We start from the raw sequence: 55,273 nt of genomic DNA, 5'->3' as shown, positions 1-55,273 counted from the left end.
AAGTCCTGAGGCAATGGCGATGCTCAGTACAACCCCTAGGGCGAGGTGCCACTGCCTGCGCAGCAGTAGCCAGCAAGTGACCGCTGCAGACGAAGCGATGATGACATAAGCGTCACCGAAGCCGGTGAGGAAGGCGACGACTTTATCGCCCGGTTCGGTACGCAGGTGGCTAAGGGCTAGGCTAATCGACTGATCGGCGACCGCCAGCCCGCTCCGCTCGGCCACCTCTTGAGCCAGAGTCGCCAAAGCGGCGGCAACAAAGGCTAGCGGGACACCAATCAGGATGAGCGGTTGTAGGTCATGCGAGGGCGCGAGAAGTGACATTGCCAAAGTGCTGACACGACCCTCGCCACTTTTCCGCAATCGCCCGATAAGCCGCAAACGCAGAGCCTCAAGGGCTGGCACGCCCCTGGTCAGCATCAGACGAATCAACAACACAATGGCGAAGCCAGCTCCGAAGATGATGCCGACAAGCACCACCAAACGCATGCTTGCATGCCCTACCAAGCTGAGCCCGAGGCCAGCCACTGCACCGGGGAGGATGTGAGCAGGAGCCCATATGATTGCTGAAGTAATATTTGCCGCCAGAAAGCGAACAGGGGCCATGCCCGACACTCCTGCCATGACGGGTATCACTGCTCGCACGCCCGGCGTAAAACGAGCGATCAGGATACTCTTGCCGCCAGGCGTTGCTGGTATGGATGAGGTTTGGCCGCCCCCTTAGCGGCCATGCCGTAGTAATACCATCGCGCCAATGATGACCGACCCAAAAGGACAGCCCATCTCCTGCGATTGCCCCAAGGGTCGTGGCGATCAGAATTGGCCATAGCGCAAGATGCCCGAGACCAATGGCGGCACCCAAGGCAACTAGCAAGGCGGTTCCGGGAACGAGGGCACCGATAACGATGATCGATTCCGAAGCCGCGAGCATGAAAGCCGCAATGACCGCAACCCACTGGTGTTGTTCGAGATACGTCGTCAGCGATGCCATCATTTCCGTGAGCCACATGTCTTTTCCCTTGTCTTGAAGTGATCGAGTCGGAGCTTACGATGCACAGGCATACACACGCTCCCACCTCACGCTAACCTCAAGCCCACTAGGTTCACGGTTGGTGAGGGTAAGAATGGCTTGTTGGCGCTGGACTAACTCCGAGACAATCGATAAACCCAATCCACTGCCGGTGGTGCCCTGGCCAGACGCGCGCCTAAAGCGCTCAGTGACTTTATCCAAAAGTGCCTCGGGGAGTCCGGGGCCCGTGTCTCTCACCGTGAGCTGAGGCAAGCCCTCCCAAAGCGCTAACTCTACCTCTACCTGACCGCCTTCTGACGTATAGCGCAAGGCGTTATCCAATAAGTTACGAAACAGAATCCCCACCTCGATTTCGTCGGCGCGGACCTCCAGCCGGGTTAAGCCTGTTAGCCTCAAGTGCTGATCTCGCTCTTCAGCGAGTGGCCACAGCTCAGCTACCAGTTCAGCAATAATAGGATAAAGATCGATAGTGGCCGATGAGGTTGTGGCCACTTGATCCAATCGAGCCAAAATAAGCAGTTGTTCTACCACCCGCTGAAGCCGTTCCACACCTATATAAGCCTTTTGTAATGATTGCTCTCCTCCCGCCTGCGCGTTATCTAGGTGAATCCTCAGTGCTGCTAAAGGGGTGCGTAATTCATGGGCCGCATCTGCGGTGAAGCGCCGCTCGCGCTCTAACGTTTCTTTCAGCCGGGCGATAAAATCGTTTAGCGATTGACGTAATCCATTAAGCTCTTGAGGAACAGGATTATCGATTTCACTTAGGTCGCGGGCAGAGCGGCCTTGCACCTGACTAGAAAGCGCTTGGATAGGGACAATCCCCCGCCGGATAATACGGCTCATCAGCCAAAGAAGAAGAGGTAGCAAAAAAAGCATCGGCAATAAATTATTCCAGGTGATGCGCTCGACTACTTCATCATGAAACGAACCTCGCAGCCCCATGCTGATCCAGGTATCGGTGGTAATATCGAACATGCTGAAAACCCGCCAACGATGACCATCGTAGCTTTCCCAGCGAAATCCCTCCTCTAAAGGAGCGGGGAAAGGCCCTGCATCATTCCATTTGCCCCCTAACAACCTGGGTGAGCCATCTGAATTCCAAAAACCCAGCACTAATTTAAGCTCTTCCTCGTGGTAAAGCTTGGGACTTGATTCAGGGCTGTTCACGGGCACTGCGATACCGTCGCGATATAGCTGGGCCGGATATTCTGGAAGGCCCAGGTGCGAAGCCAGGCGAGCATAGTCGTCAATGGTCGCGTTTGGGTCGAGTTGGCCAGCTACAATCCGGCTATGCAGACTGAGCTGTGTATCGAGAATTTCTTCTAGCTCGTGATCGGTAATTAAGTAGGCAGCGGTAAACGCAACGCCCCCGGCGAGAACCAGGGCAATGGCGAGCGTACGGAGTAGATAACGCCGTATGGAGATCATCGCGCTTGGCTATCCAAACGGTAGCCAATCCCGCGCACGTTAATGATCAGATGCTTTTCAAGCTTTTTACGCAGATGATGAATGTGAACCTCCACCGCATTGGACTCGACCTCTTCGCCCCAACCATAAAGCAAATTTTCCAAACGGGGACGAGACAGCACTCTGTCGGGGTGCCTGGCTAGCTCTAACAATAGAGCATACTCCCGGCGGCCCAACTTTACGTCTTTGCCCCGCCAACTCACCGCATGACGCGCCTCATCAATACTCAGCGCTCCCAGTGTCAATATCTGCGAAGCGCGCCCCTCAGCGCGTCGCATGACGACACGCAAACGGGCGAGTAACTCCTGCAAATTAAAAGGCTTGAGCACATAGTCATCCGCCCCCGCATCTAAACCGCCAATACGGTCTTCCATCGCATCTCGGGCCGTCAAAATCAGAATAGGTAGAGTGGATTGCTGACGGAGTAACTGCAGTACCTGCATACCGTCCATATCGGGCAGTCCAAGATCCAAAATAATCACACTGAAGGTCTCGCTGCCGATAGCACTGATTGCCTCGCGCCCAAGCATAAACCAATCGACCGTGTACCCCTCGCGTTCCAGCGCCGTTTTAATGCCATCCCCAAGCAAGGGATCATCTTCTATTAGCAGTGCACGCATGCTGCTCCCCCAATCTACAAACCGCTATCTTCGCCACTAAAACTTAAGCTTTTCTTAAATACGGCAACGTATCCCCCACAAAGCATACGCATCTGAATTCAACCTGTAAGTCAGCCACCCTTTTTTGCAAACCTTTTACGCAGCTTAACTCTTCTTTAAGTTACTTAGGTCCTGGATTCATAGAATAAGCGCAGCACTTTGGATCACAAGGTAGAGGCAGGAGGGCCAGCGCCGGTACCCTCTCTGCCTTACCTACCAAAGTGAAGCAGAGCATGGGATACCGACAACTGACCCAAATCCAACGATACCAAATTTTTGCCTATCTTGAGACCGGCATCAGCCAGCGACAGATCGCCCAGGCCATTGGTGTCCACAGCAGCACCATTAGCCGCGAGATAAAACGTAACGGTCTGACCCGTGGTTATGCGCCTGAACAGGCCCAATTGGTAAGTGATCAGCGCCGACGCACCGCCTGGAAAGTGACTAAACGACTACCCAGCCTGGTTCGCTGGGTCACTGGCCAATTGATGGACGAATGGAGCCCTCAACAAATCAGTGGTTTTATGGCCAATGCCAACGGAGTCTGCGTAAGCCATCAGTGGATCTATGCGTTAATCTGGGACGACAAGAAGCACGGTGGAACCTTATGGAAACGGCTCCGGCTGCCACGCCAGCGGCGCTATCAGCGCCAATTGGCTAAGCGGGCGGGGTTAGGCAAAATCCCGCACCGAGTAGGCATCGAGCAGCGCCCTGCCAAGGTGGAAGAACGGCGCCATATCGGACATTGGGAAGGCGACACGGTGCTTAAGGGCCACAAAGAATCCGGGCTGGTGACCCTGGTCGAAAGACGCAGTGGCTACCTCTTGGCAGCGCGGCTGCCAACAATCACCGCCACTAGAACGGCACAGGCGATGACGCGGTTATTGGCACCACGCCGAGGGGCAGTGCACACCATCACTTTGGATAATGGGTCGGAATTCGCCGAGCATCGGAAGGTTGCCAAGTCCGTCTCGGCCAAGATCTATTTTTGCGACCCGTACCGCTCATGCCAGCGTGGTACTAATGAAAACACCAATGGTCTGATTAGGCAGTATTTTCCTAAAGGTACTGACTTCCGCAAAGTGACCAATGCCGAGCTACGAAGAGTCGTCAATAAGCTAAACGATAGACCAAGAAAGCGGCTGGGATACCGAACCCCAGCCCAGGTGTTCTTAGGTGAATACTCAGGAGCGCTAGAAACCGCAGGTGCTGCACTTATTAGTTGAATTCAGGGCTCAAGCTGCTTCTTTCGCCATGGGCAAAGCCAAAGCAGCGCCTTCACTGGCGGTCATTTTGAATCTGCCCTGTCGCTACCGCGGGCAGGTCATTTTCTATTAACTGAATAGAGCGCCAGAGTATGCACTTACTAACACTGATTAGAACAAACTATTATTTAAAAATAATGGCCCGTTTTGTAGAAAAAAGAATGAAGCGATTTTTACTCGGAGGTATACGGTATATCGTCAAAGCGCCTGCACCAGAAACCATTAATAACCTTGTGGGCATAGAAAAAATTCTCATTATTCGCCCCAATTTTCGTCTGGGCAACGCGCTAATCAGTACCCCTGTCATCGATGCTTTTCGTGAACGTTTTCCTTCCGCGCGCATAGATTATTTAGCGACGGATAAAACATGGCCACTGTTGCAGCAACGTCCTGTTGATCATTTTCATTTACTGTCGAGAACCGCCATTCTCCGTCCCTGGCAGTGCGTGACGCTATTACGACGCTTACGGGCACAACGCTATGATCTAGCGGTACAAGTGAGCGGAGGTTCAACGAGCGGCTTTATCGTGACCCGGTTAATAGGAGCACGGTACAGCATGGGTTCAGGTAAAGGTCACCAGCGCTGGTACAACATTGAGGCGGAAGGTAAGTCATCACATGCCTATGATGCCATCGTCAATTTGACACGCCCGCTCGGCGTTGCTTGCCATAATCGGCCACTGCTCCAGCTAACGGATCAGGAAGGCTATCAAGCCATGACGAAGATACGACAGCTATTCAGTCTGCATAGCGACCACTCATCAGATACAGACTTTATTGCGATCTTCGTAGGCGGGCATCAAAACAAACGTTGGCCGTTGGCATTTTGGCTAATGCTCATCGATGCCATGGAAGCCTGCAAAATACGTTATGTCGTTTTCCTTGGACCGGAGGAGTTTAGGCTTCTAGCCCCTATTGAGCAGCGCTTGATGTCATCACTGTATGGTAGCTTATGCCCGCCGCTTCCTATTCGTCACTTTGCCGCTGTTCTAGGGCGAGCGCGGTTACTCGTGACACCAGACTCAGGGCCTATGCACTTAGCGGCAGCACTCGATGTCGCCACCATTTCCCTAGTACGCCAGAAAAAATCACTCGCCTTCGTACCACGAGAAGCCTATGACACTATTCTGTGGCGCCCAGAGATCAGCACGGTAATAGACGCTATCAGCGCTAATCTTGACGGACAAAACGCAACCGCTCCCGTTCAACTGGCCTCGGCAACAAACCAACCAACACAGTGGGTTAGAACACCACCCAGCGCTGCCCCTTTGCATTCTAGCTACTGAATTAAAGCGCATAACTGTTCGTTAAGTTTTGCGCTTTACAGTGACCCTACTGTTACGTTATCGAGAGTACTGTCTTGCCTATTTCAACGACGTCAAAACCTAATGGCACGGGTGTCAAACGCATCTTCCGCGCTTCTATTAATGCAGTATCGGGTTTAAAAGCTTGCTGGATAAATGAGTCTGCATTTAGACAAGAGGTGATGCTATGCCTCGTCCTTTACCCTTTTATATTTTTTGTTAATGCCACTTCCGTAGAAAAAGCATTGCTGTTTTCTTCACTCACCCTTGTAGTGATAGTAGAACTCATTAACTCCGCCATCGAATGCACCATTGACCGTATTGGACTAGAACATAACGAACTTAGCGGGCGTGCTAAAGACATGGGGGCTGCCGCCGTCATGATGACCCTTTTTATGATGATGGGTGTGTGGCTATGCGTGCTGCTCTACTAAATGTTCTCAAATCCGTAGCATCCGTATGGCTTTTATTTCTAATCGTCATGTCGGTCTTCAGTATTTTAAACATAGATTTTACGATAACTGACGTTATATATCGCTTTCAAGGTAATGCCTGGACGTGGAAAGATGCCTTGATTACCCAAGATGTTCTTCACACAGGCGGTAAATGGCTAAGCTTAGCGATGGGTTTAGTCACACTCCTCCTTTTGATACTAAGCACCGTTGTAACTCGTTTTAAAGCGTATCGCATGCCGCTTTTATATCTTTTTTCCGCAACGCTTCTTTCTACGCTGCTTGTCGCAACGCTTAAACAACTTGTGAACATGGAATGCCCTTGGGATTTAGTTCGCTATGGCGGGGAACGAGACTTTATTGGCTTGCTCAATACACGGCCTTCCTCCATGCCAGCATCCGCCTGCTTTCCCGCCGGGCATGCCAGCGCAGGCTATACGTGGATAGCCCTCTACTTCTTTTTTGCCGCCATACGGCCTCATTGGCGATGGGCAGGGCTTTCTCTGGGTTTAGGGCTTGGCCTTACGTTTGGGATCACTCAACAGTTCCGCGGGGCGCACTTTCTCTCCCACGACCTCTGGACCGTCATGATTTGTTGGACCGTAAGCTTTGTCCTTTCAAGATTCTTATTACACCCCAGCGTTCATTAATCTTTTCATTCAGAGATCTTTTCGATGCGTACTTTGCTATCATTGCCTTCAAATGCTGTTGGCACCGCTTGGCATTATCGCCCCACATTAAGCACGGAGCAGCTTGTCTTATGGGCCGTTGTCATATTCAGTGTTTTTTACAATGTCCCTTTTTGGCAACAAGCCTTTGCTGGCTATGAACCTCTTGCCGTCCAGACGTGGCTAACCTTTGCCACTATGTTTTTGGTGATGACCTGTCTTAACTATTTAGCCTTTATTAGCATTGCTTTTCGAACACTGGTAAAGCCATTATTAACTTTACTTTTTCTGATTGCCGCTTTCGTCAGTTACTTTACTAGCTATTACGGCACCTATTTTGATACTTCAATGTTAGACAACGTGCTTCAAACGGATACTAACGAGGCACAGGAGCTTCTTACACCCGGATTACTGATTCATTTAATGCTCTTTTTCTGTTTGCCAACCATCATGATTTGGCGCGTTAAAATCACACAGTCAACTTGGAAGAAGGCAGTGTTGCGTCGCTTAGCTTATTGCCTTGCCAGCACTGCTATATTGCTGTTAGCAATTTTCTTATCTTACCAAGAAGTGTCGTCACTCATGCGCAACAATAAAGAGCTACGCTACTTGGTGACCCCAGGTAATTATATTGTTTCGATGGCGCAGGCCCTTTCGAGCCAACACGCTTCCGCGAATACGGTGCGTTCCCCGGTGGGTGAGGACGCCAGTATCAGTTCACAAGCGGGTGACAAACCCACACTGCTCGTCATCGTGGTGGGCGAAACGGTACGGGCGGCGAATTGGGGGTTAAATGGTTATGAACGCCAAACCACACCCAAACTTGCCCAGCAGCCTGACGTTATCAATTTTTCAGATGTTTCCTCATGCGGTACAAGCACAGCGGTCTCATTACCCTGCATGTTTTCATTACCAGGGCGTGCCGATTACGCTAAATCGTATGCTCAGCAATATGAATCCTTGCTGGACGTATTAGCCCACGCCGGGTTAGAGGTCACCTGGCTTGATAACCAGTCAGGCTGTAAAGGTGTCTGCGACGGAGTGACGACAAAAGCGCTATCGCCAGAAGAGTATGCCTCTTTGTGTCAAGATGGGCGATGCTTGGATGAAGCACTGGTTCAAGCCTTGACCAAGCAAATTAGCGGTACCTCAGCTGATCAGGTTGTTGTGCTGCATCAGCTAGGCAACCACGGCCCCAGCTATTACCAACGCTACCCTGATGACTACGAACGTTTTGTTCCCGCTTGCACCACCGCTGATTTAGCCAAGTGCTCAAGAGACGACATTACCAACAGCTACGACAATGCCATTCTGTATACCGACACTGTGTTGGATCAGGTGATTGAGATGTTAAAGCGTCAGGATGACTACGCAACTGCGATGATCTATCTCTCTGATCATGGTGAATCACTGGGTGAAAAAGGCCTATATTTGCACGGCATTCCCTATGCCATTGCTCCCGATGAACAGACCCATGTGCCTATGGTTTGGTGGCTTTCCAACTCATTTTCAAAGCAGCGAGGACTCGATACGGAGTGCTTACGCCAAGTCTCTGATCAAGCCGCTTCCCACGATAACTTATTTCACAGCGTGCTGGGGTTGCTTGGCGTAGCAACGGACGTATATCAGCAGGCAGAAGATATTAGCCAAACGTGCCGGAGCCTCGCCAATTAATGAATGCTTAAGTGATCGTTAAGTATTCCATGTCAAGCTGCTCTCCACTCTGCTCAACTATCCTGGTGTATGCACATGGTTTTATCGCATCTATTGGACTCCAACCAAGGTTTTTGGAGACGGCTACTACCCAAAAAAATGGCAACAGCAGGGGGCTTGGTAGACGGTGTCAATACCTCTATACATTCTGCTAAATGGCTTTCCTTTAGAGCCAGTGTTGTTTTAATTACTTTACTATCGACTCTGCTGTGGTTAACGGGAATAGAAAGAATCGAGATCATCATCGCCATATTAAGTGTAACGTCAAGTGGTATGTCACAGTTACTTGGACGTTATTATTCTATCAGTGTATTGAAAGTAGTTGAAAATGATTTGATAGATACGCTCGACGCATTAGGAGCTGCAGGAGTTGGAACCTTAATAATTTTATATCTATTGGATTAACACACTTAATGTACGCTATTGAAAAAAAATTCACTTATTAATGCAACTAGGCTAAAAGTAAAGACTGAGGAAACATGGCTAGCCTATGCTAAGTGTCTTATACAAGACGAACTATATTTTTAACGTTTTGACTTGTTTATCTAGCCGGAAATGATAATGTTGGGAGCCTTTTAATACCCGACGAATTTACTTAAGTATAGCAGTAATTTTGGGTGACTTGGTTTAGAGCGTCGGATTTTCAGCTAGAGACACCATGTCATGACATTTGCCACCATATTGATTTTGGCCTTTTCCATGTCGGCAGATGCCTTCGCTGCTTCCATCAGCAAAGGCGCTGAGCTACAAAAACCCTCGTTTCGGCACGCCATCAGCATTGGGCTGATATTTGGTACTATCGAGACCATAACACCCTTGCTGGGCTGGTTGGCCGGGGTAGCATCGCAGCGCTTTGTGCAGGCTTGGGATCACTGGGCTGCGTTCTCAATCTTATTGGTTATTGGTTTACATATGGTGTATTCGGGCCTATGCAAAGAAGACAAAATAGCCCAAGAAAAGCAAACACTGTGGTTATTGATATTAACGGCTATTGCTACGAGTATTGATGCCATGGCCGTTGGTGCAAGCCTTGCCTTTATTGATGCCAATATCATCGCTACCAGCTTAGCTATTGGTTTAGCCACTACTGTCATGGCATCAATTGGCACCTTATTGGGTCACCAATTTGGCAAATACGTTAGCCACTGGTCTGAGCTGATCGGTGGGATCGTTTTAATTGGTATTGGCCTGGGAGTGTTAGCCGAACATACTGCTTTTTTTAATTGATCTTTCCTGATCTGTGTCATCCAGAGACAGTGTTAAAGCAATATGCGTAGCAACCCTCTGGGAAAGAGGACTGTTCACGTAGCATAAACGCAGAATCGAACTACTGATGCTTTTCCTTGCAGGTCACCGGAACCGGAGCTTCGAGCTGAAGTGTAGATCATGCTCTTTCGTCTTTGTGCCCAGGATGCGGTATTACAGTAAGTGAAGGATGTTGTCAGCCAAAATGGTCATACAAACGTTTCTTGTGCCTTTTTGTCATGTCACGACGTCCATTTCGTGTGATGACAAATCGATTACAAAGATGTGTCGATGCCTGCCCCTCGGGTGATGGTGAGGATGGCGATGCGGTTCAGACCCCTCCCAGACCTCATGTTCATGCTGGTGATGGTCGTCATGGTAGTGCAGATGGGAGTGCTCCACAGGAGCATGGTCATGCTAGAGCGCCACCGGAACCCGTGACGGCCAGAGACGGGTCGCGAGCGCCTGTTCGCCCAGGCCCGGAGCGGACATAGACCACGGTGTTAACGATTTGCATGGCCCCGGCGACCGAAACCGCTATGTTCAGGGCAAGCATCCCTCACAGCCGGGGCGTTTTCAAGTAGATTCGCATGCCGTGGGAGACCTTGCGCCAGTCACTTAGCGCTTCGTCATCCGCAGTTTGGGGCGACAGCAGGACCACCGAGACGACCAGGAAGGCCAGACTATTGAGCAGGAACAGCACATCGAAGCTCATCACCATCAGCAGCGCGGCAGACGCGAGGCGTAGGCTTCGACCAGTGACGCGATGCCCACATAGGCCACCATCTTAGCCTGCCCGGCCACCAAGTCATGGGCCAGCAGCGCTAGGGCGACCGTCGTTAAACCGTTGCCGACGAGGGCGGTGACCTGGGCCAGGAACGAGTGACGATAGATACGATGAGCCAGCACCTGGAGCACGGGGCCCTCCTCGATGTGTTGCAGTCGGTTACAGGCGGCATGCTGGGATGAACGATTCACATAACTTTCTTCTGTTGCAAGCAAGCCATACTACCCCCTAGTATCTATACTACCTCCTGTACTGTTTCCTTCTCCACAGAGACGACCACATGCACACGATCAAAGACAAAGCGAAGCTGCTAACTCGTGTTCGACGCATTCAGGGGCAGGCAGCCGCACTGGAAAGGCAACTTGATAAGGAAGGGGATTGCACTGCCGTGCTGCAACAGACTGCCGCGATTCGCGGGGCGGTCAATGGGCTGATGGCAGCCATAATAGAGGGACACCTAACTGATCACATCGTCAGGGAGCCCGAATTGGAGCAGCGGCAACAAGATTTGGACGCGGTGCTACAGGTCATCAAGTCCTACCTCAAGTAGGAGAGAAAGAAGCCTGGCACACAGAATATTCAATATGGATGAGAGCAATGATCAAGGCCGCCACCCGCTCGAAGAAAAGGATCAAAGGCCCTGGCGCGGTACGACCATCACCTACGCCTGGGGTGATTTCTACCATGAAGCGATTACAGTTATGCGCTCCGGCTTCCTTGCTGTGTTTCAGCACTGAGGAACTGGCCTTGCTTCTTGTTGGTACGAGTACTGAGTAGAGAAAGTCCCTGATGACAACAGAACTAATCTCGAACGCTAAACAATGGGCTCGCACGATCAAACGGGATGTACACGCCGTCTGGCTTGCCGCTCGCGATCCACGTACCCCATGGTTTGCAGAGGTGTTGGCAATGATTGTCGCAGCCTATGCCGTCTCACCTATCGACTTGATCCCCGACTTCATCCCCGTACTCGGCTACGTGGACGACATCATCATTGTCCCACTCGGGATATTGTTGGTGGTGAAGCTTACACCACCAGAGGTCATGAACGAGCACCGAGCAACCGCTGACGCAGCCTCTGAACGCCCGGTAAGCCGCATAGCTGCTGGCGTGTTTATCGCTATCTGGTTCTTCTTCGCCACCTTCTTGGCAAGAATGCTCCTATGAATATATCCAATACGTAATGTGGCAGGTACAACCTGCCTTATATTAGCGCGGAAAAAACCTGTCGACCCAATGGCCTGATAGAGGGTAGGGGTGGCTCGCGGGAAGTCTCGTGGGCTAATAACGAAGGAGACATAAATGTCAGACCACGATCATAGCCATAGTGGCGGCAAGACCTTGTTGTTCGCACTGGTCTTCACTACAGGTTTTGCAGCTGTCGAAGTGTTCGGTGGCCTGATAGCTGATTCGCTTGCCCTGTTGTCGGACGCAGGCCACATGCTAACCGATTCATTGTCGCTAGGGATTGGTGCCTTCGCTGCTTGGCTGGCCAAGAAGCCAGCATCGCGTCAGCACTCCTTTGGACTCAAGCGTGCTGAAATCCTCGGCGCTCTGTTTAACGTGCTGTTTATGTTCGGGGTGATCGTATTCATCGCTTACGAGGCGATCCGCCGCATGGCAGATACACCCGCCGTTGCCGGAGGCATGGTTTTGGCGATAGGCGGGCTCGGTTTGCTGGTGAATATCGTAGTGGCTTGGGTGCTGATGCGTGGAGAGCAAACTATAAACGTCCGCGGAGCGCTTCTGCACGTAATGGGAGACTTATTGGGCTCGGTAGCTGCGCTGGTTGCTGGGGCGGTCATTTATCTGGACGGGCCGCCCATTGCGGATCCGATCCTGTCTCTTTTCGTCAGCCTATTGATACTGGTGTCCGCCATTCGGCTACTGCGTGAGGTGACGCATGTCTTGATGGAAGGCGTGCCAAAAGGAATTGATGCGCATGAAGTCGGCTGCGCTCTAGTCCGGGTCGACGGTGTCTGCGCTATCCATGACATGCATATTTGGAGCCTGTCATCAAACAGCCAGGCTCTAGTGGCACATATCGATGTGGAAGCGATGGAGCGATGGGAAGAGATACTGCCGCAGCTGCAAACGATATTGCGGGAGCGCTTCGATATTGCGCACAGCACCCTACAACCCGAAGATGCCGCTATCCGCCATGTTTGTGATGCCGATCCTTATTGTGGGGCTGGTAAGGTGAATTAGGAGACAACCGGCAGAAGGTCCCGCCGAGGCTGCACGTAGCAGCATCAATAACTATAGCGCCACTTGATACCCATTATCTCTATCTGGGAATGTACGCCCCCCTTGGGGAGTCCTGCTCCTGAGCCGCTCAGGAGCGTCCGTATCAACACTTTTGGCAACGCCAAGTGCTTTCCAACGTGCGGCTTGCATTGTTTCAGAGAAACGGTCACAAGGGCGCGCTCTATATAAACTCAACATAGAGATTGTCGCAGCAATTATTGTTTAGTCGCAGCAATTGTTGAAAATGACACCAGCGCCTTGCTAATGACGTTGTTGGGCAGGGGGGGATATTGCACAGTCAGCCCCTAGAAACAGCCCTGCCTGGCGGCTGAGGCTGAGGGGGAACGTTGCACAGCAGCAATTAAAGATGTGAGAAATGCTTTGTTCAGCGTGAAGAGAAAGACCCCTCAAAAGAGAGGGGTCTAGGAAAAGCTCATCAGAACATTTCGAGCTTTGGAATGTTATCAGCGGCGGTATCGATCCCTTCAAGAAGCTCGATGCCGCGAGCCAGTGCATTCTGAGCCAGCTCAAAAGCACTAGCGTTAAGACGGGCATTATTATCGTCCCTATTGACCTCAACCCCACTTCTTGCGAATTCAACATCGCTCAAAAGCACGGGTTGGCTACCTATCTTTACTTCGACCTTGGCGGACAGCATACCGAAGAACCACTTATGCTCAGCAAAAGCTTCCTTATCGGAATCTGAGTACCTATCGAAGAAGTCCGGGGTCACCACTGGATCATTGTCGAGCATCAGTGTGACGGTTAAGTGGCCATTCGTACCTGTAACGGTGTCACCACAGATTGCAAAGCCGTCAAATTTATTAAGTTCCATGATCGTTCCTCTCTCTCATTCCTGCTGAATTGCAGGTCTCAAGAAGAGATAGGGACTCCACTGACACAACTGGTGAGGCTCTGTGCAGCGCAATGAAAAAGGCCCCTCGATCTTGAGGGGCCTTCAGGATGAAATAAAATCTCGTTAAGCCTCAATGAAACTACAGGTTCTCTCGAAACCCTAAGGCTTTAAGTTTCTTAATAAACTTTTCTGGAGTTATCTCTTTGCCATCCAGTTCAGCCAGTAAATTCAGCACATCTTGCATAGAGTACAGGGCTTTCCAATCATCCTGATAAACATGCAATAAAGGGGAGTGATTACCCCACTGAATGCAGAACTCCCCGGCTGTCCCACCATCGATATGGTACAACCCGATATAAATCTGCTCAGTGGCCCCTGCTGGGAGGCTCATCCCATCCATACTGCTGTTGAGCATGTAACCCTTGAAGCAGCCCTCGAACTCTTTCATACGGTCTCCTTAGTCATTCCTGCCCGTTGCAGGACTCATCATTGGTAGGGCGCAGAGTGACCCTTGGAGGCCTTGAGTGCTAGATGGCCGCAACCAGTCGATAGGCTACAGTATAAAACATGGACGTTTCACGCAGCCGCCCGGTCGAGCATTGACCGAACGTGCGGATTCGCATCCCTACCATCACCTTCGACTCCCTGGGCAGGTCGATTGAGTGAGGCGCCAGCCCATAGAGCCACAGCAGCAGACCGGCTCACCCCGGCAGTGCAGTGAATGACCAGCTTCACCGGCCTGCGATCGCTGGACCACTGGCGAATCCACCCAGAAATTCTCTGTGCATCCTCGAGCGTCATGGGTTCTTCGCAGCCGAAGCCTTCACCGGGAACGACATCATCAAACTGCATTAAGAGAACATCATCCCCCCCCTTTGCCAAGCGAGTTGAACGCTCGTCAAGCCCTCGAATGGACAGGACTACAGTATCGGCGCTTGCTTGCCGGCGCTCGATGTCACGTCGACTTGTATATTCGATGCTAGTGATCATTGGTTATCTCATTCCGGTTGGTTAGGGCATGGAGGGCTTGCTCGCGAACTCGTCCTGCGAGGTGAATCCTCATCGCATACTCGACGGCCGCGGAGCGAGATCGCTTTCGTGAAGCCAGGCGATTGATGTGCTGCTGGGTATCGATCACCAGGGCTTGTGCGGCAGCGACATATCGCAACAGGGTTTCGCGTTGGGGGTACTTAGGATGGGAGCAATCCCATGACAGGCGAATACAAGCCTCGCCAATGACGGACGACCGAGAAAAAGGATTATCCAGATAGTGTGTCACCAGCGTCTCGCCGGCCTGATCCACCTGCTCAACACGTTGCTGCATGCGATCCCCCCTATTGTCCCCAGGCTCATGAATGGCTGGTTATAGGGAGTTAGGGATGGCAATGACACAGAATGAGAAAGCCCCAACTAGCGAACTAGAAGGGGCTTGAAGGTAAAAACCTTGAATCTGATCAGCTGAAAGCTGCAGATTTGCTGTGCAAGACAGCTTTACCTGGAGCGAAATGCCACAGGGATTCCTCAAGGAGGTTATTATCAGGACTGCTGACGTAAGCGCCCTTGCGTGATAGCCGAAAAGCCCGCGGGCCTTGTCGAAACAACCTGACAATCAACCTTAGAGGTCATCGTGATTAGCAATTTCCGTTTCCCATACCGTTCAATGAACGGCCTCGCCAATAAGATAGGGACATGGGTGACATCTGGGAAGTTAATATCGGAAAAAATAATCCCCAACCGACAATCTCGCTCAGTTGAGGGAAGGCTGGATAGGCAGGATTTGGCGGCCATGATCTTATTTCGAGCTGCCGTTAGTAGAATCAATTTCACAGGCGGTGAGCGCCCGAAGGTATCGCTTCAATGTCTCGCGATCGGTAATCGCAGTGCCCACCATGGCGCGGCCCCAGCGGCGCCCGCCTGAGTAAAATGTCTATTTCAGCACTTCTCCTTTATCTATCTTGTCTAGGCAGCATTACTGATAAGCTAGGTAGCTTGGGGGTTGGTTGAAATCGATTGTGACATCCCTGTCCGGTAGCTCCTCGCACTGACCGACAAGCTGGCGACCGCTTTCTCCCGGTAAGTCGATGCGAACGTCAATGTGTCCTATTGTAGTGGTCAACTAATCCCGGACAGTAATTTAAGATTTTCCTCAGCCACAACGGGAGGCATGCCACCGTTAAACGAATGAGGGCGCTGCTGGTTGTAGTAACCCATCAGATATCCACTAACGTCTTTCTTGGCCTCAGGTAGATTTCGATATCCCAAAGCCGGTATCCACTCCGATTTCAGGCTCCGGAACAGCCTTTCCATCGGCGAGTTGTCCCAGCAGTTGCCACGTCGGCTCATGCTTTGTTTAATTCGATAGCGCCAAAGTCTTTGGCGGAACTTGCGGCTTGCATACTGACTACCCTGATCGGAATGGAACATGACGCTCTTTGGCTGACCACGTTGCTCCCAAGCGTGATCCAGCGCTTTCACAACAAGATCTGCATCTGGGCTGGACGACATGGCCCAGCCAACAACACGACGAGCATAAAGATCCAACACAACGGCAAGATAGCTCCAACGCTGGCCACTCCAGATATAAGTGATGTCACCACACCAGACCTGATTGGGCTGGTCTGGTGTAAATTTGCGGTCAAGATGGTTCGCAATATCCGGTCGCTCAACGGTCGCCTGCTTGTAAGCATGAGGGCCCGGCTGCTTACAGATCAACCCCATTTCGCTCATCAAACGCCGAACCTTGAAACGACCAATGGTGACGCCTTCTTCGTTGAGCAAACCCTTGATCGAGCGGCTGCCAGCTGAGTTGCGACTCTTTTTGAAAAGGCGGTTTACCTGAGCTTTTAAGGCCAGACGCTCAACGTCCACGCGGTGCCGCCGCTGGCGGTACTCGTAGTAACTGGAGCGGCTAATATCAAACGCGTTACAGACCATTTCAACAGGCATTTGCTCACTCAACTGGTCTATCAGCGCGTACGATTCATGTCGTCCGACATCAAGAGAGCAGTAGCCTTTTTTAGGATGGTTTTTTCCATCTCAAGGCGTTTGCAGCGAGCCTCAAGCTCCTGAATGCGCTGCTGTTCTGGGGTTAACGCTTTGCCCTTAGGCGTTACTCCCTGACGCTCGTCCTCAAGCTGGTGAACCCAGCGTCGAAGGGCGCTTTCACCGACACCCAACGAGGTACAAGCTTGGGGATAGCTGTACCCTTGATCTAGTACTAGGCTGGCAGCTTCCTGCTTAAATTCAGGCGAAAAAGTACGTCGTTTCTTGGTCATCAGACACCTCGCTTATGGTGGCAATATTACCACCTACGTTGGTGTCCGGTTTTATTGAACCACTACATATCTATCTTCTGCATCGCATCTGCTCTCGAACGACCGAGAAGGGGGCCACCCATTGGCCATGAGGGTTTCGTCGAAGTTTCATCCAATAATATTCGATAGGCTTCATCCTGACGCCTTTCGGTACTGAGTTAACCCCGAAGCACAATAATCTATTCAATAGAAAATTCACGTTGTCGAGACGACGACGATTCAGCCCGTTGTTGATGATCCCTTCCCCGATGAGTTGTGATAACGCGATTAAGGCTCTAAGCGTAGCTTCATCTAGCGGTGGAAGAGGCATACCGTCTCTACCATAGCCCGATAAGGTGAGGGGGGTTTCCACAAACTGAGCTTGTCGATGAATCAGGCTATGGCGATACTCTATTGTAGACACGTAACAAGTCAGCATTCCTTCCCAGGTGCAGGTTTCCTCGGTTAGGATCACGCCATTCAGCGTACCGCTCATTGCGAGACGAGCCTTTTCCTTAATTGGCCAGAGCTTAGCTTCCCGCTGAGGTTTTATACCTTGTTCCGCCAGCGCAAGCTCGATCGTAAGATCAAGCACCTTCCAGGCTGCTCCAAACGCCAATGGCAAGAAAGCTGCACGTAGGCTGTCCTCTCGATTGGCTTGAATGTGGCTCGCCCCGTTCTGTATAACGTTTTTTCCTCCATCAATTAGGGGACGTATATCGATGTAGCTTCCAGATGTCTGGGCTGTCAGAGGTAAATACCGGTCAAGAGCAAAACGTTCAAAGGCAGTCTCTGCCTCGTACTCATTAATGTTAGTGATCATTGGTAGGGCCTATTACAAGCTACTGTTTAAACTTAAATCAGCTGGATGTGGCACCTAACTCACTTAGATTGGCAACAGTTTGGCGATTCAGACAGTCAGTCTTGCCCAGCTACCCTCCATTTCAACAGGGACTTCGATCCAAGTGAGGCGCAAACGACCGGCTACTTTCGCCAAGGCCTCGTATTCTGCAACTCCCAGGCAGCGTAACATCGTACCTTTCCCTGGATAATAAGGTGTTTCAGGATACTCTCTGAAAATTAGCTTCGGGTTGTATTCAGTTCCAGTACGGTCGTGTTTCCCACTGAAAGGGAATCCCTATTGACTGAGGTGTGATGCCGGCTTTTGAGAGCGTCGCAACTGGCAATGTTCTCATAACTGTCTTGAAGCGATCCTGCCAAGTTGTTGATGGATCGATCGCTTTCAAAAGTGCTTGGAGCGCGACGGTCCGGGAAAAGAAAAATCCTTGATCAGGGTTGCCTGGAAACTCGGAGTGGATAGCATTCGCGCTTTGAGGGCTGTCAGCGCCGACATTATTATTCCAGACCCTGCTATGGTGGGCACAATTATTACGCAGCATGGTTGTGCTTTTGAGCCACGACACAATGACCTTTTCATCGTAGCCAAACTGTGTAGCCACTCGCCTCCGATGTTCGCGATCAAGACTGGCAAGCAACCGCGACATTTGGCCAATGCTTAACTCCTCCAAGATTGTCCAGATCGGCGGATAAGGCGGCGTATGGTAAGTGTGGTAATAGTGCTTAATGGGGTTGGTAAGTCTCAATCCAAGACGTTCTTCATGAAATTGCGGTGCGCTTCCATGTCCTTGAAATGTTTGGTTTTGAGATAGAAGTGGGGGCCGCAGTCTTTGTCATTGGCCATAGCGTTAACTATGGCGGATCTGAACGCGACTTCTACTTGTTCAATAGCGTCAAGGAGCACTAGCCGAAGACTACGATCGAACTCGTAAAGCGCAAGAATATCGTCAAACCTTACACCCGGATAAAAACGTTTTTGATCATCCTGCAGCGGCCGCGTATAAATGAGCAGCTGGTAATACCCGACAAACTGAAGGACATTAAGTGCTTGTGATTGCTGACCTTTGGTGATGAGGCCCTTGGCGCGAAGATGACGAAGGTGGGCGTAAGAGGATTTTGCGGGTTTTGTGAAGTTTAGTTGTGGTTGCAGTTGTGGCCCCATACATTCTTTTACCACTAAAAAAACTAACCCCCTGGTGCGCAGTCAGGACGAATCCTGTGAGGCGTGGGGGTTATTCTTATCTTAAATAGTAGGCTTCTACTGTTCTCGTGTCAATCTAGACTGTTTCCTATCTTGAATGGGTACCCGTCCCAGGGGGAACCTTGGCTGATACAAGTCCACTTGCAGTAGTAGACTTCTACTGTGCCCATGCCAATCTAAGCTGTTTCTTATCCGTAATGGGTGCTCGGCCCAGGATGAACCTTGGCCAGGACTAGCCTACTTGCAGTTGTACGTTTTGTCTGAGGAGTAAAAGGCAGCTATAGGGGGAATGTTGCACCGGAATCCAACGTATAGCCTGTATAAAATTCATCGAATTTCACATGTTTGGTTGGAAGTACTTTACCTATACACCAAGATGAATATAGAAAAGCGACTGGACATTATCTTAGTAAACTTTATAAGCATCCACAGGGGGAAGCATGATTCTCGACGCTATCGATGGCTGGGACGATTACCCACGACGCATTTTTGACCGTGAAGCAACTATACGAGGTATTGCCGAATGGATTGATGCCGAAAGCAGTGTCATGCCTTACGCGGTCTTGCATTGTGATGGCGTTAGTTTTCGCGTGGCTGTGCGCGATTATGAAGAGCAAGATTTAATCTTGGCGGCCGATGAGTACGGGCATCGTTCAGCAGCAGGGGCTTTGGGCGCTTTCGGCGAGCTGATTGACACGGCAAAACGTCGAATGGAAGGAAAAGAGTCCTGGCCAGAAGGCCCGGCGCTAGATGAAATTAGGCTCTACCAGAAAGAGCGTGAAGTCGAAAAGCTCAACACTATGGCCACGTTATTTATCCAGCGCGAACCCCATATCGTCAATGAAATAGAATACGGCGCTCAGCCGGGCCAACTCGATCTGGACGCTGCATCGCTGCCAGAATGCTTGTGGGATGAATTTGAAGCAGAAGGAGAGGCGTTTAAGCTCGTCTTAGAGGAAGAAATTTACCACCGCGTGAATAAGAAGTAACACGCTGCGAAGAATTGCCAGCCGGGTTTCTCTACATCCAGATGGCATGACACAACATCAAACACCAAAAGTCCGGCCCTATACGACGTTTTTTTAACCTGTTAAAAGAATATAGATAACACCTATGTCGACGGGTGTCGAAATGCAGGCCTAGTGGTTTAATAGGAGTAGGGCTTTTAGCGAAGCTGCTGGTTAATTCTAGTCAGACAAAAAACCGATGAGGTAGCACCGTGATTGAGTGCGAAGGCATGAAGGATGATGAGACGCCATGCGCGCGAGAAGCAGTTCACAATATACCAGCTGTGGTGTTCGGCCAGGAACGCCAATTATTGCTTTGTAATGACTGCGTGCCAAAATATGTAGAGGAAGAAGACGACCTCTAATTAGGTGCTATTACCTGCTACGTTCGCATGAATGGGTAAGCAGATTTTTCATAATGGCCAATATTTAAACCTTGATACCCGGCAATAAGCCGGGTTTTTGCGTCTCAATTAGCGAGGCTAATTGGATACAAAAAACCCAACGTCGCGGTACGTTGGGTTTTTCCGAATTAATATCTTACTAATTCAAACAGCTGCAAATCTTTCAATATGGTTCTGTTCTTTATGCTCGGCGTGCCATAGCTCATAGTTTGCCTGCATCGTTAGCCAGTGCTTGGCATTGCCAATTCCGCCATGCTCTAACTTAACGGCCAAATCGGGGGAAATAGCGGCATGCTCATGTAATACGCGTGAAACTGCTGCACGAGACATGCCTAACTTTTTGGAAAATTCAGTGACGTTCAGCCCCAGCGCTGGCACGATCCGACGGCGCAATAAGCTACCTGGGTGCGGCGGGTTCATCATGGTCATGTTTCAGTTCTCTCTCTCTACACAAATTGTGTATCGCATATTTGAGGTGTTGCATTCATGGCTACGTCTGCGAGGCCATCTTTCTCGGTGGCCCTTGATAACCGTACCGAGCCGGTTATCAAGGAACGCCGGGGTTAGTGGTAGTCTAAATAGTCAACAAGGTGTACATCTTCCCCATCAAACGTAAATATCACTACCCAATTACCGTTTACATGCACCGAAAAAAAGCCTTTTCTATCACCCTTCAAACTATGAAAATCAAATCCTGGCAAATTCATATCGTTTGGCTTAGTGGCTGCGTCCAGTGCAGCAAGTATGTCTCTTAAATCGTCTACATGGTTTGGTTGTACTCCTTGGGATTCTCCCTTCTCATAAAGACGTTTAAGCCCTTTGTGTTTGATCTTCTTTATCATCGCATTGCTTTGCTCCCTTGTTGTGAAACGCCCTCGAAGTGTAGCGCGTAACGCTACACGCGTCAATGACAGCTGAGGTAGAAACTGCTTAAAGGTGGCATGGCTGACAGTACAGGAGCAGTTGTTCCGCCAACTAGATTGGCCCCGATTGAGGTGAAAAAACGGGTGTGCTCATTAACGTGCTTCTCTCTCATTCCTGCAGTAGAACAGGTTTTAAGAGGGGGGGTGCTGTAAAGGGTCGACCTCTAGGCGATCTCCAGCGGCTATACCATGCTCATTGAAGTAGCCAGCGTTTACCTCCAGGGCCATCCAGAAGCGCGTGCCAGCTGGATAACGCGGACAGGCTTCTTTTTCTCTCGTGCAGGGGGCCATGCTGGTGATCGACTGGATCTCTCCGTCATGGTCGAGGAAGGCAATATCAAGCGGTATACGAGTTTGGTACATCCAGAAAGCATGATCGGTTGTCTGCTCCTCATCATAGACGAAGAGCATGCCAGCATCGGGAGCCATTGAGTCACGCTCCATTAGGCCATTGCGACGCTGGCGCGAGGTAGATGCCACCTCAAGCATGAGCGAATATCGGCCTTCCTTAGCGTGCAAAACACCAGAGGAAAATGCAGTGGCCTGTCGAAGAATCATCCCCGTGATTAGAGCAGTGCCAATCAAGAAAAGCGCCAAAATGCGGATACTTTTTCGGGTCGTGGGCCGATCGAATCCCACAAGCCTTTGTTGACGCTGAAACATTATCACCTGGGCTCCAGAATAAAATCAGAATGTCACTCCAAGATAGAGCCGAGGGTGACCGTAACGGTTAGGGTTTGGGGGAACATATTATGCTGGCGACCACATTACTGGTCCGCTGGCTGCGCCATGCTCACTGGGCCAGCCCAGCAGCCGTGCAGCACGCTATTGAATTTTCACACTTAGCAGCCCGGGTAACGCTCCCAGCAGCTAGCGCCAGCGAACTCGGCATCATCCAATGGCACCGATGGCCGCTTTGCTTAGGGGACGATATTGCCTACTGGCGACCAGGGCGAACGGGGCTGCAATGTCAGCGCTTGCCTTATCCAGCGGCCGCTGGACTCACATCGACCACCTACGATGACAACTTCAGCTGCTCGATCAGAGACATCATCTCCCTGGCGTCTGGGAAAGGCGATCTCGTCGGCTACGCCACTCTCGACGCCTATGCTATCGGCGAATGTCGCGAATTGGTTCACAACAACCGTGCCAGCATCGAACCTTTGCCCAACTGGCATGAACTCCGCTTCCATGGCGGTTCTGGCGCTGAAGAGTCAGTAGAAGGTTTCAGTTGGCGGCCCTGGGGATACCATCTAAACAACCAGGGTGGCGCCCATCACTTCGCTACAGCTTGTCTGATTGCTGGCTTCCTCGATCCTGAGCTGCGCATAAAAGCTCCCTTGACCAGGCATGAACTGAACACCGAGGTCGCCCAAGTTATTCTCAGCGCCTTCGACATCTTTTGCGAGCCAGAGCACCACACAATGAACGAAGCGTTTATGAAGCGGATGGAGGCTGCGCAGATCCCATTCGCCATCTGTTCAGCACCCCCGCCGCGGCAGGATGGCCATCACCTTTTACTGTTGTCCTGTGAGAACAGCAAAGCCATGGGCGTAGCCGATATATTCCGAGCTTACGGCTGGCTCGATTTCTGCGACCTCTTACGCAAGCAGGCGAAACAACAATAGAAAAAAACTGGGCACATCCATTGGACAGGGCTGACATCAGCTGGTGTTATTGCGGCAGCGCGTAGAACCACCAGGCTGTTAGCGGGCTTTGAAAGTACAGTGATTAGCAACGCATATAAGGAGAATGAACTTGGCAAAGATTAAACACGACGCAGAGGCGTTTCACGCCGAGATAGCTATGCGCGTTTACGATGAATCTGTGACCGACGCTATTGACGTTATCACTCGTGATGGTGAGCCAGAAACCCTGCTGGCAGTGGTGCGAAGCCTTGTTGATTTTAACGTGTATTACAGCAATCAGAAAAACTATAAGACGTACCAACACGCCTATGCTGCTATCGGTGCTGCAATTGATAAGGCGAACCCAGAGCATCAGCCACTAAACAAACACTGGAATAAATGAATCTTAATAGGGAAATAATATTTATCACTTTGCCTAGGTATAGAAAAGCCCCTGCCAGCCAGTGGAAGGGGCTTAGAATAGATCCTCTTCGTCACACTTCAGTGCTACCGAAAGTGGATGCTACCAACGTTGTGATGATCGCATTAGCTCTTTCTACGCTAGTGATGGAAGAGCTCAATCAACAACACACGACGAATATTAAGGGTTTGACGGTAGCCAAGCCGTTGTTCTCCAAAGGGCTGAAAAAACGCTCTGCCTTGTCTTTATCGACATTCACGACGAATGAAGTGTCAGTTCTTCATAAACACTGTTGATATTGTCGTCTTCTTTATTACTCGGTTCCGGCTTCGGATACAGAGGTTCGATAAGCCCGTTGGATAATGCTAGTAAATCGCCAAGCTGTTCGTAATCGAAGCTAACGCCATCTGCATTGCGTTGCTCAAGGCGTGAAATGGCATCTGATATAGCGGTCATGGTGTGATCCTCCACCCCTAAAGGAGGTAATGCCTGTATCAGCGGCTGTCCGTTGTCCCAACCGATTTTAATAGGTTGGTTGATGATATTGACCTGGGTGCCCGCCGGTATGCGGTCAAAAATTGATTCAATATCGGCAGGCAACATGCGTATACAGCCACGGCTTGCACGCATGCCAATGCCATCGGGCTGGTTGGTACCGTGAATCAAATAGCCATCGAAGCCTAAGATAATGGCGTGGTCTCCCAGCGGATTATCGGGGCCGGGCGGGACAACACTTGGCGCGGTTTCGCCGCGTGCTTCAGCTTCACGTTTTACCGACTCAGGCGGGTACCATGCGGGGTTTTTAATGTTCATGGTGGTCTCGGTCACACCGAGAGGGGTATCAAACCCTTCGCGACCAATGCCAATAGGATAGGTCTCAACACGCGGTGTCTCACCGTTTTTGACATCTGGGTAGTAGTAAAGCCGCAGCTCGGCAATATTTATAACGATCCCAGTACGCTCTACATTCGGCAGAATAAAACGTCCCGGAATAGTCACTTCCGTGCCCACCCCTGGAACCCAGATGCTGACCTCTGGGTTTGCACGGATCATCTCCAAATAGCCAAGGTTGTGACGCTTGGCAATATCTATCAAGGTATCGTCGTAATCCTTCACTGTGAAGGTGTCAGCCTCTCCGATAATATTGCCTTCCTCAGGTAGCGGGTAATGCCCCTTAGGCCATTCCGTCTCCTGGGTAGTGGCGGGTTGTGCCGCCATGGCGACAGGGAGCCATGCCAGAGACGAAACCATCACACTCATGATGAAGCCCATCTGCATTGGCCATGGGAGGAGTCTCTTAAGTATTGCTGCGTTATTTACCGAGAGCATCGCTAGGTTCCTTTTTCATCTAATGCGTCGTTTTTTGATCGAGATAAGTTTAGTTGTAATCCGAGCAGCGTCAGCAAGGCGGCGAGTATCCAAGAGGGGCCACTACCGGTGCGTGTGAAAGGAGTTAGGCCCTGCATCGGGGTCACTTCGCCAGTTAAACTGGCCTGTTCAAACTGTGGGGCACGGGCTGTGACGTGACCTTGTGAATCGATGATGGCCGTCACGCCATTACTGGTAGCTCGAAGTAGGTGACGACCATTTTCTAAGGCACGTAGACGCGCCATTTGAAGATGTTGGTGTGGGCCAATGGAACGCCCAAACCACGTATCGTTGGATACCGTTAATAGCAGCTCGGCATTACGCGCCTGTTGGGCGACGTGGTCGGCGAAAATGATCTCGTAACAGATGGCAGTGCCAATGGTGGTTCCAGCCACGTGTAACGGAGCCTGTCCGTCTGACCCTGGGGTCAGGCGGGGTGCTGGCAAGTCGAAAAAAGCAAGGGTGTCAGCGAGGAGGCTTTGGAATGGCAAATACTCGCCAAAGGGTACTAAGTGCGCTTTCTGGTATTCGCCCTGCACATCATTTAGCCCTATGACGCTGTTATAAGAGCGCCCTTCACTGTCGCGTTGCAAAATGCCGGTCAACAAGGCGGTGTTAGGCCCCAGGTCGGACGCTACTTGCTCCAGTATTCGCTGTGCTTCCTGCTCAAGCATGGGAAGGGCTGCCTCGGGCCAAACGATGAGATCGATGTCCCTTGCTTGCTCTTGTGTCATTGTTGTGTAGATATTGACCGCCTCGCGCTGCCCTTGGGCAGTCCACTTAATGCGCTGATCAAGATTCCCTTGCAGCAATGCCACCCGGATGGGCTTGCCAGCAGGGGTTGTCCATTGGGCGGGCAATAGGAATGGAACGATCCACAAGGCGGCCATTGGGACAAGGAAAACCCAGCGGCGACGCAGAACCTCTACCCCTAACGTACCTGTCAGCGCGGTCATGAGTGACAGCAAGTACACACCACCAACGGGCGCCCATGGGGCTAGTGGAGAATCAATCTGAGAGGTGCCGAGCAATAACCAGGGAAAGCCGGTGAGCAACCAAGTGCGTAGCCATTCGCTCACCACCCACATACCGGCAAAGCTAAGAAAGGCGAACCGTGGCCCCGTGATGCGTCGATAGAGCCCAAAGGGGATTGCAAAGAAGAGCGCCAGGACGCTGACAAAAAGAGTGGTGAGGAACATCGCCACCAAGGCCCCGGTGCCACCGAAGTCGTGAATAGCAACGAAGACCCACGATGTGCCAGAACCGAACAGGCCTACCCCATAGCACCACCCACGCAGGGTGGCCATGGCAGGCGTTAGCGACGCTATCTTCCAATAGACCAGTGCCACGGCCACTGGGCCAAGCCACCATAGGGAAAAGGGGGCGGCACTCAAGGTGGTCAGCACCCCAGCGGCTAGCGCTACAACGCAATCGACTGTTGGTGAGAGTCGCCCAGCCACAAACGTATATTTTTTTTCTTGATCGACTGAGTCCATACCGTTACTCAGAGCGCTTAAAAGCAGGACTTTCACGCCATAACGCCACTGCGAACATCAATACACCGGCAAATAGCGCGATATCGGCCATGTTAAAGGCGGGCCAATGCCATTCGCTCCAGTAAACGTCCAGATAGTCGACGACGTACCCACGCGCTAACCGATCAACGGTATTGCCGAGTGCGCCGCCAAGAATCAGACTGTACGCACAGGCTTCCAAGCGCGGCAGGGGTTTGCATAGCTGCACGAGCAATACGACGACCACCACCAACGCTAAACCAAGAAAGAGGTAGCGCTGCCAACCACCTGCCTCCGCGAGAAAGCTAAAAGCGGCTCCTGTATTACCGGTGTATACCCAGTTAAAAAACGGCGTTAGCGGAATGACTTGGCCAAACGACATCTGGGCATGCACGATTTCTTTGACCAGTTGATCGGCTAGAGCCAACACGCAAGCAAATGTGAACCATGGCCAACGTCGTGAAGGGCTGTCGTGTTGCGCTGTTCTCATGACGTTGTTTTTCCTTGTGACAGGCCTGTCAATGCGGTACTGGGCGAAAAGCGATAACCCAGCAGTCGCATGGCGTTCAACGTCACCAGGACGGTAGCACCGGTATCGGCCATCACCGCAATCCACATACCGGTAATACCCAGCGCTGTGGTGACCAGGAAAATGGCTTTTAAGCCAAGGGCGAGAACAACGTTGGTTTTCACATTGCGTAGCGTGGCACGAGAGAGGTCTATCAGCTCAGCGATGCCGGTAACGCGGTTCTTGAGCAAGGCTGCATCGGCGGTTTCCAACGCCACATCCGTGCCGCCACCCATCGCGATACCCACATCGGCTGCCGCGAGTGCCGGTGCATCGTTGATGCCATCGCCTACTTTACCGATGGGGCCACGACCTGTCGCTTGCCAGTCTCGAACATACGCTGCCTTGTCTTCAGGCATTAGTTCGCCGTACGCTTCAATGCCTAAGCGACCCCCAGTGGCAGCGACGGTGCGGGCATTATCACCGCTGAGCATGACCGCCTGTACGCCTAAACGGGATAGCGCCGCTAGGCCTTCAAGGGCATCTTCGCGTGGCTCATCGCGAACAGCGATCAAGCCCAACAAACGCTCGCCTTCGACGAGGAGAGCGAGGCTCTTACCGGCTTCTTCTAACGCGATAATCCGAGCACTGAGACTTTCCTCCAGGATGACTTTCTCGTGAAGGTGACGAGGCGTCATTAAGCTCAGCTCGCGACCCTCCACCTGGCCTGAGACACCGCGCCCCGCCAGAGCGCGGCTGCCGGTGGCGGTGGGGAGGTTTAGGCCCGATTGTCGGGCATGCTCAACGATAGCCGTGGCGATAGGGTGACTGGAATCTCGCTCTATCGCGGCGGCGAGCCGCAATACGCTGTTATCGTCTTCCTCAGCGATCCAAGACTCCACATCTGTGACTCTTGGAGTACCCGCAGTGAGGGTGCCCGTTTTATCTAATGCCACCAAGCGAAGCTTACCTAACTGTTCAAGAACGGCTCCCCCTTTGATCAATAGGCCGCGCCGAGCGCCCGCCGAGAGGCCTGCGGCGATGGCGGCTGGGGTGGAAATGACTAACGCGCAGGGGCATGCGATTAACAGCAATGCTAACGCACGGTAAATCGACTCCGACCATGCCATGGTCGATACCAGCGGTGGCACTATCGCCATCAGGAGGGCGAGTAAGACGACGGCGGGCATATAGTAATACGCAAAACGATCAATAAAGCGTGCTATCGGTGCCTTGGCGGCCTGTGCTTCTTCAACCAGGCGAATAACGCGTGCGATCGTATTGTCATCAGCGCCTCGTGTTACCTCCACCTCCAGGGCGGCATCAAGATTCACTGTGCCAGCAAAAATGTCATCACCAGGCGCTCGCGAACGGGGTATGGACTCGCCGTTTACCGGCGACTCGTCAATGTCGGAGGTGCCCACCAGGATGCGTCCATCGCAGGGAACGCGATCACCGGGCCGCACCAGCACACGCTGGCCGGGTTTAAGTGACTCCGCCGAGACGTCACGCAGATGGCCATTGTCCATCAGCCTCGCCGTTGAGGGTGCTAAATTTGCCAAGGCTGAGATACTGCGGCGCGCCCGTGAAGCAGCTACCCCTTCGAGTAGCTCACCTACGGCGAACAAGAACACGACCATCGCAGCTTCAGCGGCAGCATTGATGGCCAATGCGCCAAGCGCAGCGATGCACATCAGCATCTCGATGGTAAAGGGGTTGCGCATTTTGAGGGCGCCCCAGGCACTCTGCGCAATGGGCATTAAGCCGACCAGCGTGGCCAGAATGAACGGCACATTACCCAGCGCAGGCCATGCTAAACGAAGCGCGAAGGCTACGATCAGCAGATTTCCTGTGATAATGACCAAGCGCCCTTTAGCGGTTTGCCACCAAGGGGATGAAGAACCAGATGCGCGTGTTTGGCCATCAGGGGAAGTCACTTGATAGCCTAGTTCGTTCAGAATGCCCTCAATGGTCTTTCGCGAGGGGGCCCCGTGATCATGGTGATGAATCTTCACCGATCCCGTGACCGAGCTTGCCGTGACTTCCTCAATGCCGTCCAGCCGCTCTAGCGCCGACACGACCTTGCGCTCACAACCGCCGCAGTCCATGCCTTCAACACGCAGCGTCAAAAAGGTAGTCGCTGTCGCCTGCGTTGATGTTTTCATGGTGCCTCTTCTCTCAATGGGCTATGGTTTTGAAGTGTAAACCTTGTAGCAACTATAGCTTCAAGCCCTACGTAAGGAGTTTTACCATGTCGATGATGGGGCAAAGTATCAGCATTGGTGAGTTAGCACGACGAGCCGATTGCAAACCTGAAACGGTTCGTTATTACGAGCGTATTGGGCTGCTGCGCGATGCAACACGAACCGGCGGAGGGCAGCGCCGCTATGGAGACGACGCTGTGCGGCGTTTGACCTTCATTCGTCATGCCCGAGACTTTGGCTTTTCGGTGGAGTCAGTGCGAGAGCTTTTGGCCATGTCAGATCAGCCTGATATGCCTTGCCAAGAAGTCGATGCCATCGCCACGCATCACCTAAAGAAAGTGGAGTCCCGCCTTCAACGACTGTCCATACTGCGTGAGGAGCTTCAACGGATGGTCACGCAGTGTGCCGGTGGTAAAGTGGAAAGCTGCCGAATCATTGAGGTCATCAGTGATCATCAGCTCTGTATCACTGAAAAATCGCACGGAGGGGCTCACGACTTAGGTTAGCACTAACGCTACGCCCCACGCCCAATGGTTAGCCCAGCGAAACATCCAAAAACAGCATGAGTACCAATCCGATAGAGAGGCCCAGCGTGGCCTTTTTTTGGTGCCCGCTTCGATGAGTTTCGGGAATAATCTCATGACTGATCACATACAACATCGCCCCCGCTGCAAAGGCCAACCCCCAGGGCAGTAGCGCTTGTGACATGCTGATGACTCCAGCGCCTAATAAGCCACCCAACGGCTCAACAAGCCCCGTAAGGGCGGCAATCGTCCATGACCGCCAACGTGAATAGCCCACGCCTAGCAGTGATACTGCTACGGCCAGTCCTTCTGGGGCATTCTGAAGTCCAATGCCAATCGCTAGTGGAATGCCTCCTTCGCTTCCCCCTGCGCCGAAGGCCACGCCAACGGCCAGCCCTTCTGGCAGGTTGTGTATCGTAATGGCAATAATAAACAACCAGATACGACGTAGTGAGGCAGCCTCTGGCCCTTCTCGCCCCTGTTCGAAGTGCTCATGAGGTAAGAGTTCGTTCAGTAGTGCGACCATTCCAATCCCTAGCAAGATGGCCGCACAGGCAATGGCAGCAGGTACCACGCTACCTCCGTAACGCAGCTCCGAGGCTTCTAAGGAGGGTATGATCAGTGAGAAGAAAGAGGCCGCTAGCATGACGCCAGCGGCGAACCCCAACGCTAAATCGCGAACACCACGATTCGGTCTTTTGGTAAACAAGACAGGAAGCGCCCCGACAGCCGTCATCAAGCCCGCGGCAAGGCTTCCCAATACCCCCATGGTGACGAGAGAAACCTCTTCCATACCGATTACCTGTCTTGTGGTAGATGAGTGATCACAGCGCTAGGGTTCCATAACGAGGCAAGCACACGTTCACGTTACTAACAATCCATGCAACGTTGCTAAGCACGGGTGGTTACGGCTCGTTAAACGAGATCAAGTCATAAATGGACGCCGTGCCGATAGCTTGTTCCAAGCGATCTCTTGCCTCGTAAAGTGACGCTTGATATTCACCTTGAGTCGGCTGCTCACCCAACATGATGCGTTGACCTTGACCAAGGGGATCAACAGGCTGGTTATTGACTCTCACTTCGTAATGCAGGTTGGGGCCCGTGGCGACCCCGGAGGAACCTACCTCTCCGAGCGACTCTCCCGCATTGACTAAATCCCCAACCACTAGCTGTGGGGAGAATCGGCTAAGGTGTGTGTAGCGACTAATGGCCCCTGTGTCGTGCTCCACCTCGATCACCTGCCCATATCCCCCTTGGCGACCCATAAAGAATACGCGCCCAGGTGCGGTGGCAATGACCGGCGTTCCTGTCGGCGCAGCCAAGTCAATTCCATTATGAGGACGCATCCCTCCATACACAGGATGTCGCCGATTCCCAAAGCGAGACGTTAAGCGGGCACTAAGCACGGGCAACCGCAACGTGCCTAGCAGTGTGTCGCTTTTGAAAAGAGCTACGTCCCCCTTTTGGGTGACCGGCCATATGACCTCCAAGGGCTCTGCCTGATCAGGCAGAGCGGCATAACTGAGGCGTGGTGGCCCAACACGGGCGCCGTCCTGGCGTCGATCTTCCTCCCACACTAATTGAATACGTTCACTGCCAGAAAACTCCAGCGGCGCTGCTATAAACTCGCTGAGCAGTGTTTCCAGTTTAGTGGCGAAACGCGTTGGGACACCTTCTGCTGCCAAGGCCTCGTAGAGAGTGGTATTAATGACGACATCACGCCCAAAGGTTAGGGTATCAACGCTATCGAGCGGTAATGTGCCTTCTTGCTCGCTAGCCGCCTGTAACTTGACAGGGCTAAGTTCAGACGGCGGCAATGACAGATGCGTTTGCCAATTGGCTTCGGCTAGCAAGGGGTAAAAGCCCACAAAGCCTAGTAACCACCAGCGCTGCATCACTGGCCATCCTCTTCCCCAGAGATCTCCGCTACTTCACTCTCAACGGCATCAATCAGCTCTTGCATACCAAAGGGGTCTAAAGGCTCGCCATTGACAAAAAAGGTGGGTGTTTGGCGAATCTGATTGGCTCTGACATCCGCCATGTCTTGGTCAATCACCGCCTGCACCTCAGCAGAAGTCAGTTGCTCTTCGGCAGCCGCTAAATCAAGGCCTCCTTGGCTCGCGATATCGAGGATAGCGGATTCATCAAAACTGCCATGTGAAGCCCATTGATCCTGGCGAGCCAGCAGCCTCTCCAGTACCGGTTCAAAGACGCCCTGACGACGAGCAACTTCTAATACCCGAATGGCCTTGTCCGATACGTCGCCGTGGAAAGGAGTGTAGCGCACGATGAGCCGCACTTTTTCTGGGTAGGTTTCCAGAATACTTTTTGTCAGGGGGTAGAAGGCACGGCAGGCTTCGCAAGCCGGATCGAAGAATTCCACAATCGTCACCGGCGCGTCTTCTCGACCCAAAATGGGGGAGTGTGAACGTACCAGTGAGTCCTCGGCCTGGACACCATTCTCTTTTGCTGCCTGAGCCTGCATGTCCAGGAGGGCAGGTTTTGATACGGCGACGATCGCAGCGGTCAGCAATAATGTGCCGGCCAATATAAAAGACGCTTTTTTGAACATGTTTCACTCTCTGTCTCAATGATGGGGTGGAAAAGTCGGGTTGAAAAACAAGCCAATCGCTATGGGAGTAAGCCCCCACTACCAACCTGAGCCGGGAGCCGGCCTCGGTCTGTCACTCATGCCCATATAGATTGGCATTTTGATGCGCGTGGTCACTATGCTCAAACTCTAGGCTGGAATGAGCAATATTGAAGCGCATTTTAAGCTGCTCCTTGATCTCTGCTTTGACGGATTCAAGCTGCTGCCAGCCGGTTTCTGTCAGAACCACGTGACAGTCAAGGGCTGCCATGTTTTCCTGCATCTGCCATAGATGCACATGGTGAATATCCTGGACTCCCTCGATATCTCGTACGGTCTCAACGACTGCCTGCCCGTCAATGTCCGGGGGAGATCCCAGCATTAGCGTACGGATAGGGCCGCCAATTTCAGAGAAGGCTAGGTAAAGAATATATAGCGCAATCCCTATCGTGATCGCGGGGTCTACCCAGCGCATGTCGTACAGTAAAATAAGCGAACCACCGATAATCACGGCGATGGAGGCAAACGCATCCGATAAGTTATGCAGAAAAAGGGCGCGGATATTGACACTCTCTTTTTGCATTGACCACGTGAGCATGGCGGTAAGGGCATCGACGACGAGCGCGACGCCACCAATAATCACGATCGTCCATCCCTCTATCTCAGGGGGATCGATCATCCGCATAGCGCCTTCGTAAATCAGGTAGACGCCGACAATAATGAGGGTGGTGTAATTGATGAGTGCTGCCACTATCTCGATGCGGCCATAGCCAAAGGTCATATGCGCATCGGCAGGCCGTCTGGCGATTTTACGAGCAGCAAAGGCAATGACTAATGCTGCCATGTCAGAAAAGTTATGTAACGCATCAGCGATCAGCGATAGGCTCCCCGCCATAATGCCACCGACGATTTGAGCGATGGTTAAGAGCCCATTGGCCCAAATGGAGATGCTGACGCGCCGGTCGCCAGAGGCAGGATCAATGTGGGGATGATCATGATGATGTCCCATCTGTTACCTTCTCTCGAATTATCTGTTCTTGGTACTATAAAACCTCTAGCAACTAAAGCTTCAACCCTTGAGCATTATCTATTTGCATCGCTGGATTGGGAAGCACGTCCCTTGCTCCCAAGCAAGCCATGGCGCGCTGGGCCTAAGTGATCATGTTGTAGGTACAGAACTCAATCCATTTCAACCGGTAATGTCCAATCCACCATGAGTAGGTTCATTTATTTTGTCGAGGCGCACCTTGTCTGGTTTGTGATGGTTGTCGCGGGGGTAGGCTTACTCTTTCCAGCCACCGGAATAATGCTTGAGTTCGCGATTGGGCCATTACTGGCATTACTGATGTTGATCATCAGCCTCACATTCGATGCGCATGCAGTTCGCATCGTGTTCCGAAAGCCGTCACGGCAGTTGTTGGCATTGGGGCTGGTCTATGGGCCTATGTCGATTGCCGGGTGGCTAACGGGCCGTCTATTTTTTGGAAGCGGCCCGCTGGCTGCTGGCCAAACCTTGCTCGGCACTCTGCCGACAGATGTGTCCTCTCCTCTTTTGGTACTGATGGCAAAAGGCAATGTGGCGCTTGCCGCTGTTTTCAACGCAGTCAACACCGCGTTATGTCCGTTTATTGTTCCCTTCCTGTTTTTATGGCTCACCGGCCTTCAGTTAGACGTGCCGCTTGGATCAATTATTCTTGAATTAACACTAATCGTGCTTCTTCCTACCGTGATTGGGGTCAGCTTGCGTACAAAGTTCTCGGCTTTCTTTGCACGGCATGATTCAGCGTATGCAGGGATAGGGTCGATTCTGTATCTGCTGATCCTACTCGCCGTGGTCGGGCCGAATGCCACCACGATAATTGGCTATGGCTGGTATGCGTTTGTGATTGCGGGCGCGGCCCTGTGCCTCAATTTGATTGGGTACCTGGTAGGTATGTCCTCACGGTTACTCACCTCTGATCGCAAAGAGGTGATTACCTATCTTTTCACGGTCAGTAAAAAGGAATTCAGCATCGCTGCAGCGTTTGTCGCTGTTTCCGGCTTGCCATCAGAGATCGCGATTCCAGCCGCTTTTTTTGCAGTGATTCAAATGATCACTTCGCCCATCGCAGCGAAGATCCTCGCCCGCCACTGAAGGGATGGCCGTATCGGCTCTTCGTCAGAAGAGCAACCTGTACACGGGGTGTACAGGTTGCTCTTACCGACAAAACAGACACCGCTACTCATAAAGGTGGCAAATAGTACCTATGCTAAGTCACTGTGACCAATACTGACCTTGCTAAAAGCATTTAACACAGAGGCTTCGCAGGGTATCTGTTCATTTTTGGATTTAAGATGCTTAAAAGTATCAGCGAACCCTGGGAAAGGCCCCGCCAATTTCTGGATGATTTCTTGAACATGTCGCACTTTAGAGAGCATCTGACGCAACCAATTTTCAAATCATCTCGAAACACACCTGGTGCTTAACAAACATCTCATGTAGTACAAGAGGTCTAATTATGTCATCCAAAACCTACTACAGCGTCATAAACGCCTTGTCTTCTTGATCCGTAAAGGAATATACGTCATAGGGCGCTTTCTGAGGCCCTGGCATCCCCGGTGTACCGATGGGCATACCTGCTAGGCCAATGCCGTCTACATCAGGCTGTTGCTCAAACAGCGCCTGTACGGCTTCCATCGGAACATGGCCCTCAATCCAATACTCGCCGATTTCGATGGTATGGCACGATCCCAGACCATAGGGAACGCCCGCCTGCTGCTTGATATCACCCAGCTCGACGTCATCAATAACGGTGACGTCTACACCAAGTTCCTCAAGATGGCGCGCATATTCGTCACAGCAGCCGCACTGGGGGTTTTTATACAGTGTTGCCTCTGGCGGTAAAGCCGCTTGAGCGGAGACCGTCCCAATTAGCATGAAACCCGATAGCAAAAGTTTGGGGGTCATATGTTGCATTAATCTCAACTCCTTAATGTGAACGACTGAAAAGGTATTTGGCCAGCGACGCGATCGTCAAGCCAATTAATAACAGCATAGCCAGGGGCATCAACCAGCCTAACCACCCCATTGATCCCATAAAAGCAAAGCATTCCGCGTTCATCATGGCATCACTCCTGGTTTATGCCTTGAGCGAAGATGGCGCTACTTAAGACACTGAGGATTGCAGCCCGACCAATGGCAAAGTTCATCCTGTGCTTAACCATGATATCTCCCCTCATCATGTTGCTGATCGAGACATTGCCTTACCCAATAAGAATGGAAAAAGGCGGAGTTAGCTTTCGTTATAAGCCTACAACCTATAGGTGGCCCAAAGGTAAAGAAGAAATCGATCCCAAACCCTAGATTTGTCACAGGTCATTTTTTTCCGCCATTTGAACCGCCCCGGTTATTCCGGAGACCGGTTTGTTTGAGTCAGGCAGCTTCACCCGACTCCTCCAATTGACGATAATACGTCCTTTCTCGTTCTGCTGGTGGAACGTTTCCTATGGGTTCCAGCAGTCGGCGATTGTTAAACCAGTCACCCCATTCCAGCGTGGCATACTCAACGGCATCCTGTCCCCTCCATGGTCCGCGATGGTGAATCACCTCCGTTTTGAATAAGCCGATGATGGTCTCGGCCAGCGCATTGTCGTAGGAGTCACCGGTGGTGCCGACTGAGGCATTGATACCCTCGTCAGCCATACGCTCGGTGTAGCGGATCGAGAGATATTGCTTCCTCTATCACTATGGTGGATTAACCCTTGCCTGTGCTTTCGTGCCCACAGGGCTTGCTCCAGAGCGTCCAGTACCAATCCCGTTTTCATCGACGTTGCTACACGCCAACCCACGATACAGCGTGCATAAACATCGATAACGAACGCAACGTAAACGAAGCCAGACCAGGTAGCGACATACGTAAAATCGGCCACCCAAAGCTGATTAGGACGCATGGCCGTAAAGTCACGTTTCACTAAATCAGGTGCTCGTTTCTGGCCGGGATCACTGATCGTCGTGAAGGGGCGTTGGCCTCGCACCACGCCGCGAATTCCCAGGCGTCGCATGAGTCGTTCTACGGTGCAACGAGCAACATTAACGCCCTCACGGCGGAGTTGCCGCCAGACCTTACGAGTACCGTAGACGCAGAAGTTTTCTTTCCACACTCGCTGAATCTCAGCGGTAAGAAACGCATCCTGCCGATATCGACCTGCCCGCCGCTCAGGATCGGTCTCAAGTGACTTGTGGTGGTAATACGTCGATGGGGCGATTGGCAGCTGGCTACAAATCGACTCGACCCCGAACTGAGCACGATGCTCGTCGATAAATGACACCATCAATTGGGTTTGCGGTCGAGCTCCGCCTGGGCGAAAAAAGCAGCCGCCTTACGGAGAATTTCATTGGCGCGCTTCAATTCGACGTTTTCACGCTCTAGCTGCTTGAGTCGTTCATTTTCATGCAGGTTAGCCGAGCTATCTTCCTGCGTGAGTTCTGAGCGTTTGCACCAGGCTCTTAAGGTCTCTGGTGTACAGCCAAACTTGCTGGCAATGGAGCAGATCGCCGCCCACTTGGACGGGTATTCGCCTTGCTGTTCAAGGACTAATCGAACAGCTCGCTCCCGGACTTCTGGGGAATATCGTTTTGGTGAGTTCATAACTCCATCCTCTCAAGATATGGAGTCTCCGGTAAAGCCGGGGCGGTTCAATTTTCAGCTCTGTTTCAGGTTGGCACGCTATAACACCAACTCACTTCCATGAAGAAGAGCGCGTCCAAATGCTGCTCAAATACATCGCCACCCAAGAAGCGAAAACCCAGCAGCCAAAGAATCCCTGAATACTCTCTTGGTTCTTTAAGAGCAAGATGCCATGTACCTTGTTCGTCAAATAGGGCACATGAACGATGTCTGAAGGCTCAACCGAATCAGATTTGAAGCTTCCACGATGAAGTAACACCATCCATTCAAGCCTAAAAAAATATAAGGATACGGTATGCAAAAGAAGACGACTTCGCTCCCTATTATTCACGCTACCTTAGCAACGCTGTTGCTGTCGCTCGCAAGCCCAGCGTTGGCCCATGAAGGGGGCGCAAGCACTTCGCCTAAGGATGGCGTCACCATGCAGGATTCCCCAGCAGAGATTGGCATCGAGTTTGGTGGCATGATGCGCATCACCCAGTTTGAAGTGGCAGGCCCGGACGGCCCCGTTCCTCTTGATGGTCAGCCAGGCAGTGAACAGGTCGATCGCTACTTCGTAAAGCCCAGTGACACTCTTTCGGCTGGAGATTACCAGGTGCGCTGGCGTGGCCTATCGGATGACGGGCACATGATGTCTGACGGTTTTAACTTCTCGGTCGAGCCTTGACCCGTGGTCTGGTGGCCCTCAGTAAATAGCCTTGATGTCTGGACCGTCGCGATGATTCTCGTGGCGGCCGGGATTTACCTTAACGCCCTAGTCGCGACGGGGGCCGTGTTGTTTCGTCTAGCGTTTCCCCGACTCCCTGATCACGACCGGAGGCGCGTCGCCTGCATGGGCATCTTTGCTGCCTGGGCGGGGGTCATTCTGATTCTGTTCCAGTGGCCTTTAGAAGCTGGTTACCTTGGGGGCGGCAATATAGCGGCTGCAACCAACCCAATGCTGCTCGGAATCGTGTTTGAGGGTGCGTCCGGGGTCCGGCTAATGCTGGCGGTAGCTGGCTTGCTGCTGGTTCAGGCGATTCAGCTTAATAACTTAGCGCTCTCGAAAACAGCCAACAGCGTGAGCCTAGTAGGCGTTTTATTGGTGATGCTGGCATTCGTGCAGGTGGGGCATACAGTAAACACCCCACGCCTCGTTCTGGCTGGCTTGCTGATCGTTCACCTGATGGCGGCAGCATTTTGGGTGGCCTCGCTTTGGCCGCTGTTCCATTTAGTAGGACGGGGTCACAACCAGGACAATACCGCCCACATTCTGACCCGTTTCGGGAAAATCGCCATAAGCGGAGTCGGCTTGTTGGTACTCGCGGGCGTCACGTTGGCCACGCTGTTAACGGGCGGTCTCACGCCACTGCTCACCACGGCATATGGACAGTTCTTGATCGGCAAGGTATTGATTGTGGCGGCGCTACTGTTATTTGCTGCCGCGAACAAGTGGCGGCTTGTGCCGGCCTTTGAGAGCGGCGACGCAACAGCCCCAGGACGGTTACAGAGAAGTATTGCACTGGAGATGGTGCTGGTCGCGGTTATCTTGTTGATCACGGCAGTGCTGACAAGAGTGTCATCACCGAATGGGTGACTAACAGGTCAACCACCTTGTTGAGCCGTTCCAGAGCTCGAAATTAACGGTCGCCTTCTTATGGGCCTTACGCTGAGGTTTAGGCGGAGGCTGCCATAGGCAATTGCACCAACAAGACGAAAAGTCATTGCTGCAGCGTTGACTCTAATCAGGGGGTCAGGATCCATCATCATGTTAGAAATGCTTTTGGGTAGCAGGTCATATTTTTACGTTAGGTTCAGGCTCGTTTCAGGTTAACACCGTATAAAGAACAAGTGACACTAACCTCTGAGGTAAATGACCATGCGCAACATCTCCTTAACAACGTCTATGTTTGCCCTTTCACTAAGTTTGATAACGAGTGCGGCTTGGGCTGCGCCCGGCCAAGGCAGTGGTGACAATGGCCTAACGGAGGCTGACGTTGACCGCACGATCAGCCTTGAAGCTGGCGATATGTGGTTCGACCCTGAAGCGCTAGAAATGGCGGCAGGGGAGGTGGTTAAATTTGAAATTACTAACACCGGCAATCTAGAACACGAATTTGTGATTGGTAGCAAAGAAGCCCAAGAAGAACATCGCCAGATGATGCTAAACATGGCCAATGGCGGAGGCCATGACATGTCAAATATGGCACACGGTGAAGGCCACGATATGTCCAATATGTCAAACGGCGATGGTCACGATATGGCCAATATGAGCATGGCAGGGGTGACCATTGCACCTGGCGAGACTGGGTCTCTATTATGGCGTGTTCCTGATAATGTTAACGAGCTAGAGTATGCCTGTAACATTCCCGGCCATTACGAATCCGGCATGTACGGCAATTTTTCTCTCTAATCTGACGTATATCCATGAAACTGTTGCTACTTGAAGATGATGACTTGCTAGCGGAAAGCTTGGCAGAGAGTCTCAAAGACAACGGTTACCTGGTTGATTTGGCCGCTTCCTTGAAAGCGGCCAAGTCGCTGATGGCAACCGAGCATTATGAACTGGCGATCTTAGATGTCGGTTTGCCCGACGGCTCAGGGCTGGATCTGCTCGCCCAGTGGCGCAGGCAAAAACGCGACACGCCTATTTTGATCCTGACGGCCCGCGATACCTGGGAAGATAAAGTTGTCGGCCTTGAGACGGGGGCCGATGACTATCTTACCAAGCCCTTCCACGAAGCCGAACTGATGGCCCGGCTGAAGGCCTTGCTACGTAGGCAGTCTGGTCAGTTATCTCAAGTGATCACGCTTAACGGCGTTTCGTTGGATGAAGCGGGTCAACGAGTGTGCTTAGAAGGTGAAACGTGGCGTTCGCTCACAGCGACCGAGTTTCGGTTACTGCGCTACTTAATGCTTCATCCAGACCGCATTCACTCGAAAGAGCAGTTACTAGAGCAGCTCTACGCATTGGAGCAGGATGCCGCCGCGCCTAACTTGGTCGAAGTCTATGTCGCTCGTCTGCGCCGTTATCTCGGCAAATCGGTGATTCAAACGCGGCGCGGCCAGGGGTATTTCTTTGTTTCACATTGATCGGCGCAGTTTACGTTTTCGACTACTCGCCTGGCTAGGTGGCGTGGCGCTATTTGTGGTGGTGACGACCTGGCTACTGCATGGCATATTGTTACAGAATCTTGCTCGGGATTTTTTGGGTGAGCGTCTTCAGCGCGAAGCCAATCATGCGGTCGCACAGCTAGAGCAGGATCAATCGGCTGTCCCGACTGCGCTAGACTCGGTTAGCCAAGGCTATCAAGTCTTTCATCATCTCTACGTACTCCGCTTTAACGGTTCGGTCAGCGCTTCCGACCCGCAATGGCAGCAACAGCTGGCGCCTCTGCTGGAAGAGAACGGCGATGCTCTTGTGGACGTTAAACATAACGATCAGCACATGCTCGTCTACCGCCGCCATTTTGAGTGGCAGGGTTCTAACGGCGTATTACTGGTGGGTGAGGATTTTTCTCAGGTAGAAGCAGGACTTGCTACCTTGCATTGGTGGGTCGGTGGAATTGCCGCCGTGCTTTTAGGAATGCTCATCATACTCAATATGCTAGCGGTTAACCGTGGACTCACGCCACTTTGGCAACTGCGTCAACAACTTGAAGCCTTGCGATCAGGCAAACGTGATCGCTTGTTATTAGTAGCCCCTTCCGAGCTAGATGAATTAGTCGACCAGCTGAACTGGTTTATGGATGATATCGATCATCGATTACAACGCTCGCGGGAATCAGTCGCCAATCTTTCTCATGCTTTAAAAACCCCGCTGGCAGCAATTACCCAAGTACTGCGCGGCAATCGGCCCATTGATGAAAACCGACGGCATAAACTGCTCAGCCGTATTGAAGATATTAACGCTCAGTTAGCTGCAGAGCTGCGTCGTTCGCGTATTGCAGGGCCTAACGCGGGTCGAATGGCGAACGTCACGCGAGATAGTTCACGGCTCATAGAGATGTTCCGCAGCCTTTACCCTGAGCGTATCTTCAACCTCACCCACTCGGCAGGCGAGAAAGACCTAGTGCCTATTGAGGCTCACGACTTTTCTGAAATATTAGGCATCGTGCTCGATAACGCTGGCAAATGGGCGAATAGGTGCGTTAATTGCGATATTGCCGCCTCCGCTACCACACTCACGCTCACCACTGATGATGACGGTTTCGGCGTTGCAGAAGAAGATCTTTCGCGCTTGGGAGAGCGTGGCGCACGACTGGATGAACGCCGTCCCGGCTACGGTTTAGGCCTGTCGATTCTTGCGCAGTTAGTTGAACGTTACTTGGGGCACTCACATTTTGAGCGTAGTCCACTGGGGGGCTTGCGCGTTACGATTACCCTGCCTCTAGCGGGTGAAGTAGCTAATTAATCATTATTCAGCTTTGTTTCAGGTTCTTCCATCAAGATGGTGCCATTCATCATTGATGGGAGTTACACATGGCACGCTCAAGCATTATTTCTCACCCGCTTTCTCGCCGGCAAGTCCTAAAAGGCGGTGCTGCCTTAGGGTTAGGTTCCGCTGCCGCAATGGGACTAACTCCCGCCTGGGCAAGCCCCTGGGGCCGTACGAATGTCTATGCACAGGGCGTCGAAGAAGGGCCCGAGATATCACTCGCTATCCGCCGTGAATCCATTCCGATTGACGGACAAGAAGCCCACCCAATTACCATTAACGGTACCAGTCCTGGCCCGCTGATTCGTTTGAAAGAAGGTCAAGACGCCGTACTGCGTGTCACCAACCTGCTGGACGAGTCCACCTCCATCCACTGGCATGGTCTTATTCTACCGCCGGAAATGGATGGTGTGCCTGGTGTCAGTTTTGCCGGTATCGCCCCTGGTGAAACTTTTACCTATCGTTTCCCTGTCAGGCAGAACGGCACCTACTGGTACCACAGCCACTCAGGTCTGCAGGAACAGCTAGGCCATGCGGGGCCGCTGATTATCGACGCCGCCGAGCGCGAGCCTATCCGTTACGACCGTGAGCATGTGTTACTGCTCACCGACTGGACCTTTGAAGAACCGATGTCGGTGTTCCGTAATCTGAAAACCATGGAAGGCTATTACAACTTCCAAGAGCGCACGATTGCTGATTTTTTCGCCGATGTACGCGAAAAGGGTTTCTCACAAACTGATCCTGCCCAGTAACGGTGGACACCTCAAGAACGTCATACGTTACGATGAGGTGAACCATGGCAAGATCGACAACATCAATGAAGAAAAAATCATATACCCGTTACTCAGATGCCTACCGGCAAGAAGCCTTAGCGCTTGCGGATCGCATTGGCGTTGCAGCAGCGGCGCGTGAGCTGGGAATACACGCGAGTCAGCTCTATCAGTGGCGATCTAAAGCACAGCTGCAGCAAGACACATCCGAGCGAGAGCGGTCGTTGGCAGAAGAAAACGCCCGCTTGAAGCGCCAACTAGCCGAGGCAAATGAAGAGCTGGCCATCACAAAAAAGGCCGCGGTGTACTTTGCGAAAAGCCTGAAGTGAAGTACGCCTTTATCCACCGTCATCGTCAGGCGTTCAGTATTCAGCGTATGTGCCATGTTGTCGGGGTCGCTCGGAGTGGCTACTACGCTTGGCGGCAACGCGAAGGCGCATCGTCCCCAAAACGCAGCCAGCAAGCCATTATCGATCAGCATGTGGCCAAGGCTTATCACCAACGCAAAGGCCGCTCAGGCGCCCCGAGACTAACGCTAGACCTGCGAGATGATGGGATGCCGATCAACCGTAAGACGGTGGCTGCCAGCTTACAGCGTCAGGGCCTGCGCGCTAAAGCAGCTCGTAAGTTCAAGGCCACCACGAACTCACGGCATTCGCTGCCAGTCGCACCGAATCTACTAGAACAAAACTTCACGGCCTCAGCTCCTAATCAAAAGTGGGTGGGTGACATTACCTACTTGGCGACGGGCGAAGGCTGGCTTTACCTGGCAGTGCTCATTGATCTTTACTCTCGTAAAGTGGTCGGTTGGGCAATGAGTGAGCGTATGACGGCCGATCTTGTCTGTGACGCGCTACAGATGGCGCTATGGAGACGCAAAATGCCCAAAGGCGTGATAGTCCATTCGGATCGAGGTAGTCAGTACTGTTCCACGCGTTACCAATCGCTGCTTACCCGGCATGAGCTTACGTGCAGCATGAGCGCCAAAGGCAACTGCTATGATAATGCCTGTGCCGAAAGCTTCTTCCACAGCCTCAAGGTTGAAGCGATCCATGGGGAGCAATTTACAACGCGAAACGATATGAGGCGCCAGGTGTTTGAGTACGTCGAACTGGACTACAACAAACAACGGCGGCACAGTGCTATTGGGATGATCAGCCCAGAGGCCTTTGAAGCCCGAATGATCGCTTAAACCAGTGTCCACTGTTGCTGGGTAAGATCACCTCCCCAGCCGCCAGTTCTAGCTCTTCAGGGTCGAACCACATATCGCCAGCCTCGAGACTGATCGTGCGGTCGACGTCAGACTCAGTTAGGCCGCTATCCCCGCCGCCATGGCCAGGTGCAGCCCACGTGGCGCTTGTTACTAAGCCTAGTGAAAGAGCAAATAAAGACGTTACTAAAGTGTTTTTGCGCATGGTCATTTACCTCAGAGGTTATTGTCACTTGTTCTTTATACGGTGTTAACCTGAAACGAGCCTGAACCTAACGTAATAATAGGATCTGCTGCACAACAGTATTTCTAATATGATGATGGATCCTGACTAGATACTGCTCTCTAATTAGTGTCAACACTGCAGCAATGACTTTTCGTCTTTTTGGTGCAATGCCTATGGCAGCATCCGCCTAAACCTCAGTGTACGGCCCACAAGAAGGCGACCGTTAATGTTCGATCTCTGGATCGGCTCTACAAGGTGGTTGCCCTGTTGGTCACCCATTCGGTGATGTCACCCTTGTCAGCACCGCCGTAATCAGCAGGACAACCACGACCAGCACCACCTCCAGCGCAATACTGCGCTGCAAACGTCGTGGGGCTGTTGCGTCGCCGCTCTCAAAGGCAGGTACAAGCCGCCACTTGTTCGCGGCAGCAAATAACAGCAGCACCGCGACAATCAATACTTTGCCGATCAAGAACTGTCCATATGCCGTGGTGAGCAGGGGTGTGAGACCGCCTGTTAGCAGCGTGGCCAAAGTGACGCCCGCCAGTACCAACACGCCAACTCCGCCCATGGCGAGTTGCCCGAAACGGGTCAGAATACGGGCGGTATTGCCGTGGTTGTAATGTTGCCCCACTAAGTGGAACAGCGGCCACAGCGAGGCTACCCAGAACGCCGCCGCCATCAAGTGAATGATCAGCAAGCCAGCCAGAACGAGGCGTGGGGTGTTCACCGTATGTCCCACCTGCACGAACGCCAGCATCACCAGTAACACGCCCACTAGGCTCAAGCTATTGGCTGTTTTTGAGAGTGTTAAGTTATTGAGCTGAATCGCCTGGACCAACAGCAAGCCAGTTACCACCAGTATCAGCCGGGTCCCGGACGCACCCTCGAACACGATCCCGAGTAGCATTGGGTTGGTTGCAGCCGCTATATTGCCGCCCCCAAGGTAACCAGCTTCTAAAGGCCACTGGAACAGAATCAGGATAATCCCGGCCCAGACAGCAAGGACACCCATGCGGGCGACGTGCCTCCGGTCATGTTCAGGGAGTTGGGGAAATGCTAGACGAAACAACACGGCTCCCGTCGCGACTAGGGCACTGAGGTAAACCCCGGCCGCCACGAGAATCATCGCGACGGTCCAGACGTCGAGGCTATTTACGGAGAACCACCAGGCCATGGGTCAGGGCTCGACCGAGAAGTTAAAACCGTCGGTCATCATGTGCCCGTCATCCGATAGGCCGCGCCAGCGTACCTGGTAGTCCCCAGCCGAAAGAATTTCACCTGGTTTTACGAAGTAGCGTTCGACCTGTTCACTGCCTGGCTGACCATCAAGAGGAACAGAGCCGTCCGGGCCTGTCACTTCAAACTGGGTGATACGCATCATGCCACCAAACTCAATGCCAATCTCTGCTGGGGAATCCTGAATGGTCACGCCATCCTTAGGTGAAGTGCTTGCGCCCCCTTCATGGGCCAGCACTGGGATTGCTAGCGACAGCAACAGCGTTGCTAAGGTAGCGTGAATGATAGGGAGCGAACTCGTCTTCTTTTGCATACCGTATCCTTATATATTTTTAGGGTTGAATGGATGCCGTTACTTCATCGCGGAGGCGCTAAAACTGATTCGGCTGAGCCTTCTTACATCGTTCATCTGCCCTGTTTGGCGAACAAGGCGCATGGCGTCGTGCTTTTCTTCATGGAAATGAGTCGGTGTTATAACGTGCCAACCTGAAACAGGGCTGAAAATGGCGGAAAAAATGATCTGTGACAACACTTAGGTATTGGGATCGGTTTCTCCTTTACCTTTGGGCCACCTATAGGTTGTAGGTTTATAACGAAAGCTAACTCCGCCTTCTTCCATTTTTAATGGATAAGGCGATGTCTCGACCAGCAACATGATAAGAGGAAATATCATGGTTAAGCACAAGATGATCTTTGCCATTGGTCTGGCTGCAAGCCTCAGTGTCCCCAGCAGCGCCATTTTCGCTCAAGGTATGAGCCAAGGCGCCCAAGGTCAGGGCAATATGATGGACGGCCAAGTCGGTATGGGTTCGGGCATGATGATGGGCAGTCAAGAAGACATGTACCCAGGAATGATGATGGGAGGGCAAAGCGGGATGATGCCTTGTCCAATGATGGGAGGCATGGGGAGCATGGGCGGTATGCTCGACGAGCAGCAGATGAGTACCATGCGTGAGATGCGCCAAGAACACCGCGCGGCCCAGCTTGAGCGGATGGGCGAATTGATGAACCTGCGCGACGACATGATGCAAATCATGCAGACTGAACGCCCTGAACAATGGAAAGTAAAGACGCTGCATGCTCAAATGGCCAGCCTTCATGGCGATATGATGGCTGATAACGTGCGCATGCATAACCAGATGCAGGACTTACTAACCGACGAGCAGCGTGAACAAATGAGTGGAAGCATGCCCAGCCACCATGGCTCGCAATAAGCCATGGGGATTGCCTATTCCTTATAGGAGTGATGCCATAATGAACGCGAAATGCTTTGCTTTTATGGGGTCAATGGGGTGGTTAGGCTGGTTGATGCCCCTGGCCATGCTGTTATTAGTTGGCTTGGCGATCGCGTCGCTGGCCAAGTACCTCTTCAGTCGTTCACGTTAAGGAGTTGAAAATAATGCGACATATGACAACCAAACTTTTGCTCTCGGGTTTCATGCTGCTTGGGACGGTCTCCGCTCAAGCGGCGTTACCGCCAGAGGCAACACTGTATAAAAACCCCCAGTGCGGCTGCTGTGATGAATATGCGCGCCATCTTGAGAAACTTGGCGTAGACGTCACCATTATTGATGACGTCGAGCTGGGTGATATCAAGCAGCAGGCGGGCGTTCCCTATGGTCTGGGATCGTGCCATACCATCGAAATAGGCGAGTATTGGGTTGAAGGTCACCTTCCGATGGAAGCCGTAAAGGCGCTGTTTGAGCAACAGCCTAAAATAGATGGAATTGGTTTAGCAGGTATGCCGATTGGTACGCCAGGTATGCCAGGGCCACAAGACGGTCCTTACGATGTCTACGCGTTTACAGACTAGGAAGATGAGCAGTTTATGACCCTTTAATTGAGTGATCAAAGCTGGCCTGTTGGTTGCGGTGCTCTTTCGCTGACTCTAAAGCTTTTCATTTATAAAAATTCTACCGATTTCGCTTACGTCAACCATATTGTTTACGGCTCGAGAGTTTTCACATAGCCTCGGCCAAAAGCAGCCTATTATTTGCGTCTATCAAACTAATTAAAGTTAGAGACAGTGCAAGTATTTCTCAGTAGTTGCGACCGAGGCATGGCCCAGTCGGTCGCGCACGTAGAGCAAGGCATAGGTCTGAGCCTTGGATTGCATCATTGAGTACAGCGTATGCGTGGGATTGGTGATGGCACTCAGGAGATCAATCGATTGATGCTTGCTTAGCACCCAAATTACGGTTCGTGGCGTCTTCAGCGTGACATCTGCGGTCGTACGTCTTCCTCCACTCGCACCGACGTGAGCGAGGAGGCCTGTAGGTTGCCTAACCATTACCGTTTTCATGGCATACGGAACAGTCATCACCCAACCACACTTGGTGCCATACCGATAGAATGCGCAAAGAAGTCGTAGCCGGGCATTCACCGTTGCTGCGGCAAGGCACCGCCCTCGGGGCTTAGGTTCCAGCCCCGGAACTCCGCGAATACCGTAGTTTCTCGGTCATTGCCCACATCACGCCAGTCAATAGCATTCACCTCACACCAGCCAAAGAACTGATACAACGCTTTCCGGCATGTTATCCACGACTTCCTGGATTGAACCCTGCCACGCTTGATCAGATGCGCTATACAAATGTCCAGGGCTTCCTCAGTAATCTTTCCCTCCCTAGATATAAGGATTGGAAAGCCGGTGTAATTTGGGTTTGAACTTGCTCGTGCTGGAGAAGAATCCATTCTGCGCTTCTACCAGGGTGTATCACTTTGGCAATCGGTAATCAGCCAAGCTGGCGCACGTACCAGGTGCCTATGATAATATCAGCAGTGGCCACGGTTGGTGCCATTATCAGCATGAGCCCGGTCAGTAACCTGGCTGACCTGTACCTCATCACTCTGCCTTTGGTCCCTAGTCTTTTTTGTTTGATTTTAGCCGTTTCTGATGGTCAGCTAACTGCTTGCGCAGATCCTCTTCGCGGGATAAAGCGATTGCCAGCTGTGTCCGGGTTTCTGAGTGCTCTTCCTGAATATTTGCCAACTCCTCAATCCGCTTAGTCGCTGTCTTCAGCTCGCTACGGGCGTCGCTGGAAGATGTCTTGATCTTGTCGAGATCGGTACGAAGCGTTGCGTTCTCGTCCTGCAGCTCACCGCTGCGCCTCATAACAGAGGCATTCTCCGCACGTAGGCTGGCATGTTCCTGCTGAAGAGAAGAGAGGTCTTCGTTGACGGCCTCGAGCGTTTTCTGGAGCTGCAATTCACGTTTACTAGAGGTTTCCAGTTCCCGTGTAGCGGCTTTAAGCTCGCTTTCAATTGTGGCCAACCGGGCGCTGCTATCGGCTTTCTCGTCTCGCAAGTGGTCGACCAACGTTTGTTGCCGTTGCGCTTCAACACGCATGGTTTCCAATTGCTGATTCTGGCGGGAGAGCTGGTCTTGTAAATCGGTAACTCGTCCCATAGCATCCGCTGCCCGCTGCCTTGCGGTGGCATTCTCCGTCACAAGCGTATGGATCTCCTCCGTCTGCTGCTCAATGCGCTGCCCATCCTGATGGCCGTGTTCACGCAAGGTTGCGATGCTGGCCTCTAGTCGCTCAATCTCGCGTAGCGCCTCATCTCGCTCTTCGTTGGCAGCTTTCTCGCGCTGTTCGGACTCTGCGCGTATCTTCTCGACTTCTTCATCAGCGTGCTGGCTAGCGGAGCGCCATAGTTCAGCTCCAACCCGCTCCAAGACAGTGCGGATCTCATTCGGCATTTCTCGCACAGCGATGGCATTGTCTTTTAGGCTATCGCGCCACTCACGCATGACCGGGGAAATATGCGACAGGGAGCCACCACCCAGGCATTCGCGCACCTGTTCATTGGTGGGCCTGTCGATGCCTTCGGATACCAGCTTCTCGGCAGCATCAATGATGCGTTGCCGTATTTCCGGCTTAATAGTCATGCCGGGCTATCTCCTAGTGTATGTATTGTATGTATGTATTATACATAAGATACATACATACAATATAGTCAACAGCTTCGCTAACCCTAAAAATAATGCTAGCGCAGCCTACTAGATGATCTGCTGTGCAACATTCCCACCTAAGAATGCAACCAGTGCAGGAAATCTATTGGGAAAGATCGTGCCAATGTTGAAAGCCATAGCTGTTGCGGGATCGGTGCAACATCCCCACCGCAGTGACTAAACACAAAAAAAAGCCTCCCGAGGGGGAGGCTGTTGAATGGTAAAGAAAAAAATCAAGCTGCCGCGGTTGCTGCAGTTGAGTCTTCTTCTCCGTCGATCAAACCGCACTGTTGTGCCATTTGCTCGATGAAGTTGACCGCCTTCTGCGCATCAGCCAGAGCACGGTCGATCTCTTTGGCCTGGTCACCTTTGAGCCGTGAAGCCCATCCAGTGAGGTAGGACGCCGAGTTTTCGGGGGTAGCAGGGAGACCAAAGCGCATGGCTGCAAGCCAGGCGCCAGCTTCTGCCACTACTTCCTCTCGAGCGCGATCGCTCTTGTCCCGGTTGAGGCGCGAGGGAGCACCAGTAGCATGGATCAGCTCATGCAGGCCGGTGGCCGCAATTTCACTAACCTCATGGAACTGTTCAGGACGGGGCAGGCGTATGCCATCCGTAGAGGGCCTGTAGTAGGCCTTGTCACCGCCCCAGCTTAAAGGGATGCCCGATGCTTCAATCAGCCGTGCAACGAACTGCACGGGCTCAGGTTGAGCTTCTAAGACAGGTGGCTTTGCAGCCTCTGTCAATGGGTCCGCCAGCTGCTCCTCGTTAAACACATAAAAGATACGGTTCACGGGGATGATTTTCTCCTCCGTTGTGCCGTTCTCCTTCTTCTCGCGCTTTTTGTGGAATTTCCAAAATTCCACGGGAGTGGCCTTTTCGCCCTTGCGGGGGTGAGTGCAGAGATCCTTCGCTTGCTTGAAAGTCACCCAGGCAGGGCTGGTGTAGCCGTTTTTATCTGAAGCAATCCAGAGACTGATGATATTTGACCAGCCAGTGTAAGAACGCCCTGAAGAGGCGTTATAGGGCTGGCTCACATCTTTGTCGCCTGGTTTCCAAGGCTTCTGCCAGGGGGCTGTGCCTTCCATCAAACCTTGTATGAGTGCTTCGCGGATACCATCGATTGCACGTTTGCTCATGATCTATCTCCTCTCTCATTCCTGCAGTAGTGCAGGTCTCAAGAAGGGATAGGGCGCTAGGTGACAGCCGGTGGGGGGTCAGTGCTTCCCCTAACTCTAATCGAGACCCGGCAGCGGGAATGAGAGAGGAGAGAATGATGAAGCACACCAACCAGTTGGATATGTTCGCAGTTAGTGAGGCGGCCAAAGTTTATAGTTTCCCTGGAAAGGGAACCGTAGAGACCGCAGAGCAGCGTAAAGAGAGTGAAGATGCTGTTATCTCAGAGGCACTGAACATCATCGAAGCACGGTTCTATGGTCAGCTTGAGAGTGAGGGTGCAAAGATAACGGCTCCTTGGATAGCGGTTGATTATCTGACGCTCAAGTATGCGGAACTGCCTTACGAAGTGTTCTCAGTGACGTGGCTGAACTCGCAACATCAAGTCATCAAGCATGAGGAGCTTTTTAGAGGCACCGTGGATAAGGCGGCTGTCTATCCTAGGGAAGTGGTTAGAAGTGCGATTGAAACGAATGCTTCCGCCGTATTGTTGTGTCACAACCATCCTAGCGGTAGGTAAGCGAGCCACTAACCACATCTAGGCAGATTTCTCTTAGATCGGTAATGTCTCTTTCCACTGCCAGGGTAGCAGCATGCTGAGTTCATCATCATTGAGGGTGGGCAGTGTCGCGAAGACATACTGCAAGTAATCGTAAGGCGAGAGACCATTGGCTTTGGCGGTTTCGATCAGGCTGTAGATCGCCGCACTGGCTTGAGCGCCGCTCGGAGTATGGCTGAACAGCCAGTTTTTACGGCCGATGACGAACGGACGGATGGCGTTCTCCGCCGGATTGTTGTCCAGCGGGATCAGGCCATCGTCCAGGAACCGGGTCAGGCGGGGCCACTGGTTATCCAGGTAGTGCAGGGCTTTACCCAGCGCACTTTTGGGCAGCACCTGGGCCAGTGACTTGTCGAGCCAGGTGCGCAGTTGATCGATCAATGGGCGGCTCTTCTGTTCACGCAGCGCGTGACGCGCCTCGGGTTCAAGGGCCTTCGCCTGTTTTTCCACGCTGTATAGCTTACGGATCTGGTTCAGCGCCCAGTCCGCTTTGCCGGTCTTCCCCTTGGGCTGCACCTTCTGGGCCTCGACGAACTTACGCCTGGCATGCGCCCAGCAGCCCGCATGGGTGATCCCATTACGGCGCACGACCTCGGCGTAGCCTTCATAGCCATCGGTGATTAAGCGCCCCGCATAGTCGCCTAGCAGATCAACGGGCACCCGTCCGGCGCGGCTGGCCGCGTAGTTGAACAAGACCACCTGCTGGCCCGGCGGCCCACCGCGCTGCACCCACATGTAAGACGTGGCACTCGCTTTACGATCCGCTTCTTGATTCACCTGGAGGGTGGTTTCATCCATATAGATCAGCGGGGCGTTTAAGAGATGTTGGCGCAACGTGTTGATCAGCGGGGTGATCCGTTCTCCCGCTTGCACCATCCAGCGCGCCAGGGTATTGCGGGGGATCTCGGCGCCATGGCGGGCAAAGATCTGGCTCTGTCGATAAAGCGGCAGCGCGTCCTGGTATTTAGCCGTCGCGATATAGGCGAGCAGCGTGGCGCTGGCATTGCTCTTGGGCAACAGCTTGGCCGGCGCTGGGGCGGTGTTAACGCCCTCTTCGCACAGCGGGCAGGCATATTTGCGTCGTACATGACGGATCACCTCGATCCGTGCGGGCACCACATGCAACTCCTCGCTAACCTCTTCACCGATCACCTTCAGCGCGGTGCCGTCATCGTCGCAGTGGCGCGCCTCGTCGGGCAGTTCATGGATAACCTCGATACGCGGCAACTCTGGCGGTAGCGCAACGCGCCCGCCGCGCGTGCGACGCTTAGCAGGCGTAGCGGTGTCGATCGTCGCGTCATCAACAGTGGTGGTGCTCTCCGATGCGTCTTCCTCGTCCACCGCCACTTCCGCTTCATTGATCAGAAGATCCCGCTGGTCGACACGGTACTTCTCAGTAGAGGGGCCGAACTGACGCTCCAGGGCAAGCCGGAACTGTTCAAACAACGACTGCTTGGTAGCCTCCCACTGCGCTTCCTTTTTCTCCATCAACGCCAACAGCCGCGCATTTTCAGCGTCAGCAGCGGCCAGCTTGCGCTCAAGCTGGGTAACCGTCGGTGAGGAGGAAGTGGCGTTTTTCATATTGCATAGTTTACCAAAAACGCCCTTAAAATAGGAGCGCTACGGCTATCCAACCCGCTGAAAATCCAACGCTTTGTGAGGCTGCATAGCCTTCAGGTTATAGCCATCCAGCAGCCAGTTAAGCTCTTGGCCGGTTAACGTCACGGTCTCACCATTAAGGTGCGTTGGCCATTTAAACCGCTCACGTTCTAAACGCTTGTACCACACCACAAAGCCGTTACGTTCCCAGAACAGCAGTTTCACTTTATCGCGCTGGCGATTACCGAACACGAACAGCGCTTGATCAAACGGGTTCAAGGCCATGGCTTCCTGCACCAACAGCGCCAAGCCATCAATTTGCTTGCGCATATCGACGGGTTCTCGGCACAGATACACCTGTAGATCAGTGCCTGGGCGAATCATGCGACGACCTCCACCGCGACAAACCGGGCGGGACGACAACGCGGTGGCACGGGAAACCCTTGCACGATTAACCGTTTTTCCCACGCCATCAGGTCGGCTAACGTCACGGCTTGTGCTTCGGCATAAGTACTTAACGGTATCTCCAATGCGGCGGCATAAGACAGGTGGCCTAACCAAAACGCTTGAGTGGAATTGAGTTCGCGGCTCATGATGATCTCCAAAATCAAAGAAACCATCAGTGTGATCAGCCAACATTAATGTGGGTAGATGGGTTTTATGGCGCGCTTACAGCGGTAGTCCTCAAGAGAGTGATGCTGATCGTCAGATTACGAAGAAGCTACAAGAGGCTTTGGATGTGATCGACGTAAAGGTGATAGACCACATTATTGTGGCTGGCACCGAGCATGTCAGCTTTGCAGAGAGGGGGCTGATATAACTTCAACGGTTATGCCGTTTTCATGGCCTCACCAGCATTCCAGCTGGTGAGGCTTTTTTGTTTGCCCGGCGAAGCCGGCAAACCCGGTCACCTGAAAGAAGGTGTCGTCACCCCGACTGAGGGGAAGATAATCCGACCGGCAAGGGCGTCACTGGCTAACGGTGGGGTCTGAAGGAAGCCATAGGAGGTTAACGGTACACAGCGCAAGTGAACCTGCTTCGGCAGTACAGGTGGGTAAGCGTGCAAAATAGCGCGACGCCCGATACTCAGTCAGGCCTGTGCTGTGTTTGAGGGTGGCATCGTTAACAGGGAGCCGGTGCAGTAACCGGGGAAGCCTGACACCGCATCCGGCGTAGCCGGAGGTTGTGGCTCAAGGTGAAAGCCAAGACCGCAATGGGTGCGAGGTGGCAGATGACGCCGTAGTAGTGAGGAAGTTCCGACCTGTGAAGCCTGGTAACAGCGTGGAGGACAAAACCGGAACGACCGCTGGCGGAGGTTCAGCGGACTGGGCAAGGCCAAAAGCCTTGGTCGGATGCGAAGGGCGGAAGTCATTAATGAGAACGACGGACATTGATCTGAAGGTTGACGCTGTGTTCACAAGCTGCCCGACGGGGCAGGGAAGTGGGTCGAGGTGCTGTGGGAACACAGTGGCTTCGTCCTTCTCTGAACGAGGGAGTAGAACGACACCGTGGCGGCAGATTGCCAACGCGCTAGTACCCGGACGGGTCGTTTGAAATAGACCAACAGCCAGACCGATGATCGGCGACGTCATCACAGAGATGAGCGGGCATGAGGAAATACTACAGTCTTTACGGGCAGTTGCTGTCAAAACAGCGCCTGTACGAAGCCTTCAAACACGTCAAGCGCAACAAAGGTGCGGCCGGAATCGATGGGCAGAGCCTGAGTGCGTTCGAGGTGAATCTGGAGGTGGAGCTGTCGTGTCTGCTCCTCGAACTGAAGGAAAAGCGCTATCGAGCGCAGCCTGTCAGGCGCGTTGCCATCGCCAAGGACGACGGCGGTGAACGTCTGTTGGGTATTCCCACGGTTCGAGACCGGGTTGTGCAACAGGCATTACGCAGTATCATCGAACCGCTCTTCGAGCCGGACTTTCACCCCTCGAGCTACGGGTATCGTCCGGGACGCAGTGGTCACCACGCTATCAGCAAAGCGGCGTTGTTCATCCGCCGCTACCGGCGTGAATGGGTAGTGGATATGGACTTGTCGAAATGCTTCGACACGTTAAACCACGACCTGATCATCCGCCAGTTCCGCCAACGGATCACGGACGGCAGTGTATTGTCGCTGCTGCGCCAGTGCCTGGAAAGCGGCGTGATGGTGGGGTGCCACCTTGAAGAGACGGCACAGGGCAGCCCCCAGGGCGGCGTGATCAGTCCGCTGATCGCCAACGTCTACCTGGACGCCTTCGACCAGTTTATGAAGGCACGGGGTCATCGAATCGTCCGCTACGCGGACGATATCCTGGTCCTGTGCAGCTCACGAGCAGGCGCGGAGAATGCGTTGAGGGTAGCCCAATGTTATCTGGAAGTTGAGCTGAAGCTGACAGTCAATGCCACTAAGACCCACATCGCGCACAGCGACGAGGGGATCAAGTTCCTGGGGGTAGTGATCCACACCAAGTACACCCGCATCCAGGAAAAGAAGGTGGTGACACTTAAGCAGAAGGTGAAAGCGTTGACGAAGCGTAATCGAGGTGTGGGGCTTGCGGTGATCATCCGCGAGTTGAATCCTGTGCTGCGCGGCTTTGCCAACTACTTCCGGGTAGCGAACTGCGCGAGGGTGTTAAAGCAGATGATGAGTTGGGTGAGGCGTCGACTACGCTGCGTCCAGCTCAAGCAGTGGAAGAAGCCGGGTCGGCTGCATCGAAGGCTGAAACAGTTGGGCTACCGTCCTCCGTTCCAGTACATCAAGATGCAAAGCTGGTGTAACGCGGCGTCGCCGCTGGCCCATCTGGCGATCCCCAACGCCTACTTGCACGACGATCTGAGGTTGCTGGACTTAACCAAGATCAAAACGGGCATCACTGTCCCCGAGTTCGGGGTAAGTTAATGGCATGAGCCGTATACGTGGCCCGTATGTACGGTTCTGTGAGAGGGATGAGGCGGTAACGCCTCACCCTACTCGATATGGGCTATCCTTTAATTGTTAAACCTGCTGTGATGTTGATACTGCTCTTCTAACGGCCCACAAAGAAACTCGGTGGCTTGGGGGGTGTTAGGAAAGGCTGGTTAATATAAAAAGGTTAAAGGGTTAAGGCTGGGTTAAAACAGGGTTACGAGCGAGTAAAGAAGCATCAAACCACTGAAAAGTATGCATTATCTTTCAAAAACCGATGCAACGTCCCCACCGCTTGCTATGCAACATTCCCACCGCTTGCTGTGCAACATCCCCACCTGGGGCTCAAAGTTATCCTCCTGATGTCCACAGAAAACGTCTTTTTGTCCACATTTTGGCTCATTTAGGCACCATCTGTGCAACATTCCCACC

The 55,273-nt window shown here is 52.5% G+C and carries 61 protein-coding genes, 2 pseudogenes and 1 other annotated feature (1 of these 64 only partly in view); of the genes and pseudogenes, 29 read left to right on the top strand and 34 right to left on the bottom strand.

Going from position 1 to position 55,273, the window contains the following annotated elements:
• The 3 genes from ACXUPB_RS22600 to ACXUPB_RS22590 all read right to left on the bottom strand — a co-directional run.
• On the bottom strand, positions 1–645 hold the beginning of the coding sequence (locus tag ACXUPB_RS22600; protein WP_290699191.1) for a bifunctional DedA family/phosphatase PAP2 family protein. 981 nt of this gene lie to the left of the window's left edge; only the first 645 of its 1,626 coding nucleotides appear in the window; it begins with the start codon at positions 643–645; its stop codon lies beyond the left edge, outside the window.
• A 400-nt stretch (positions 646–1,045) separates the two neighbouring features.
• Entirely contained in the window at positions 1,046–2,458 is a 1,413-nt protein-coding gene (locus ACXUPB_RS22595; RefSeq protein ID WP_113270638.1) for an ATP-binding protein, read from the bottom strand.
• On the bottom strand, positions 2,455–3,117 hold the full coding sequence (locus ACXUPB_RS22590) for a response regulator (RefSeq protein ID WP_113270639.1): 663 nt from the start codon (positions 3,115–3,117) through the stop codon (positions 2,455–2,457). Before ACXUPB_RS22590 ends, ACXUPB_RS22595 begins: the two co-directional genes overlap by 4 nt.
• A 272-nt stretch (positions 3,118–3,389) precedes the next feature.
• Between ACXUPB_RS22590 and ACXUPB_RS22585 the strand changes: the two genes are divergently transcribed.
• From ACXUPB_RS22585 to ACXUPB_RS22555, 7 genes are all read left to right on the top strand, one after another.
• Positions 3,390–4,382, top strand: a complete 993-nt coding sequence (locus ACXUPB_RS22585; RefSeq protein ID WP_350359360.1) for an IS30 family transposase — start codon at positions 3,390–3,392, stop codon at positions 4,380–4,382.
• A 200-nt stretch (positions 4,383–4,582) separates the two neighbouring features.
• Positions 4,583–5,707 carry a glycosyltransferase family 9 protein gene (locus ACXUPB_RS22580; RefSeq protein ID WP_235272582.1) on the top strand — a complete coding sequence of 375 codons (1,125 nt, stop codon included), beginning with the start codon at positions 4,583–4,585 and terminating at the stop codon, positions 5,705–5,707.
• 74 nt (positions 5,708–5,781) lie between these two features.
• On the top strand, positions 5,782–6,159 hold the full coding sequence (locus tag ACXUPB_RS22575; RefSeq protein WP_217908915.1) for a diacylglycerol kinase: 378 nt from the start codon (positions 5,782–5,784) through the stop codon (positions 6,157–6,159).
• Positions 6,141–6,827, top strand: coding sequence for a phosphatase PAP2 family protein (locus ACXUPB_RS22570; RefSeq protein WP_035561798.1), 687 nt, complete (start codon positions 6,141–6,143; stop codon positions 6,825–6,827). The genes ACXUPB_RS22575 and ACXUPB_RS22570 overlap by 19 nt, the downstream gene beginning before the upstream one ends.
• A gap of 24 nt (positions 6,828–6,851) precedes the next feature.
• The gene (locus ACXUPB_RS22565) at positions 6,852–8,519 is read left to right on the top strand and encodes a phosphoethanolamine transferase (protein WP_035561795.1); all 1,668 of its coding nucleotides are present in this window, start codon (positions 6,852–6,854) and stop codon (positions 8,517–8,519) included.
• Positions 8,520–8,594: 75 nt separating this feature from the next.
• A complete protein-coding gene (locus ACXUPB_RS22560) occupies positions 8,595–8,963 on the top strand; it encodes a hypothetical protein (RefSeq protein WP_144408646.1) in 369 nt (122 codons plus the stop codon).
• A 258-nt stretch (positions 8,964–9,221) separates the two neighbouring features.
• Positions 9,222–9,785, top strand: a complete 564-nt coding sequence (locus ACXUPB_RS22555; RefSeq protein WP_035561792.1) for a manganese efflux pump MntP — start codon at positions 9,222–9,224, stop codon at positions 9,783–9,785.
• 577 nt (positions 9,786–10,362) lie between these two features.
• Here ACXUPB_RS22555 and ACXUPB_RS22550 read toward each other — a convergent pair.
• Complete coding sequence (locus ACXUPB_RS22550; protein ID WP_235272583.1) at positions 10,363–10,518, bottom strand: hypothetical protein; 156 nt, start codon at positions 10,516–10,518, stop codon at positions 10,363–10,365.
• A gap of 5 nt (positions 10,519–10,523) precedes the next feature.
• Positions 10,524–10,781: a hypothetical protein gene (locus tag ACXUPB_RS22545; protein WP_235272584.1), complete on the bottom strand. Its 258-nt coding sequence runs from the start codon at positions 10,779–10,781 to the stop codon at positions 10,524–10,526.
• Positions 10,782–10,870: 89 nt separating this feature from the next.
• Between ACXUPB_RS22545 and ACXUPB_RS22540 the strand changes: the two genes are divergently transcribed.
• From ACXUPB_RS22540 to ACXUPB_RS22525, 4 genes are all read left to right on the top strand, one after another.
• Complete coding sequence (locus ACXUPB_RS22540) at positions 10,871–11,140, top strand: metal/formaldehyde-sensitive transcriptional repressor (RefSeq protein ID WP_035561786.1); 270 nt, start codon at positions 10,871–10,873, stop codon at positions 11,138–11,140.
• A gap of 34 nt (positions 11,141–11,174) precedes the next feature.
• Complete coding sequence (locus tag ACXUPB_RS22535) at positions 11,175–11,327, top strand: hypothetical protein (protein ID WP_157738124.1); 153 nt, start codon at positions 11,175–11,177, stop codon at positions 11,325–11,327.
• 52 nt (positions 11,328–11,379) lie between these two features.
• On the top strand, positions 11,380–11,757 hold the full coding sequence (locus ACXUPB_RS22530; RefSeq protein WP_035561783.1) for a YkvA family protein: 378 nt from the start codon (positions 11,380–11,382) through the stop codon (positions 11,755–11,757).
• A gap of 135 nt (positions 11,758–11,892) precedes the next feature.
• Positions 11,893–12,798 carry a cation diffusion facilitator family transporter gene (locus ACXUPB_RS22525; RefSeq protein ID WP_045812307.1) on the top strand — a complete coding sequence of 302 codons (906 nt, stop codon included), beginning with the start codon at positions 11,893–11,895 and terminating at the stop codon, positions 12,796–12,798.
• A 475-nt stretch (positions 12,799–13,273) separates the two neighbouring features.
• On the opposite strand, the gene ACXUPB_RS22520 is transcribed toward ACXUPB_RS22525, so the two are convergent.
• The 8 genes from ACXUPB_RS22520 to ACXUPB_RS22485 form a co-directional block, all read right to left on the bottom strand.
• Positions 13,274–13,672: a hypothetical protein gene (locus ACXUPB_RS22520; RefSeq protein ID WP_035561780.1), complete on the bottom strand. Its 399-nt coding sequence runs from the start codon at positions 13,670–13,672 to the stop codon at positions 13,274–13,276.
• A gap of 160 nt (positions 13,673–13,832) precedes the next feature.
• Positions 13,833–14,141: a hypothetical protein gene (locus ACXUPB_RS22515; protein WP_035561777.1), complete on the bottom strand. Its 309-nt coding sequence runs from the start codon at positions 14,139–14,141 to the stop codon at positions 13,833–13,835.
• A 128-nt stretch (positions 14,142–14,269) separates the two neighbouring features.
• Positions 14,270–14,683: a hypothetical protein gene (locus tag ACXUPB_RS22510; RefSeq protein WP_035561774.1), complete on the bottom strand. Its 414-nt coding sequence runs from the start codon at positions 14,681–14,683 to the stop codon at positions 14,270–14,272.
• Complete coding sequence (locus tag ACXUPB_RS22505) at positions 14,673–15,017, bottom strand: hypothetical protein (protein ID WP_035561771.1); 345 nt, start codon at positions 15,015–15,017, stop codon at positions 14,673–14,675. The genes ACXUPB_RS22510 and ACXUPB_RS22505 overlap by 11 nt, the downstream gene beginning before the upstream one ends.
• A 788-nt stretch (positions 15,018–15,805) precedes the next feature.
• Positions 15,806–16,968 (bottom strand): IS3 family transposase gene (locus ACXUPB_RS22500; RefSeq protein WP_472955951.1). Its coding sequence is split into 2 segments (ribosomal slippage): positions 15,806–16,713 and positions 16,713–16,968, totalling 1,164 coding nucleotides; the frame shifts between segments, so codons are not numbered across the junction.
• A 70-nt stretch (positions 16,969–17,038) separates the two neighbouring features.
• Positions 17,039–17,809, bottom strand: a complete 771-nt coding sequence (locus ACXUPB_RS22495) for a hypothetical protein (protein ID WP_083025318.1) — start codon at positions 17,807–17,809, stop codon at positions 17,039–17,041.
• Positions 17,810–18,083: 274 nt separating this feature from the next.
• Complete coding sequence (locus tag ACXUPB_RS22490; protein ID WP_206604591.1) at positions 18,084–18,590, bottom strand: Abi family protein; 507 nt, start codon at positions 18,588–18,590, stop codon at positions 18,084–18,086.
• Positions 18,587–19,006 (bottom strand): Abi family protein, encoded by a 420-nt coding sequence (locus ACXUPB_RS22485; protein WP_052703835.1) that lies wholly within the window; start codon positions 19,004–19,006, stop codon positions 18,587–18,589. Before ACXUPB_RS22485 ends, ACXUPB_RS22490 begins: the two co-directional genes overlap by 4 nt.
• A gap of 479 nt (positions 19,007–19,485) precedes the next feature.
• Between ACXUPB_RS22485 and ACXUPB_RS22480 the strand changes: the two genes are divergently transcribed.
• Entirely contained in the window at positions 19,486–20,034 is a 549-nt protein-coding gene (locus tag ACXUPB_RS22480) for a hypothetical protein (protein ID WP_035561765.1), read from the top strand.
• 566 nt (positions 20,035–20,600) lie between these two features.
• Here the strand turns inward: ACXUPB_RS22480 and ACXUPB_RS22475 are convergent.
• The 3 genes from ACXUPB_RS22475 to ACXUPB_RS22465 form a co-directional block, all read right to left on the bottom strand.
• A complete protein-coding gene (locus ACXUPB_RS22475; RefSeq protein ID WP_035561890.1) occupies positions 20,601–20,879 on the bottom strand; it encodes a HigA family addiction module antitoxin in 279 nt (92 codons plus the stop codon).
• Between the two features lie 140 nt (positions 20,880–21,019).
• Positions 21,020–21,298 (bottom strand): type II toxin-antitoxin system RelE/ParE family toxin, encoded by a 279-nt coding sequence (locus ACXUPB_RS22470; protein ID WP_035561763.1) that lies wholly within the window; start codon positions 21,296–21,298, stop codon positions 21,020–21,022.
• 213 nt (positions 21,299–21,511) lie between these two features.
• Positions 21,512–21,868 (bottom strand): DUF192 domain-containing protein, encoded by a 357-nt coding sequence (locus ACXUPB_RS22465; protein WP_052703836.1) that lies wholly within the window; start codon positions 21,866–21,868, stop codon positions 21,512–21,514.
• A 263-nt stretch (positions 21,869–22,131) separates the two neighbouring features.
• Here ACXUPB_RS22465 and ACXUPB_RS22460 point away from each other — a divergent pair, with 263 nt between their 5' ends.
• Positions 22,132–23,007: a DUF6685 family protein gene (locus tag ACXUPB_RS22460; protein ID WP_113271271.1), complete on the top strand. Its 876-nt coding sequence runs from the start codon at positions 22,132–22,134 to the stop codon at positions 23,005–23,007.
• 130 nt (positions 23,008–23,137) lie between these two features.
• A complete protein-coding gene (locus tag ACXUPB_RS22455; RefSeq protein ID WP_127062892.1) occupies positions 23,138–23,410 on the top strand; it encodes a hypothetical protein in 273 nt (90 codons plus the stop codon).
• Positions 23,411–23,683: 273 nt separating this feature from the next.
• On the opposite strand, the gene ACXUPB_RS22450 is transcribed toward ACXUPB_RS22455, so the two are convergent.
• From ACXUPB_RS22450 to ACXUPB_RS22435, 4 genes are read right to left on the bottom strand one after another with little or no spacing between them, the layout of a single operon-like run.
• Complete coding sequence (locus tag ACXUPB_RS22450) at positions 23,684–24,706, bottom strand: L,D-transpeptidase family protein (RefSeq protein WP_179917310.1); 1,023 nt, start codon at positions 24,704–24,706, stop codon at positions 23,684–23,686.
• Positions 24,707–24,759: 53 nt separating this feature from the next.
• Positions 24,760–26,292: an apolipoprotein N-acyltransferase gene (gene lnt, locus ACXUPB_RS22445; RefSeq protein WP_472956796.1), complete on the bottom strand. Its 1,533-nt coding sequence runs from the start codon at positions 26,290–26,292 to the stop codon at positions 24,760–24,762.
• A 4-nt stretch (positions 26,293–26,296) separates the two neighbouring features.
• Positions 26,297–26,800, bottom strand: a complete 504-nt coding sequence (gene lspA, locus ACXUPB_RS22440; protein WP_035556057.1) for a signal peptidase II — start codon at positions 26,798–26,800, stop codon at positions 26,297–26,299.
• Positions 26,797–28,983: a heavy metal translocating P-type ATPase gene (locus ACXUPB_RS22435; protein WP_443604087.1), complete on the bottom strand. Its 2,187-nt coding sequence runs from the start codon at positions 28,981–28,983 to the stop codon at positions 26,797–26,799. Before ACXUPB_RS22435 ends, lspA begins: the two co-directional genes overlap by 4 nt.
• An 86-nt stretch (positions 28,984–29,069) precedes the next feature.
• On the opposite strand from ACXUPB_RS22435, the gene ACXUPB_RS22430 reads away from it, so the two are divergent.
• The gene (locus tag ACXUPB_RS22430; protein ID WP_082051477.1) at positions 29,070–29,528 is read left to right on the top strand and encodes a MerR family transcriptional regulator; all 459 of its coding nucleotides are present in this window, start codon (positions 29,070–29,072) and stop codon (positions 29,526–29,528) included.
• Between the two features lie 28 nt (positions 29,529–29,556).
• Here ACXUPB_RS22430 and ACXUPB_RS22425 read toward each other — a convergent pair whose 3' ends face one another.
• The 4 genes from ACXUPB_RS22425 to ACXUPB_RS22410 form a co-directional block, all read right to left on the bottom strand.
• Entirely contained in the window at positions 29,557–30,339 is a 783-nt protein-coding gene (locus ACXUPB_RS22425) for a ZIP family metal transporter (protein WP_035556053.1), read from the bottom strand.
• A gap of 112 nt (positions 30,340–30,451) precedes the next feature.
• Positions 30,452–31,441: a M23 family metallopeptidase gene (locus tag ACXUPB_RS22420; RefSeq protein WP_127062888.1), complete on the bottom strand. Its 990-nt coding sequence runs from the start codon at positions 31,439–31,441 to the stop codon at positions 30,452–30,454.
• Positions 31,441–32,118, bottom strand: a complete 678-nt coding sequence (locus ACXUPB_RS22415; RefSeq protein WP_127062887.1) for a DsbA family protein — start codon at positions 32,116–32,118, stop codon at positions 31,441–31,443. Before ACXUPB_RS22415 ends, ACXUPB_RS22420 begins: the two co-directional genes overlap by 1 nt.
• 112 nt (positions 32,119–32,230) lie before the next feature.
• On the bottom strand, positions 32,231–33,145 hold the full coding sequence (locus ACXUPB_RS22410) for a cation diffusion facilitator family transporter (protein ID WP_290697484.1): 915 nt from the start codon (positions 33,143–33,145) through the stop codon (positions 32,231–32,233).
• Positions 33,146–33,349: 204 nt separating this feature from the next.
• Between ACXUPB_RS22410 and ACXUPB_RS22405 the strand changes: the two genes are divergently transcribed.
• Positions 33,350–34,270, top strand: a complete 921-nt coding sequence (locus ACXUPB_RS22405; RefSeq protein WP_472956795.1) for a bile acid:sodium symporter family protein — start codon at positions 33,350–33,352, stop codon at positions 34,268–34,270.
• Positions 34,271–34,651: 381 nt separating this feature from the next.
• Here the strand turns inward: ACXUPB_RS22405 and ACXUPB_RS22400 are convergent, their stop codons facing one another.
• The 3 genes and pseudogenes from ACXUPB_RS22400 to ACXUPB_RS22390 all read right to left on the bottom strand — a co-directional run bounded on the left by ACXUPB_RS22400 (position 34,652) and on the right by ACXUPB_RS22390 (position 36,764).
• Positions 34,652–35,092 (bottom strand): DUF411 domain-containing protein, encoded by a 441-nt coding sequence (locus ACXUPB_RS22400; protein ID WP_298967432.1) that lies wholly within the window; start codon positions 35,090–35,092, stop codon positions 34,652–34,654.
• 13 nt (positions 35,093–35,105) lie between these two features.
• Positions 35,106–35,240, bottom strand: coding sequence for a hypothetical protein (locus ACXUPB_RS22395; RefSeq protein WP_472956794.1), 135 nt, complete (start codon positions 35,238–35,240; stop codon positions 35,106–35,108).
• A 308-nt stretch (positions 35,241–35,548) separates the two neighbouring features.
• Positions 35,549–36,764 (bottom strand): annotated as a pseudogene (locus ACXUPB_RS22390) (IS3 family transposase).
• Positions 36,373–36,489: a sequence feature (AL1L pseudoknot), on the bottom strand. It overlaps the preceding pseudogene by 117 nt.
• A gap of 334 nt (positions 36,765–37,098) precedes the next feature.
• Here ACXUPB_RS22390 and ACXUPB_RS22385 point away from each other — a divergent pair.
• The 7 genes and pseudogenes from ACXUPB_RS22385 to ACXUPB_RS22355 all read left to right on the top strand — a co-directional run bounded on the left by ACXUPB_RS22385 (position 37,099) and on the right by ACXUPB_RS22355 (position 43,182).
• Positions 37,099–37,470 (top strand): copper resistance CopC family protein, encoded by a 372-nt coding sequence (locus ACXUPB_RS22385; RefSeq protein WP_472956793.1) that lies wholly within the window; start codon positions 37,099–37,101, stop codon positions 37,468–37,470.
• A gap of 3 nt (positions 37,471–37,473) precedes the next feature.
• Positions 37,474–38,379 carry a copper resistance D family protein gene (locus ACXUPB_RS22380; RefSeq protein ID WP_472956792.1) on the top strand — a complete coding sequence of 302 codons (906 nt, stop codon included), beginning with the start codon at positions 37,474–37,476 and terminating at the stop codon, positions 38,377–38,379.
• Between the two features lie 282 nt (positions 38,380–38,661).
• Positions 38,662–39,195, top strand: coding sequence for a cupredoxin domain-containing protein (locus ACXUPB_RS22375; protein ID WP_253504464.1), 534 nt, complete (start codon positions 38,662–38,664; stop codon positions 39,193–39,195).
• Positions 39,196–39,209: 14 nt separating this feature from the next.
• The gene (locus ACXUPB_RS22370; protein WP_253504460.1) at positions 39,210–39,875 is read left to right on the top strand and encodes a response regulator transcription factor; all 666 of its coding nucleotides are present in this window, start codon (positions 39,210–39,212) and stop codon (positions 39,873–39,875) included.
• On the top strand, positions 39,862–41,196 hold the full coding sequence (locus ACXUPB_RS22365) for an ATP-binding protein (protein WP_472956791.1): 1,335 nt from the start codon (positions 39,862–39,864) through the stop codon (positions 41,194–41,196). The genes ACXUPB_RS22370 and ACXUPB_RS22365 overlap by 14 nt, the downstream gene beginning before the upstream one ends.
• Positions 41,197–41,264: 68 nt before the next feature.
• Positions 41,265–41,957 (top strand): annotated as a pseudogene (locus ACXUPB_RS22360) (multicopper oxidase domain-containing protein); the annotation flags it as partial.
• Between the two features lie 59 nt (positions 41,958–42,016).
• Positions 42,017–43,182 (top strand): IS3 family transposase gene (locus tag ACXUPB_RS22355; RefSeq protein WP_101146503.1). Its coding sequence is split into 2 segments (ribosomal slippage): positions 42,017–42,278 and positions 42,278–43,182, totalling 1,167 coding nucleotides; the frame shifts between segments, so codons are not numbered across the junction.
• 515 nt (positions 43,183–43,697) lie between these two features.
• Here ACXUPB_RS22355 and ACXUPB_RS22350 read toward each other — a convergent pair.
• Positions 43,698–44,603: a copper resistance D family protein gene (locus ACXUPB_RS22350; protein ID WP_113270566.1), complete on the bottom strand. Its 906-nt coding sequence runs from the start codon at positions 44,601–44,603 to the stop codon at positions 43,698–43,700.
• Between the two features lie 3 nt (positions 44,604–44,606).
• Positions 44,607–44,978, bottom strand: a complete 372-nt coding sequence (locus ACXUPB_RS22345; RefSeq protein ID WP_035561708.1) for a copper resistance CopC family protein — start codon at positions 44,976–44,978, stop codon at positions 44,607–44,609.
• A gap of 358 nt (positions 44,979–45,336) precedes the next feature.
• Here ACXUPB_RS22345 and ACXUPB_RS22340 point away from each other — a divergent pair, with 358 nt between their 5' ends.
• Genes ACXUPB_RS22340 through ACXUPB_RS22330 form a run of 3 tightly spaced genes read left to right on the top strand, consistent with a single transcriptional unit; the run spans position 45,337 to position 46,478 of the window.
• Positions 45,337–45,879, top strand: coding sequence for a hypothetical protein (locus ACXUPB_RS22340; RefSeq protein WP_113270567.1), 543 nt, complete (start codon positions 45,337–45,339; stop codon positions 45,877–45,879).
• 40 nt (positions 45,880–45,919) lie between these two features.
• The gene (locus ACXUPB_RS22335) at positions 45,920–46,051 is read left to right on the top strand and encodes a hypothetical protein (protein ID WP_274542010.1); all 132 of its coding nucleotides are present in this window, start codon (positions 45,920–45,922) and stop codon (positions 46,049–46,051) included.
• 13 nt (positions 46,052–46,064) lie between these two features.
• Positions 46,065–46,478, top strand: a complete 414-nt coding sequence (locus ACXUPB_RS22330) for a DUF411 domain-containing protein (protein WP_113270568.1) — start codon at positions 46,065–46,067, stop codon at positions 46,476–46,478.
• Positions 46,479–47,525: 1,047 nt separating this feature from the next.
• On the opposite strand, the gene ACXUPB_RS22325 is transcribed toward ACXUPB_RS22330, so the two are convergent.
• Both ACXUPB_RS22325 and ACXUPB_RS22320 read right to left on the bottom strand, forming a co-directional pair.
• Positions 47,526–48,554: a DNA-binding protein gene (locus ACXUPB_RS22325; protein ID WP_052703847.1), complete on the bottom strand. Its 1,029-nt coding sequence runs from the start codon at positions 48,552–48,554 to the stop codon at positions 47,526–47,528.
• A gap of 296 nt (positions 48,555–48,850) precedes the next feature.
• Positions 48,851–49,753: an ArdC family protein gene (locus tag ACXUPB_RS22320; protein WP_052703848.1), complete on the bottom strand. Its 903-nt coding sequence runs from the start codon at positions 49,751–49,753 to the stop codon at positions 48,851–48,853.
• A gap of 134 nt (positions 49,754–49,887) precedes the next feature.
• Here ACXUPB_RS22320 and ACXUPB_RS22315 point away from each other — a divergent pair, with 134 nt between their 5' ends.
• Complete coding sequence (locus ACXUPB_RS22315; protein WP_472956790.1) at positions 49,888–50,310, top strand: JAB domain-containing protein; 423 nt, start codon at positions 49,888–49,890, stop codon at positions 50,308–50,310.
• Positions 50,311–50,343: 33 nt separating this feature from the next.
• On the opposite strand, the gene tnpC is transcribed toward ACXUPB_RS22315, so the two are convergent.
• Genes tnpC through ACXUPB_RS22300 form a run of 3 tightly spaced genes read right to left on the bottom strand, consistent with a single transcriptional unit; the run spans position 50,344 to position 52,541 of the window.
• The gene (gene tnpC / locus ACXUPB_RS22310; RefSeq protein ID WP_193085922.1) at positions 50,344–51,930 is read right to left on the bottom strand and encodes an IS66 family transposase; all 1,587 of its coding nucleotides are present in this window, start codon (positions 51,928–51,930) and stop codon (positions 50,344–50,346) included.
• Positions 51,931–51,975: 45 nt separating this feature from the next.
• Positions 51,976–52,332, bottom strand: coding sequence for an IS66 family insertion sequence element accessory protein TnpB (gene tnpB, locus ACXUPB_RS22305; RefSeq protein ID WP_125749665.1), 357 nt, complete (start codon positions 52,330–52,332; stop codon positions 51,976–51,978).
• A complete protein-coding gene (locus ACXUPB_RS22300) occupies positions 52,329–52,541 on the bottom strand; it encodes a hypothetical protein (RefSeq protein ID WP_125749668.1) in 213 nt (70 codons plus the stop codon). The genes tnpB and ACXUPB_RS22300 overlap by 4 nt, the downstream gene beginning before the upstream one ends.
• Positions 52,542–52,591: 50 nt before the next feature.
• Here ACXUPB_RS22300 and ACXUPB_RS22295 point away from each other — a divergent pair, with 50 nt between their 5' ends.
• The gene (locus ACXUPB_RS22295; RefSeq protein WP_472956789.1) at positions 52,592–52,768 is read left to right on the top strand and encodes a JAB domain-containing protein; all 177 of its coding nucleotides are present in this window, start codon (positions 52,592–52,594) and stop codon (positions 52,766–52,768) included.
• 789 nt (positions 52,769–53,557) lie between these two features.
• Complete coding sequence (gene ltrA / locus ACXUPB_RS22290; protein ID WP_472956788.1) at positions 53,558–54,835, top strand: group II intron reverse transcriptase/maturase; 1,278 nt, start codon at positions 53,558–53,560, stop codon at positions 54,833–54,835.
• Positions 54,836–55,273 lie beyond the last annotated feature (438 nt).

It is taken from the genome of Vreelandella sp. DA03-1M (genome assembly GCF_055725665.1).
The sequence above is the reverse complement of the archived record's forward strand: the minus strand, read 5'-3'. Positions and strand labels throughout refer to the sequence as shown.

Excerpts from the sequence above, each read along its gene's own strand:
- ACXUPB_RS22515 (WP_035561777.1), bottom strand. The coding sequence starts at position 14,141 with ATGAAAGAGTTCGAGGGCTGCTTCAAGGGTTACATGCTCAACAGCAGT.
- ACXUPB_RS22400 (WP_298967432.1), bottom strand. The coding sequence starts at position 35,092 with ATGCAACATATGACCCCCAAACTTTTGCTATCGGGTTTCATGCTAATT.
- ACXUPB_RS22320 (WP_052703848.1), bottom strand. The coding sequence starts at position 49,753 with ATGAGCAAACGTGCAATCGATGGTATCCGCGAAGCACTCATACAAGGT.
- ACXUPB_RS22335 (WP_274542010.1), top strand. The coding sequence starts at position 45,920 with ATGAACGCGAAATGCTTTGCTTTTATGGGGTCAATGGGGTGGTTAGGC.
- lspA (WP_035556057.1), bottom strand. The coding sequence starts at position 26,800 with ATGAGAACAGCGCAACACGACAGCCCTTCACGACGTTGGCCATGGTTC.
- ACXUPB_RS22475 (WP_035561890.1), bottom strand. The coding sequence starts at position 20,879 with ATGATGAACCCGCCGCACCCAGGTAGCTTATTGCGCCGTCGGATCGTG.
- ACXUPB_RS22525 (WP_045812307.1), top strand. The coding sequence starts at position 11,893 with ATGTCAGACCACGATCATAGCCATAGTGGCGGCAAGACCTTGTTGTTC.
- ACXUPB_RS22385 (WP_472956793.1), top strand. The coding sequence starts at position 37,099 with ATGCAAAAGAAGACGACTTCGCTCCCTATTATTCACGCTACCTTAGCA.
- ACXUPB_RS22315 (WP_472956790.1), top strand. The coding sequence starts at position 49,888 with ATGATGAAGCACACCAACCAGTTGGATATGTTCGCAGTTAGTGAGGCG.
- ACXUPB_RS22395 (WP_472956794.1), bottom strand. The coding sequence starts at position 35,240 with ATGATGAACGCGGAATGCTTTGCTTTTATGGGATCAATGGGGTGGTTA.
- lnt (WP_472956796.1), bottom strand. The coding sequence starts at position 26,292 with ATGGACTCAGTCGATCAAGAAAAAAAATATACGTTTGTGGCTGGGCGA.
- ACXUPB_RS22520 (WP_035561780.1), bottom strand. The coding sequence starts at position 13,672 with ATGGAACTTAATAAATTTGACGGCTTTGCAATCTGTGGTGACACCGTT.
- ACXUPB_RS22480 (WP_035561765.1), top strand. The coding sequence starts at position 19,486 with ATGATTCTCGACGCTATCGATGGCTGGGACGATTACCCACGACGCATT.
- ACXUPB_RS22565 (WP_035561795.1), top strand. The coding sequence starts at position 6,852 with ATGCGTACTTTGCTATCATTGCCTTCAAATGCTGTTGGCACCGCTTGG.
- ACXUPB_RS22590 (WP_113270639.1), bottom strand. The coding sequence starts at position 3,117 with ATGCGTGCACTGCTAATAGAAGATGATCCCTTGCTTGGGGATGGCATT.
- ACXUPB_RS22420 (WP_127062888.1), bottom strand. The coding sequence starts at position 31,441 with ATGCAGCGCTGGTGGTTACTAGGCTTTGTGGGCTTTTACCCCTTGCTA.
- ltrA (WP_472956788.1), top strand. The coding sequence starts at position 53,558 with ATGAGGAAATACTACAGTCTTTACGGGCAGTTGCTGTCAAAACAGCGC.
- ACXUPB_RS22350 (WP_113270566.1), bottom strand. The coding sequence starts at position 44,603 with ATGGCCTGGTGGTTCTCCGTAAATAGCCTCGACGTCTGGACCGTCGCG.
- ACXUPB_RS22555 (WP_035561792.1), top strand. The coding sequence starts at position 9,222 with ATGACATTTGCCACCATATTGATTTTGGCCTTTTCCATGTCGGCAGAT.
- ACXUPB_RS22325 (WP_052703847.1), bottom strand. The coding sequence starts at position 48,554 with ATGACTATTAAGCCGGAAATACGGCAACGCATCATTGATGCTGCCGAG.
- ACXUPB_RS22300 (WP_125749668.1), bottom strand. The coding sequence starts at position 52,541 with ATGAGCCGCGAACTCAATTCCACTCAAGCGTTTTGGTTAGGCCACCTG.
- ACXUPB_RS22580 (WP_235272582.1), top strand. The coding sequence starts at position 4,583 with ATGAAGCGATTTTTACTCGGAGGTATACGGTATATCGTCAAAGCGCCT.
- ACXUPB_RS22450 (WP_179917310.1), bottom strand. The coding sequence starts at position 24,706 with ATGCAGATGGGCTTCATCATGAGTGTGATGGTTTCGTCTCTGGCATGG.
- ACXUPB_RS22410 (WP_290697484.1), bottom strand. The coding sequence starts at position 33,145 with ATGGGACATCATCATGATCATCCCCACATTGATCCTGCCTCTGGCGAC.
- ACXUPB_RS22345 (WP_035561708.1), bottom strand. The coding sequence starts at position 44,978 with ATGCAAAAGAAGACGAGTTCGCTCCCTATCATTCACGCTACCTTAGCA.
- ACXUPB_RS22330 (WP_113270568.1), top strand. The coding sequence starts at position 46,065 with ATGCGACATATGACAACCAAACTTTTGCTCTCGGGTTTCATGCTGCTT.
- tnpB (WP_125749665.1), bottom strand. The coding sequence starts at position 52,332 with ATGATTCGCCCAGGCACTGATCTACAGGTGTATCTGTGCCGAGAACCC.
- ACXUPB_RS22535 (WP_157738124.1), top strand. The coding sequence starts at position 11,175 with ATGGATGAGAGCAATGATCAAGGCCGCCACCCGCTCGAAGAAAAGGAT.
- ACXUPB_RS22570 (WP_035561798.1), top strand. The coding sequence starts at position 6,141 with ATGCGTGCTGCTCTACTAAATGTTCTCAAATCCGTAGCATCCGTATGG.
- ACXUPB_RS22460 (WP_113271271.1), top strand. The coding sequence starts at position 22,132 with ATGCTGGCGACCACATTACTGGTCCGCTGGCTGCGCCATGCTCACTGG.
- tnpC (WP_193085922.1), bottom strand. The coding sequence starts at position 51,930 with ATGAAAAACGCCACTTCCTCCTCACCGACGGTTACCCAGCTTGAGCGC.
- ACXUPB_RS22585 (WP_350359360.1), top strand. The coding sequence starts at position 3,390 with ATGGGATACCGACAACTGACCCAAATCCAACGATACCAAATTTTTGCC.
- ACXUPB_RS22430 (WP_082051477.1), top strand. The coding sequence starts at position 29,070 with ATGTCGATGATGGGGCAAAGTATCAGCATTGGTGAGTTAGCACGACGA.
- ACXUPB_RS22370 (WP_253504460.1), top strand. The coding sequence starts at position 39,210 with ATGAAACTGTTGCTACTTGAAGATGATGACTTGCTAGCGGAAAGCTTG.
- ACXUPB_RS22595 (WP_113270638.1), bottom strand. The coding sequence starts at position 2,458 with ATGATCTCCATACGGCGTTATCTACTCCGTACGCTCGCCATTGCCCTG.
- ACXUPB_RS22510 (WP_035561774.1), bottom strand. The coding sequence starts at position 14,683 with ATGATCACTAGCATCGAATATACAAGTCGACGTGACATCGAGCGCCGG.
- ACXUPB_RS22550 (WP_235272583.1), bottom strand. The coding sequence starts at position 10,518 with ATGAGCTTCGATGTGCTGTTCCTGCTCAATAGTCTGGCCTTCCTGGTC.
- ACXUPB_RS22530 (WP_035561783.1), top strand. The coding sequence starts at position 11,380 with ATGACAACAGAACTAATCTCGAACGCTAAACAATGGGCTCGCACGATC.
- ACXUPB_RS22435 (WP_443604087.1), bottom strand. The coding sequence starts at position 28,983 with ATGAAAACATCAACGCAGGCGACAGCGACTACCTTTTTGACGCTGCGT.
- ACXUPB_RS22470 (WP_035561763.1), bottom strand. The coding sequence starts at position 21,298 with ATGATAAAGAAGATCAAACACAAAGGGCTTAAACGTCTTTATGAGAAG.
- ACXUPB_RS22485 (WP_052703835.1), bottom strand. The coding sequence starts at position 19,006 with ATGGGGCCACAACTGCAACCACAACTAAACTTCACAAAACCCGCAAAA.
- ACXUPB_RS22375 (WP_253504464.1), top strand. The coding sequence starts at position 38,662 with ATGCGCAACATCTCCTTAACAACGTCTATGTTTGCCCTTTCACTAAGT.
- ACXUPB_RS22540 (WP_035561786.1), top strand. The coding sequence starts at position 10,871 with ATGCACACGATCAAAGACAAAGCGAAGCTGCTAACTCGTGTTCGACGC.
- ACXUPB_RS22560 (WP_144408646.1), top strand. The coding sequence starts at position 8,595 with ATGGTTTTATCGCATCTATTGGACTCCAACCAAGGTTTTTGGAGACGG.
- ACXUPB_RS22405 (WP_472956795.1), top strand. The coding sequence starts at position 33,350 with ATGAGTAGGTTCATTTATTTTGTCGAGGCGCACCTTGTCTGGTTTGTG.
- ACXUPB_RS22340 (WP_113270567.1), top strand. The coding sequence starts at position 45,337 with ATGGTTAAGCACAAGATGATCTTTGCCATTGGTCTGGCTGCAAGCCTC.
- ACXUPB_RS22505 (WP_035561771.1), bottom strand. The coding sequence starts at position 15,017 with ATGCAGCAACGTGTTGAGCAGGTGGATCAGGCCGGCGAGACGCTGGTG.
- ACXUPB_RS22465 (WP_052703836.1), bottom strand. The coding sequence starts at position 21,868 with ATGCTTGAGGTGGCATCTACCTCGCGCCAGCGTCGCAATGGCCTAATG.
- ACXUPB_RS22495 (WP_083025318.1), bottom strand. The coding sequence starts at position 17,809 with ATGATCACTAACATTAATGAGTACGAGGCAGAGACTGCCTTTGAACGT.
- ACXUPB_RS22425 (WP_035556053.1), bottom strand. The coding sequence starts at position 30,339 with ATGGAAGAGGTTTCTCTCGTCACCATGGGGGTATTGGGAAGCCTTGCC.
- ACXUPB_RS22415 (WP_127062887.1), bottom strand. The coding sequence starts at position 32,118 with ATGTTCAAAAAAGCGTCTTTTATATTGGCCGGCACATTATTGCTGACC.